Source organism: Rhizobium sp. Leaf306 (assembly GCF_001423425.1).
Taxonomy (GTDB): Bacteria; Pseudomonadota; Alphaproteobacteria; order Rhizobiales; family Rhizobiaceae; genus Neorhizobium; species Neorhizobium soli.
The window spans coordinates 1410613-1467989 of the sequence record NZ_LMNX01000001.1; the positions used below are offsets into that span (position 1 = coordinate 1410613).

53 protein-coding genes (2 of these 53 only partly in view) are annotated in these 57377 nt (G+C 59.5%); 19 read left to right on the plus strand and 34 right to left on the minus strand.

Annotated elements, in window-relative coordinates; translation table 11 throughout:
- From ASG19_RS06720 to ASG19_RS06750, 7 genes are all read left to right on the plus strand, one after another.
- A protein-coding gene (locus ASG19_RS06720) for a hypothetical protein (protein WP_062454346.1) crosses the window boundary here: on the plus strand, positions 1–72 show its 3' portion. Its footprint begins 357 nt before the window's first position; the window shows 72 of its 429 coding nt (coding positions 358–429); its start codon lies off the left edge, out of view; its stop codon occupies positions 70–72.
- Between the two features lie 3 nt (positions 73–75).
- Entirely contained in the window at positions 76–5217 is a 5142-nt protein-coding gene (locus ASG19_RS06725) for a phage tail protein (RefSeq protein WP_062454348.1), read from the plus strand.
- A 10-nt stretch (positions 5218–5227) separates the two neighbouring features.
- On the plus strand, positions 5228–5431 hold the full coding sequence (locus ASG19_RS06730) for a hypothetical protein (protein WP_156466413.1): 204 nt from the start codon (positions 5228–5230) through the stop codon (positions 5429–5431).
- The gene (locus ASG19_RS06735; protein WP_062454352.1) at positions 5431–6705 is read left to right on the plus strand and encodes a pyocin knob domain-containing protein; all 1275 of its coding nucleotides are present in this window, start codon (positions 5431–5433) and stop codon (positions 6703–6705) included. The genes ASG19_RS06730 and ASG19_RS06735 overlap by 1 nt, the downstream gene beginning before the upstream one ends.
- 24 nt (positions 6706–6729) lie before the next feature.
- The gene (locus ASG19_RS06740; RefSeq protein ID WP_062454355.1) at positions 6730–7215 is read left to right on the plus strand and encodes a hypothetical protein; all 486 of its coding nucleotides are present in this window, start codon (positions 6730–6732) and stop codon (positions 7213–7215) included.
- 87 nt (positions 7216–7302) lie between these two features.
- Positions 7303–8034 (plus strand): peptidoglycan recognition family protein, encoded by a 732-nt coding sequence (locus ASG19_RS06745; protein WP_062454357.1) that lies wholly within the window; start codon positions 7303–7305, stop codon positions 8032–8034.
- A gap of 30 nt (positions 8035–8064) precedes the next feature.
- A complete protein-coding gene (locus ASG19_RS06750; protein WP_082476204.1) occupies positions 8065–8589 on the plus strand; it encodes a hypothetical protein in 525 nt (174 codons plus the stop codon).
- Positions 8590–8599: 10 nt separating this feature from the next.
- Here ASG19_RS06750 and ASG19_RS06755 read toward each other — a convergent pair whose 3' ends face one another.
- Positions 8600–8905, minus strand: coding sequence for a hypothetical protein (locus ASG19_RS06755; protein ID WP_062454359.1), 306 nt, complete (start codon positions 8903–8905; stop codon positions 8600–8602).
- 678 nt (positions 8906–9583) lie between these two features.
- Between ASG19_RS06755 and ASG19_RS06765 the strand changes: the two genes are divergently transcribed.
- Together ASG19_RS06765 and ASG19_RS23415 are read left to right on the plus strand one after the other, a co-directional pair.
- Complete coding sequence (locus tag ASG19_RS06765; RefSeq protein WP_062454361.1) at positions 9584–10195, plus strand: hypothetical protein; 612 nt, start codon at positions 9584–9586, stop codon at positions 10193–10195.
- 163 nt (positions 10196–10358) lie between these two features.
- Entirely contained in the window at positions 10359–11342 is a 984-nt protein-coding gene (locus ASG19_RS23415; protein ID WP_082476206.1) for a DNA cytosine methyltransferase, read from the plus strand.
- Here ASG19_RS23415 and ASG19_RS06770 read toward each other — a convergent pair.
- The 3 genes from ASG19_RS06770 to ASG19_RS06780 all read right to left on the minus strand — a co-directional run bounded on the left by ASG19_RS06770 (position 11339) and on the right by ASG19_RS06780 (position 15847).
- On the minus strand, positions 11339–13558 hold the full coding sequence (locus ASG19_RS06770; protein ID WP_062454363.1) for an ATP-binding protein: 2220 nt from the start codon (positions 13556–13558) through the stop codon (positions 11339–11341). The genes ASG19_RS23415 and ASG19_RS06770 overlap by 4 nt on opposite strands.
- Before the next feature lie 369 nt (positions 13559–13927).
- On the minus strand, positions 13928–14620 hold the full coding sequence (locus ASG19_RS06775; RefSeq protein WP_062454365.1) for a hypothetical protein: 693 nt from the start codon (positions 14618–14620) through the stop codon (positions 13928–13930).
- A gap of 459 nt (positions 14621–15079) precedes the next feature.
- Complete coding sequence (locus tag ASG19_RS06780) at positions 15080–15847, minus strand: EAL domain-containing protein (protein ID WP_062454367.1); 768 nt, start codon at positions 15845–15847, stop codon at positions 15080–15082.
- A gap of 483 nt (positions 15848–16330) precedes the next feature.
- Here ASG19_RS06780 and ASG19_RS24395 point away from each other — a divergent pair, with 483 nt between their 5' ends.
- The gene (locus tag ASG19_RS24395; RefSeq protein ID WP_244473943.1) at positions 16331–16498 is read left to right on the plus strand and encodes a hypothetical protein; all 168 of its coding nucleotides are present in this window, start codon (positions 16331–16333) and stop codon (positions 16496–16498) included.
- A gap of 56 nt (positions 16499–16554) precedes the next feature.
- On the opposite strand, the gene paoC is transcribed toward ASG19_RS24395, so the two are convergent.
- Genes paoC through paoA form a run of 3 tightly spaced genes read right to left on the minus strand, consistent with a single transcriptional unit; the run spans position 16555 to position 20360 of the window.
- Positions 16555–18762 (minus strand): aldehyde oxidoreductase molybdenum-binding subunit PaoC, encoded by a 2208-nt coding sequence (gene paoC / locus ASG19_RS06790; protein ID WP_062454371.1) that lies wholly within the window; start codon positions 18760–18762, stop codon positions 16555–16557.
- A 3-nt stretch (positions 18763–18765) separates the two neighbouring features.
- On the minus strand, positions 18766–19716 hold the full coding sequence (locus tag ASG19_RS06795) for a xanthine dehydrogenase family protein subunit M (RefSeq protein ID WP_062454373.1): 951 nt from the start codon (positions 19714–19716) through the stop codon (positions 18766–18768).
- Positions 19713–20360 carry an aldehyde dehydrogenase iron-sulfur subunit PaoA gene (gene paoA / locus ASG19_RS06800; protein ID WP_062454375.1) on the minus strand — a complete coding sequence of 216 codons (648 nt, stop codon included), beginning with the start codon at positions 20358–20360 and terminating at the stop codon, positions 19713–19715. Before paoA ends, ASG19_RS06795 begins: the two co-directional genes overlap by 4 nt.
- A gap of 362 nt (positions 20361–20722) precedes the next feature.
- Here paoA and ASG19_RS06805 point away from each other — a divergent pair, with 362 nt between their 5' ends.
- Complete coding sequence (locus ASG19_RS06805; protein WP_062454377.1) at positions 20723–23272, plus strand: DNA translocase FtsK; 2550 nt, start codon at positions 20723–20725, stop codon at positions 23270–23272.
- A gap of 48 nt (positions 23273–23320) precedes the next feature.
- Here the strand turns inward: ASG19_RS06805 and ASG19_RS06810 are convergent, their stop codons facing one another.
- Genes ASG19_RS06810 through ASG19_RS06830 form a run of 5 tightly spaced genes read right to left on the minus strand, consistent with a single transcriptional unit; the run spans position 23321 to position 27540 of the window.
- Entirely contained in the window at positions 23321–23752 is a 432-nt protein-coding gene (locus tag ASG19_RS06810) for a DUF2177 family protein (RefSeq protein ID WP_092664551.1), read from the minus strand.
- 22 nt (positions 23753–23774) lie between these two features.
- Positions 23775–24155, minus strand: coding sequence for a DUF2147 domain-containing protein (locus ASG19_RS06815; RefSeq protein ID WP_062454379.1), 381 nt, complete (start codon positions 24153–24155; stop codon positions 23775–23777).
- Entirely contained in the window at positions 24148–25380 is a 1233-nt protein-coding gene (locus tag ASG19_RS06820; protein WP_062454382.1) for a cyclopropane-fatty-acyl-phospholipid synthase family protein, read from the minus strand. Before ASG19_RS06820 ends, ASG19_RS06815 begins: the two co-directional genes overlap by 8 nt.
- Positions 25367–26182, minus strand: a complete 816-nt coding sequence (locus ASG19_RS06825; protein ID WP_062454385.1) for a DUF1365 domain-containing protein — start codon at positions 26180–26182, stop codon at positions 25367–25369. The genes ASG19_RS06820 and ASG19_RS06825 overlap by 14 nt, the downstream gene beginning before the upstream one ends.
- The gene (locus ASG19_RS06830; protein ID WP_062454387.1) at positions 26179–27540 is read right to left on the minus strand and encodes an NAD(P)/FAD-dependent oxidoreductase; all 1362 of its coding nucleotides are present in this window, start codon (positions 27538–27540) and stop codon (positions 26179–26181) included. Before ASG19_RS06830 ends, ASG19_RS06825 begins: the two co-directional genes overlap by 4 nt.
- A gap of 197 nt (positions 27541–27737) precedes the next feature.
- On the opposite strand from ASG19_RS06830, the gene ASG19_RS06835 reads away from it, so the two are divergent.
- From ASG19_RS06835 to ASG19_RS06845, 3 genes are read left to right on the plus strand one after another with little or no spacing between them, the layout of a single operon-like run.
- Positions 27738–28532 (plus strand): DUF1295 domain-containing protein, encoded by a 795-nt coding sequence (locus ASG19_RS06835; protein WP_062454389.1) that lies wholly within the window; start codon positions 27738–27740, stop codon positions 28530–28532.
- 12 nt (positions 28533–28544) lie between these two features.
- The gene (locus ASG19_RS06840) at positions 28545–29573 is read left to right on the plus strand and encodes a cyclopropane-fatty-acyl-phospholipid synthase family protein (protein ID WP_062454391.1); all 1029 of its coding nucleotides are present in this window, start codon (positions 28545–28547) and stop codon (positions 29571–29573) included.
- 19 nt (positions 29574–29592) lie between these two features.
- Positions 29593–30627 carry a proline racemase family protein gene (locus tag ASG19_RS06845; RefSeq protein ID WP_062454394.1) on the plus strand — a complete coding sequence of 345 codons (1035 nt, stop codon included), beginning with the start codon at positions 29593–29595 and terminating at the stop codon, positions 30625–30627.
- Positions 30628–30634: 7 nt separating this feature from the next.
- Here ASG19_RS06845 and ASG19_RS06850 read toward each other — a convergent pair whose 3' ends face one another.
- The 6 genes from ASG19_RS06850 to cyoA all read right to left on the minus strand — a co-directional run bounded on the left by ASG19_RS06850 (position 30635) and on the right by cyoA (position 37460).
- Positions 30635–32503 (minus strand): adenine deaminase C-terminal domain-containing protein, encoded by a 1869-nt coding sequence (locus ASG19_RS06850; protein ID WP_062454396.1) that lies wholly within the window; start codon positions 32501–32503, stop codon positions 30635–30637.
- Between the two features lie 33 nt (positions 32504–32536).
- Complete coding sequence (locus ASG19_RS06855) at positions 32537–33214, minus strand: SURF1 family protein (protein WP_244476117.1); 678 nt, start codon at positions 33212–33214, stop codon at positions 32537–32539.
- Positions 33215–33299: 85 nt separating this feature from the next.
- Positions 33300–33701: a cytochrome o ubiquinol oxidase subunit IV gene (gene cyoD, locus ASG19_RS06860; RefSeq protein ID WP_062454400.1), complete on the minus strand. Its 402-nt coding sequence runs from the start codon at positions 33699–33701 to the stop codon at positions 33300–33302.
- The gene (gene cyoC, locus ASG19_RS06865; protein ID WP_062454402.1) at positions 33698–34318 is read right to left on the minus strand and encodes a cytochrome o ubiquinol oxidase subunit III; all 621 of its coding nucleotides are present in this window, start codon (positions 34316–34318) and stop codon (positions 33698–33700) included. Before cyoC ends, cyoD begins: the two co-directional genes overlap by 4 nt.
- 5 nt (positions 34319–34323) lie before the next feature.
- On the minus strand, positions 34324–36327 hold the full coding sequence (gene cyoB, locus ASG19_RS06870) for a cytochrome o ubiquinol oxidase subunit I (RefSeq protein WP_062454404.1): 2004 nt from the start codon (positions 36325–36327) through the stop codon (positions 34324–34326).
- A gap of 11 nt (positions 36328–36338) precedes the next feature.
- A complete protein-coding gene (gene cyoA, locus ASG19_RS06875; RefSeq protein WP_244473942.1) occupies positions 36339–37460 on the minus strand; it encodes a ubiquinol oxidase subunit II in 1122 nt (373 codons plus the stop codon).
- Between the two features lie 304 nt (positions 37461–37764).
- Between cyoA and ASG19_RS06880 the strand changes: the two genes are divergently transcribed.
- Complete coding sequence (locus ASG19_RS06880) at positions 37765–39114, plus strand: MFS transporter (protein WP_062454408.1); 1350 nt, start codon at positions 37765–37767, stop codon at positions 39112–39114.
- An 84-nt stretch (positions 39115–39198) separates the two neighbouring features.
- On the opposite strand, the gene modC is transcribed toward ASG19_RS06880, so the two are convergent.
- From modC to ASG19_RS06900, 5 genes are all read right to left on the minus strand, one after another.
- On the minus strand, positions 39199–40269 hold the full coding sequence (modC, locus tag ASG19_RS06885; RefSeq protein WP_062454410.1) for a molybdenum ABC transporter ATP-binding protein: 1071 nt from the start codon (positions 40267–40269) through the stop codon (positions 39199–39201).
- Positions 40266–40967 carry a molybdate ABC transporter permease subunit gene (gene modB / locus ASG19_RS06890; RefSeq protein WP_062454412.1) on the minus strand — a complete coding sequence of 234 codons (702 nt, stop codon included), beginning with the start codon at positions 40965–40967 and terminating at the stop codon, positions 40266–40268. Before modB ends, modC begins: the two co-directional genes overlap by 4 nt.
- 48 nt (positions 40968–41015) lie before the next feature.
- Positions 41016–41759 carry a molybdate ABC transporter substrate-binding protein gene (modA, locus tag ASG19_RS06895; RefSeq protein ID WP_062454414.1) on the minus strand — a complete coding sequence of 248 codons (744 nt, stop codon included), beginning with the start codon at positions 41757–41759 and terminating at the stop codon, positions 41016–41018.
- Between the two features lie 232 nt (positions 41760–41991).
- Positions 41992–42168: a hypothetical protein gene (locus tag ASG19_RS24185; protein WP_174197375.1), complete on the minus strand. Its 177-nt coding sequence runs from the start codon at positions 42166–42168 to the stop codon at positions 41992–41994.
- A gap of 67 nt (positions 42169–42235) precedes the next feature.
- Positions 42236–43828, minus strand: coding sequence for an isocitrate lyase (locus tag ASG19_RS06900; RefSeq protein WP_062454416.1), 1593 nt, complete (start codon positions 43826–43828; stop codon positions 42236–42238).
- A 117-nt stretch (positions 43829–43945) separates the two neighbouring features.
- Between ASG19_RS06900 and ASG19_RS06905 the strand changes: the two genes are divergently transcribed.
- Complete coding sequence (locus tag ASG19_RS06905; protein WP_062454418.1) at positions 43946–45346, plus strand: short-chain fatty acyl-CoA regulator family protein; 1401 nt, start codon at positions 43946–43948, stop codon at positions 45344–45346.
- 213 nt (positions 45347–45559) lie between these two features.
- Here ASG19_RS06905 and ASG19_RS06910 read toward each other — a convergent pair whose 3' ends face one another.
- From ASG19_RS06910 to pcaD, 6 genes are all read right to left on the minus strand, one after another.
- On the minus strand, positions 45560–46735 hold the full coding sequence (locus ASG19_RS06910) for an ABC transporter substrate-binding protein (RefSeq protein ID WP_062454420.1): 1176 nt from the start codon (positions 46733–46735) through the stop codon (positions 45560–45562).
- Between the two features lie 112 nt (positions 46736–46847).
- The gene (locus ASG19_RS06915) at positions 46848–47918 is read right to left on the minus strand and encodes a 3-carboxy-cis,cis-muconate cycloisomerase (protein WP_062454422.1); all 1071 of its coding nucleotides are present in this window, start codon (positions 47916–47918) and stop codon (positions 46848–46850) included.
- Positions 47919–47959: 41 nt separating this feature from the next.
- The gene (gene pcaG / locus ASG19_RS06920; RefSeq protein ID WP_062454426.1) at positions 47960–48577 is read right to left on the minus strand and encodes a protocatechuate 3,4-dioxygenase subunit alpha; all 618 of its coding nucleotides are present in this window, start codon (positions 48575–48577) and stop codon (positions 47960–47962) included.
- Positions 48578–48579: 2 nt separating this feature from the next.
- Positions 48580–49320: a protocatechuate 3,4-dioxygenase subunit beta gene (gene pcaH, locus ASG19_RS06925; RefSeq protein ID WP_062454428.1), complete on the minus strand. Its 741-nt coding sequence runs from the start codon at positions 49318–49320 to the stop codon at positions 48580–48582.
- Positions 49317–49736 (minus strand): 4-carboxymuconolactone decarboxylase, encoded by a 420-nt coding sequence (gene pcaC, locus ASG19_RS06930; protein WP_062454431.1) that lies wholly within the window; start codon positions 49734–49736, stop codon positions 49317–49319. The genes pcaH and pcaC overlap by 4 nt, the downstream gene beginning before the upstream one ends.
- A 5-nt stretch (positions 49737–49741) precedes the next feature.
- Positions 49742–50536, minus strand: coding sequence for a 3-oxoadipate enol-lactonase (pcaD, locus tag ASG19_RS06935; RefSeq protein ID WP_062454433.1), 795 nt, complete (start codon positions 50534–50536; stop codon positions 49742–49744).
- Between the two features lie 92 nt (positions 50537–50628).
- Here pcaD and pcaQ point away from each other — a divergent pair, with 92 nt between their 5' ends.
- Both pcaQ and ASG19_RS06945 read left to right on the plus strand, forming a co-directional pair.
- Entirely contained in the window at positions 50629–51567 is a 939-nt protein-coding gene (gene pcaQ / locus ASG19_RS06940) for a pca operon transcription factor PcaQ (RefSeq protein ID WP_062454984.1), read from the plus strand.
- 53 nt (positions 51568–51620) lie between these two features.
- Positions 51621–52877, plus strand: coding sequence for a glycerate kinase (locus ASG19_RS06945; RefSeq protein ID WP_062454435.1), 1257 nt, complete (start codon positions 51621–51623; stop codon positions 52875–52877).
- A gap of 12 nt (positions 52878–52889) precedes the next feature.
- On the opposite strand, the gene ASG19_RS06950 is transcribed toward ASG19_RS06945, so the two are convergent.
- The 4 genes from ASG19_RS06950 to ASG19_RS06965 form a co-directional block, all read right to left on the minus strand.
- Positions 52890–53795 (minus strand): S1C family serine protease, encoded by a 906-nt coding sequence (locus ASG19_RS06950; protein ID WP_062454437.1) that lies wholly within the window; start codon positions 53793–53795, stop codon positions 52890–52892.
- A 198-nt stretch (positions 53796–53993) separates the two neighbouring features.
- Positions 53994–54521 carry a DUF992 domain-containing protein gene (locus ASG19_RS06955; protein ID WP_062454438.1) on the minus strand — a complete coding sequence of 176 codons (528 nt, stop codon included), beginning with the start codon at positions 54519–54521 and terminating at the stop codon, positions 53994–53996.
- Positions 54522–54713: 192 nt separating this feature from the next.
- Complete coding sequence (locus ASG19_RS06960; RefSeq protein ID WP_062454440.1) at positions 54714–55127, minus strand: TIGR02588 family protein; 414 nt, start codon at positions 55125–55127, stop codon at positions 54714–54716.
- A gap of 10 nt (positions 55128–55137) precedes the next feature.
- On the minus strand, positions 55138–56031 hold the full coding sequence (locus tag ASG19_RS06965) for a TIGR02587 family membrane protein (RefSeq protein WP_244476090.1): 894 nt from the start codon (positions 56029–56031) through the stop codon (positions 55138–55140).
- Positions 56032–56149: 118 nt separating this feature from the next.
- On the opposite strand from ASG19_RS06965, the gene ASG19_RS06970 reads away from it, so the two are divergent.
- A complete protein-coding gene (locus tag ASG19_RS06970) occupies positions 56150–56785 on the plus strand; it encodes an alpha/beta family hydrolase (RefSeq protein ID WP_062454442.1) in 636 nt (211 codons plus the stop codon).
- Positions 56786–56813: 28 nt separating this feature from the next.
- On the opposite strand, the gene ASG19_RS06975 is transcribed toward ASG19_RS06970, so the two are convergent.
- Positions 56814–57377, minus strand: the 3' portion of a protein-coding gene (locus tag ASG19_RS06975; protein ID WP_062454443.1) for a DUF1194 domain-containing protein. 231 nt of this gene lie beyond the right edge of the window; 564 of the gene's 795 nt are visible here — the last part of the coding sequence; its start codon lies off the right edge, out of view — the gene reads right to left on this strand; it ends in the stop codon at positions 56814–56816.

Below are 57377 nucleotides of genomic sequence, written 5' to 3' on the forward strand. Positions count from 1 at the left end.
ATCACGATGACAGAGACCGGGATCGGTACCGTCGATCGCCTTTCTGCAGACCGCGCATTCCGGGTCGGGTAATTCATGAAAATTTTCGTTCTTGCTCTCAACGTCATAGGCTTCTGGCTTCTGGCGGACCAGGCGCATGCCGGCCCGGTGTTTGCCGCCATCCCGGCGCTGATCGCCTCGCTGGGTTCGGTTGGATCGCTAATTGCCAAAATTCTTCTGACGGTCGCGCTCAATCTCGCGTCGACGCTGCTTCAGAAGATGACGGCGAAGAAGCAGAAGCAGCAGGCCGTTGGCGTCAAGCTGGAAATCCAGATGGGCGACGACCTGCCTGTCTCGACGACGATCGGTCGATACGCGACGGCCGGCAAGCGCAAGTATGCTGGCACCTATGGCGATATCGGCGGAACACCGAATGCAATGTTCGTCGACGTCATTGAGTTAGGCAACATGCCCGTGTCGGGTCTGCAGGGCCTGTGGATCGACGACGAGAAGTGCACGATCATGTGGGACGAAGAAACGTCTCGCGGCTTTCCGATCTATCAGTTCCAGGGCGCGCTCAGCAAAGATCACCACGCTTGGATCAAGTTCTACGACGGCACTCAGACGCAGCCGAACGCGTATCTGCGCGCGCGTTTTGGCGACCATCCGAACCGGCCGTTCCTTGATACGATGATCGGCCGTGGCTGCCCGTATGCAGTCATGACATTCCGCTTCAACCGCGACATGTTCGGCGGTGCGCCGACCTGCGTGTTCGAGCTGGGTCCGCTCAAGCTCTATGACATCAGGAAGGATTCAAGCGCAGGCGGCAATGGCCCGCACCGGTGGAATGCACCGGCGACCTGGGAGCCGTCCACCAACCTGCCGGTCATGATCTACAACATCATCCGCGGCCTGAAGTACAACGACCAGTGGATGTTCGGCGGTCAGGATCTGGCAGCCTCAAGGCTCCCTGCGTCCAACTGGATCGCAGCGGCGCAAGAGGCGTCGCGCCTCATCCGCATCACGGACCAGCCGAGCGAGCCGCAGTTCCGTGGCGGATACGAGATTACCGGCGATATGGAACCGCTCGATGTGATCGACGACCTGCGCGCGGGCTGCGCTGCCCGCATTGCTGAGAATGGCGGCTCGTTCAAGATTCACGTTGGCGCATTCGCGGCGGCCGTCTTTGCGATTTCCGACGCAGATATCATCGTGACGGAAGATCAGAGCTTCGAGCCGTTCCCCGGTCTCGATGCCACGGTCAATGCGATCAAAGCCAGCTACCCGGAGCCCGACGAAAAGTGGGCATCGAAAGATGCGCCTACGCTCTACCGTCCATCGTTGGAAATCGAAGACGGCAACCGCGTGCTGCCGGCTGACGTCCAGTTCCCGGCCGTGCCATACAAGCGCCAGGTCCAGCGCCTGATGCGCATGATGATCGAGGAAGAGCGCCGCTTCCGGACGCATCAGTTCTATCTGCCCCCGCAGGCATGGGTGCTAGAGCCGAACGACGTCATCTCCTGGACGTCGGAACGCAACGGCTACGAGAACAAGAAATTCATCATCCTCGCAATCGAAGGCGAGATGACGCTCAATCAGCTCGTGACGATCAAGGAAATCGACCCGGCCGATTATGATTGGTCGCCTGAATTCGAGCTGCCGACGTCCGAAGGCTGGATGGGCCGGATCGAGGCGCCCGTACAGGAAATGGACGGTTGGTCTGTCGGGCCCGCATCGATCGCCGACAACGATGGCACCCCACGCCGCGTCGCTATCAAGATCGAATGCGCCAACGGCCTCGACGACGTCATGAAGGTGTGGGTTCAGGTCCGTAACAGCGTGACCGGCGACGTCGTGTTCGACAGCGACCAGACGCCCTACGCGGACCCATATGAATGGTTGCTCTCGGGCGACTGGTGTCTGCCAGCCACCGACTACGAGGTTCGGGGGAAGTACGTTCCGTTCACGGCCCGCAAGACCAACTGGTCGGCCTGGCTCCCGGTCAGCACATTCGACACGCGCCTGACGTTCGAGGATCTTCAAGCAGAGATAGTCGGGAGTCTTGAAACCCTCAAGGCTTGGATCGACGACGATCTTTTTGTGAATGTCGGCGAGCAGGGGCAAGCCCTGCAGCAGGAAATCCAGGACCGTGTTGCAGCCGTGCAGGCGCAGGCGGACGCGCTTGCGGCTGAAGCATCAACACGCGCTGATGCAATTGCTGAACAGGCCGACGCGATCGAGCAGGAGCAGCAGGCGCGGATCTCCGCCATCATCGAGCAGGCATCGCGGTTTCGCGGGGTGAGCGCTGAGATCGAGGCTCTTCGGGATTACATCGCTGAGAACGACTTCGCGCAATTCGACAAGGTCGAAAAGCTGCGGACGCTGCTGACGGCCCGAATTGGTCAGGTGGTTGCGACCTACGATGAGCAGATCACGATCGCTGTTTCGCAGACATCCGCCCTTGCACAGCGCACGACGACTCTCGAAGCGACGTCTTCCGGTTTGTCGGCTCAGGTGCTGTCGGTCGAAAGCGCAAGTGTCGGCCGCGATACAGCTCTTGCCGATCGCATCAATGCGCTGTCTGCCGGCACTGACAATCAGTTCGATCCGCTCCGGATGTGGGCGTTCGAAACCGATGTCATGGGTTGGACCGGCGACGTCGCGCCTGTCGTGTCCAGCGGCTATCTGCGCCCTGGCGATAGCGCTTCCCCTTATTCAGTCTCTCCGATCGCACTTGGTGTTGTTGCCAATACCTACAGGCAGATCCGTGCGCGCATTCGCAAAACCGGCAACCCGGTCTGGGAAGGTCAGGCCTGGTGGAACAGTATTGCTGACTTCGCCTGGAGTGACACCCGGCGCGTCACGATCGCCGCACCTTCCTTCGATGCCAACGGCCTGTCGAATATCACGTTCGATATGCCGTGGACGGGAACAGTCGACCAGATCCGCATCGATCTCTCGGTTGCGCAGTCTGCCACGGACTATTTCGAGTTCGACTGGATCTCGATTGGATCACCGAGCCCCGGTGCGTCCCGAGCAGAGCTGTATGCCGAGCAGTCGGCCCGTGCGTCGGGCGACAGTGCCAACGCAGAGTCGATCACCGCCCTGCAAGCGCTCTTTTTGGACGTCAACGGCGATGTGACAGCGCTTGCCTCCGGCCTCTCGACGATCACCACGACCGTCGAAAATCTGGAAGGCAGCGTTGCCGCTCAGGCGCAGTCGCTGACGACGCTTAATACTCAGCTTGGTCAGAAAGCCAATGCCACGGCGCTGGCGCTGCTGTCTGCCCAGGTCGATGCCATGAACGGTGGCGGCGGCATCGTCATCCAAGGGCAGTCGACGACGGCGCTCCGCAATGAGCTGACGGATCTGCTCGCCGAGACAACGGATGCGGCCTTTGCCGCCTTCCTCGGTCAGCAGAATGTGCGCAACGCTCTGACGACGGCTTCGCAGACACTGACGACCCGCATCGAGGCGACGAACGACAGCGTCGATATCGTTGCAAAGGCCGTCACACTGGTTGAGGCGGCACTGCCGGGTAAAGCTAGCGCCTCGGCATTGCAGTCGCTCGAAGCTCGGGTCACAGCGACCGAAGGTTCGATCACGAGTAGCTCGACTGCGATCACGTCGTTGCAGAACTCGGTCGCCGGGAAGGCGGACGCGAGCGCGCTGCAATCGCTTCAGACCGTTGTCATCGAACAGGGTGACGACCTCGAAGCACAAGCGCAGTCGATCGGTCAGATACAGGTCTCTTTGGACGGAAAGGCGTCCGCGACGGCGCTGTCGAGCCTACAGACGACGGTCAGCCAGCAAGGGACGGCACTCTCGTCTCAGGGTACCGCTATCACGTCGTTGCAGAACGGGCTCGACGGCAAGGCTTCTGCATCTGCCGTCAGCACTCTTCAGCAGACGGTAACGAACCAAGGCAACGCAATATCGTCGCAAGGATCGGCGATCACCAACCTGCAGAACTCAGTCACCGGCAAAGCTGACGCTTCGGCTCTGCAGACCTTGTCCAACACGGTAGGTCAGCTGGGTAACTCGATCAGTTCGCAGAGCTCGGCAATCACGTCGCTGCAGACCTCGCTCAACGGGAAAGCGTCTGCTTCGGCTTTGAGCAGTCTGCAGCAAACGGTCACGAGCCAGGGCGATGCGATCTCATCTCAGGGATCGGCGATCAATGGCTTGCAAAACGCGCTGGACGGTAAGGCATCGGCATCCGCTCTCAGCGGCTTGCAGCAGACTGTGGCGGGTCAGGGCAATACGATCACGTCGCAAGGGTCGGCAATCACGAGCTTGCAGAACTCTTTGAGCGGCAAGGCCGACAGCTCGGCGTTGCAGACGTTGTCGAGCGTTGTCGGTCAGCAGGGCAATGCGATCAGCTCGCAGGGCTCGGCGATCACCTCACTGCAAAATGCTCTCGGTGACAAAGCCAGCGTGTCAGCTCTCAGCAGCCTGTCAACGCTTGTGTCTGAGCAAGGCGGGCAGATCACTGCTCAAGCAACATCGCTCCAAGGGCTAAGTGCTGCGGTCGGTTCGTATTCGGCAGATGCACGCTTCAAGATGGAAGTCCAGGCGGGCCCTGGTGGCTATGTTCGAATTGGTGCGCGGGGGCGTGTTGATGCGAACAGTGACTATCGCGAGGCGTGGTTTTACCTCGATATCTCTTACGACGGAGCCAATCCGACACAGTTCCTGGTCGATGCGCAGCGCTTCGCTCTGATCGCCAACGGCGGCAAAAACGTGCCGTTCGCCGTCGACCAGAATGGTGCCTTTCTGCAATCGGCTTATATCCGCAACATCACGACGGACCAGATCACGTTCAAGGACGGATCTGTCCAAGACACTGCGGTGGCCCAGAACGCGGTTGCTGAGCGGCGCTTCTTCGCATCGGCCTCTACTGAAAACATTCCATCCGTCTACACGAACATCGGATCGGTCTCGATCAACAAGGATGGCGTCGACTACCTCGAAGTTGATGCGGTGATCAGGTGTCAGGGGCAGGCAGGCAGTGTGCTCGACATTCGCCTTCGCGAAGGCACCGACAACAACGGTGTCGACGCCGATAGCTGGACATTCACCACCAACAACGAGTTCAGGGCAATCCGCCTCAAGTACATGGTCGATAGCGGAAGCGGCATCCGAACTTACTCCATCATCGCAAGGGTTCTCAGCGGTTCGGTGATTGCCGGCCGTCGCACCCTTGCCGCCAAACGGGACAAGAAATCCAATGCCTGACGAGGGACCGATGAACACCATCACCATCACGACAGAGGTGCAGCTGCAGGAAGCGAAGGCGATGATCGACCATTTGTCGCAGCGTAATCTGTTTCTCGCGCAATCACTCAAGCAGTCCTTTCAGATCGGCTTCAACTACGAGAAAGAGATTGCCGAACTGAAGGCACGTCTCGAAGCGGCCGACAGACCTGCGACGGTTGGGGAGTCTGAATAATGGCCCTTCAAACCACCTACAGCACCGGGACTGCGACGATTAATGCCGGCGAAATCATCGTGACCGGCGTCGGTACCGGCTGGATGAACTTCGACCTTCGCCCCGGTGACCTGTTCTGGGCGGCCGGCCTATCAGTCCGGATCGCGAGCGTCGACAGCAACACGCAGCTGACGCTTGCTTACCCCTGGCCTGGAACATCGCGTAATGCCCAAAGCTATGAGGCGAGGGTCACGCCTGACGTCACTCGGGTGCTGGCCTCTGCCCGGGCAGTGCTCGATGCGCTGACGAACGGCGTGCTCTATGCCTTCTCCAGCCTCGTCGGAGCGGCTGATCGGCTTCCATACTTCACAGGTGCTGGCACGGCTGCGCTGGCGACATTTACTGCGGTCGGCCGTTCGATCGTCGGTGCGGCAAACCAGGCGGCGGCGAGAACGGCCCTGGGCCTTGCCAATATCGCGTCGTCCGGCTCGGCCGCAGATCTGACGGGCACGGTCCCTGACGGCGTCCTGCCTGCTCGTCTCTCAATGTCCGCCGGCTCGAACTCGATCACCGATGCCAACCTTGCAATGGACAACGGGCTTTATTCACACTCGTCCTCTGCGGCTAACCTGCCTGTAGCTGCAGCTGGCTACATCAACGTTGTCCGTACCTCGTCCAACTACTTTCAGCAGTATTGGTATGAGCGGGACGGCAATCGAACCTACCGACGTCGCGTCACGGCCGGAGCATTCGGTGCATGGGAGCGGTGGTATAGCGCAGAAACTGAGCTAGACGTGCGTTACGCTCAAATTGCGGGTCCGGCGACAGACAAAGGACAGGCCCTAGGATCGGCGCTGCGGCGGTTCGCCAGTGCATACGTCGGCTCAACGCTAAGCCTCGGCGGTGTGGCGGAAACTGTCGGCCCGAACCTGGTGCTCAATACCGTCGCCGGCGTTGCGCGCTGGTGCCGATGGCGCACCGCTGACGTTGAACGCTGGATCGTGGGCGCCGACAACGCGGCAGAGAATGGCTCAAACAGCGGCTCAGACTTTCGCGTGCGGGCTTACACCGACGCAGGCGGCTTCAACGTTGATGCTCTGGTCATCTCGCGCGCGACCGGCGTCGTGACTTTTGGCGCTGCCCCGAAGCTTCCCTCTTACACAGTTGCGACCCTCCCGGCCGCGTCCGCCTACGTCCAAGGCGTGATCTACGTCTCGAATGGGACCGCAAGCAAGCGTCTCGCGATCTCGGATGGCACCAACTGGCGCTTTCCTGACGGCGCAATTGTCTCCTAACAATCAAACGAAGGAATGCCTAAAATGGCTCTTACAGATACCAAAACCCCTTATGAGATTCTGATCCGCTTCGGCCTCGACGGTCTGCCGACCGGCGCGCATTGCCAGTACCTTCGCCGTGTCGTTCTCGATGGCGAAGTGCTGAAGGAAGAGGTCGGTCAGGCCGAGCCCCTCGATATCGCCGGCTTCCCCACCTCGGGCATCATGTCGAACACGGCCCGCGATGCCCTGGCACGCGTGACGGCGTTGGAAAGCGAAAAGTCTGGCCTCATCGAGCAGCTCGAGACAGCCGGCGAACGGGTGGCTGAATTGACTGCCGAGAAGGAGGCGCTTGCCACGCAGGTTCGCGAACTGCAGGCACAGATCGCAGGCCTCAATGATCGAGCGTCGGCCGCGGCGACTGAAAAGCAGATCGTCGATGCGCAGCTGGCTGCAGCCAACCAGGAACGTGACGGCCTCGCGGATCAGGTTCGCGACCTCAGCTCGAAGGCGAGCTTAGAATCCGAGTAACGGCGGCGCATCTGGCGCCGTCACACTTAGACCGCGAAACATCGCCGCCGCTACGTTGAGACGCGGCAACTTCAAGGACAATCCGACATGAATTCGATTCTGCAAAAAACGCAGAAGCGCATGCTGCTGCTTGGCTTCTCGCTACCGAAATACGGCGCCGACGGTGATTACGGCAAAGAGGCTGACGATGCCTTCAATTCGGCGCTCGACGAGCTGGAGAAGCTGCGCGGTCTTATCGCTACGCCTCCAACCTCCCTGCCGCCACCTGTCCCAACAACTTCAGTCGATACAAGGGATAAGGTGATCTCTTCGGCTTGGATGCCGGATGCCAAGATCATCGGCATCGTCTTCCACTGGACGGCCGGACAGAACAAGGCCAGCGATCTCGATCGGTCTCACTACCACGTCCTGATCGAAGGTGACGGCAAGCACGTCCGCGGCGTGCCGTCGATCGACCTCAACAGCCTTCCAAAAGCCAAGTCCGGGTATGCCGCTCACACGCTGAACTGCAACACCGGTTTTATCGGCGTGTCGCTTTGCGGCATGGCCGGCGCCATTGAGATCCCGTTCAGTGCCGGCAAGCAGCCGATTACGCGTGTCCAGTGGGATGAACTGGCAAACGTTCTGGCACAGCTATGCAAGCGCTACGGCATCAAGGTCAGCCGCAAGACAGTTCTCAGCCATGCCGAGGTGCAAACGAACCTCGGCATCAAGCAGAAAGGCAAGTGGGACATCGCCCGCCTGCCGTTTGACACCTCCATCCAAGGCGCAGTCGCAATCGGCGACCAGATGCGCGCCATGGTGCAATCCAAGCTTTAAACCCAACCCCTCGAAACAAGGAACTTTCCTATGATCCGCATCGATATGATCGCGGCGCGTTTCTTTGCGCTGCTCGCTATTTTGTTCGTTCTCGCAAACACGCTGCAGCCGGCGCATGCGCAGGAGGCTGCGCCCGTCGTCGCCACGTCCTCTGTCTGGTTCGACCTTTGGGCGATCGTTCAGCCGCTTGTCGTGCTTCTCGGCTCGATCGTGGGGCCCGTGCTGATCACGTGGATCTCGGCGCGTCTGATCTCGTTACTTAAGGTAGCTGACGAAAAGCAGCAGCTCGACATTCAAGCGAAACTTCGCCAAGGCCTTCACGACTCGGCCGCCAACGCTCTGAAGTTTGCACTTGCTCGATCCGGTATTGCTGGCGGGTCGATTGCCAGCGTTACTGCTTCGGCGATCACCAGCGCGATGCTGCGAGACGCGACAAAGTATGTCGAGGAAAAGAACCCGGAAACGCTGCAGAAGCTCGGCGTCACGCCCAACGCCTTGCAGGACATCATCATGTCGAAGGTTGCGGATCTGCTGCCGAAGCAGCCGTCTCGATAACTTCGGCTGTCTATGCCGAGCCTGCAATTTTCGTTAGGGGCCATCCGCTCGGCGGAGGCGTGGCCCCTAACTTTTCCGCCCGCTGATCTAGCTTCTCAACAGCCTTCACGCGGGCATCTTCGACAGTGTCGGCGGTCACGGTGACGATCCAACGGCCGGCGCGAAAACGATAGGTGTTCTTCGGGGGATACATTCGATGTCTGGAGCCTGCCACGAATGCCATCCACGCCACGCGGCGATCGATCCCCGCCTTTGTTTCGTCTGAGAGCAAGTCCCACCAGGCTCTGAAGCCCGCGCTCGTGTCCGATTTCGTCATGACAATCTCACGCCTGTACGCTGTTAGTTTCTGCCAAGACGCTCACCGTAGCATCTCGGCAATCTCGGCCGCTTCACTGCGCGCCTGGTTCGGTTTGTGCGGGTAATGCTCCCAGCACCACCATTGCGGCTCTCCGCGATTGTTCGAGAAGCCAAAGCCGCCCCACTCCCGGCATGACGGGACGCTGCACCAATGGACATAAAGCTTCGCTGGTCCATTCAAAACGGTCCTAGTCTCGTCGCTCATCCGCGTGGCTCCCAAAGGATCTGTGCTTGCAGGAGGCAGGGAAACCTCGCCCGACATTTCTCGGTCCCGGCATGCTCGCATCCCATAGCCAGCACGCGCCGGATCTGAACGAACTCCGCGTCCGCTCCAAACTTCTTGACCAAACTCTTGTGGCTGAAAACGCCCTGGCGAGCGCAGGGGGTGCAGACCATCTCAATGGTCTCGGCGCGATAGTCTTGGAGCGTTGGAAGCGGCATAGCAGGTTTCGTCTGTCTTTCGGACACGGGTTCTCGCTCGCGCACGGGGCACGTGTTCGCCTTCGAATAGGATGTTGATTGCCGGCCTCACACGGCGGTTTCGTTCTTATTATGTTCTCATCTGTTGGCGTGAGTCAACACCCGCCAGAGTGCGAAATTGCCAAAGGGCTAGAAACGAATGACTGGGAGAAACGACATGCCAAATGGCGCCTTTGATCCTGAAGCAAAATATGCGCAGCTTGGCGAGCGCGTCGAAAACCAATCCCGGCAGATCGGCGACCTCGACAACCGAATGGGCAAGGGCTTTTCGGAGATCGCCTCGCAAATCCGTTCGCTGGTCGATGATATTCGCGGCGGATCGAAAACGCAGTGGCCGATCATCATCGGCTTTTGTTCAGTGACGATCACCGTTCTGGGCGGTCTCGGGTTCATGGCGCTGCAGCCGATCAAAGATAACATCGTCACGATGCGTGAGGACGTGCGCATGCGCGCGATCGAGACAAAGGACAGCCTGTCAACGATCGTTGCTAGCATGGTCACGCAGAAAGAGATGGAATGGCGGACAGCGCGCGGCCAAGAAGACCGTCAGCGAACGGAAGCGGCAATCAAAGAGCTTCGGGAAGGGCTAGTGCCGAGAGACGAACACGCTCGCGTTTGGGCGAACTATGATCAGCGCTTTCAGGATCAGCAGCGGCAAGTAGATGAACTGAAACAGGCCCAGGGCAGCGTCTACGGCGCGCGAGACGTTATCATGGATCTCAGGCAGCGCCTCGATCGGGTGGAGGGCGAGCGGATTGGCCAGCCTTAGTCGTCGTTCGACTTAGTGTCCCTGAGCCACGAGGGAGAACCCTTCAACGCTTTGTTCTCGCTGAGCTGCGTATCATCTGGCATAATTTACGATCTATTAATCTTTCCTTTGCAGGTGATTAACCTAAAGAATTGTAGTATCGATCAGTCACAGGGTGCTGCCGATGCGTCAATTTACCTTCGCCGATCTCTTTTGTGGAGCGGGTCTTTTTTCCGAGGGCTTCAGAAGTTTGGGCTTTCGCCCCTCCTTTGCAGTAGATCTCGATCAGCGAGCGGTTGCTTCGTATAACCGCAACGTCTCTCCTGTTGCGGCCTGCGGATCAGTATCTCTGGAAATAGCTATGCCTTCTGTAGACTGCCTGATCGCGGGCCCACCCTGTCAGGGCTTCAGTACATTAGGCCGCCGGGACGGAGCGGATGAAAGAAACCGTCTATCAGCGTATCTGCCGACGCTCGCAAACGCCTCAGGCGCCCTTATTGTTGTAGTGGAAAATGTGCCGCCTTTTCTAGCGTCCACACATTGGGAAAAGATGGCGGCAGGCTTTGTGCGTTTAGGATATAAAGTGCAGACAATGGTTCTTGACGCGCAGGATTACGGCGCACCACAGCGTCGCGCTAGAGCATTCACCATTGCGTCCAAGCTCGGAGCGATAGAGACTCCTCTCAAGAGCTCGACGAAAACGACGGTTTCCGAAGTATTGAGAGGTATCGCGCCGAGTGATCCGCTCCATGTATGGCCACAACCGACGGCTTTGGCACTGGAACGTATCAAACGGATACCTGCGGGGGGCGATAAGCGTGACCTGATGAAGAGTGCGCCCTATCTATGCCCCGCTTCCTGGCATGCTCTGGGTGCCCAAGCGACTGATGTCTGGGGACGGATGGACGCCAATTCTCCCTCTAATACCTTGCGCTGCCGCTTTCAAAATCCATCGACAGGAAGGTATCTACACCCCACCGAAGACAGAGTGATTTCCTTACGGGAGGGGGCTCGCCTTCAAGGCGTTCCAGATCGCTGGCGATTTGAAGGCGACAGGTCCGCAGTGCAAAGGCAGATTGGCAACGGCGTACCTGTTCCCTTGGCCGCGGCAGTTGCAACCTCCGTCCATGCGGCACTGCGTCTTTCGCAATCGGCTGAGGCAGCTTAGGTAGTCGATGCCTTGATAGGCTCGTCGAAGGTCTCGACGCCCTCCTCATCAAGCTCGCGCTCAAGGACGTCGATGGCGTCGATGTGAGCCGTGCGAGCGTCCTTGATCAACTCACTCATTCCAATAATCCTAATAGGGTCTCGTGGGGTAGATGCGAAATATTTCGCAAGCAGGTGAGCTTCATCTTGGATAGAGGGGTTCGGTTTGGGGAGTTCGCCGATCAAAATACCTTGGACATTGACTTTATGCGATAGATTTGCCTCGCACCAATCGACCGTCTTATAGATATAGTCTTCAAGCTGACGCCAGTGGCTCAACCTTAGTCCGATCGTAGGTGCTTTGAGCTCTACAATTTTTATAATGAATGGGCCGTCAATTGAAGGTTCTGACGCTAGAAATACGAGATCTGGTCGCGTAACATCAACCTTGTTCCCATCGACCACCTTAGCGAATTTATCGACTCTAAGCTCTCGCGCTACTTTAGAGACAACCTTCTCCATTCGCTCGTCACTGGAAATATAATGGCTGAACTCCGGACGTATCAACCAAGGATTTTCCTTAAGAAGTTGATGGAATTCACGCTCGTTCTGCTCTTTTTTCCAGGCAGAGATAGACCGCTCATGCAGTTCCATGAGCTTTAGAATACCGTTCTTTCTGGCCTTGTAGAGTTTTAGTGCGTCCCATCGTTCGATATCGGAGACCTGACGCAACTGAACAGTCAGGTCTTCAATCGTTTTCAGATGAATTCCGGAGGACGAAAGCTGGATCAAGACTTCGCTCGAGTTGATTGACCGGATCAGCGTTGGAGCCAGATCTTGAAACTCCTCGCTCCCAACGTCGTAGTCGCGCGCGAAAATGCGGAGAAGCTTTCTAGATGGCTCTCTAGTTTTAGCAGGCAAAGCCATGATCTGCCTCTCGATCATACTGGCTATCGGATCGGCTTTTATATCGTCTTCGGCCTTTTCCTCGCGCCACTTGCCGTGTGCGCGGACGGCGGCGATCATTAAGCCCCTGACCACCTCCAGGAACGATTCGACGATCTCGTTCCCTTCCTTAAGGTCGCCTCTATCGGTAGCAATTAGGTCTAGTCCACCGCGGTCGAGAACGTCTGCCTCGACCATGCACTCCATGTAGTCGCTACCATAGAAGTTGTGCATTCCTGTTGCCATGCCAAAGAGGCTAGGTCCCGCTGCAGCTCGCTTGTTACAGTAGATGCGGGCACCCCGCTCATTACCCTTCAGCGATTTCGGTCGAAACCCGACGTAGTATTTGAATGGGAACTTCCCGACTTCTGGGACTTCGAAATAAGCGGTGGCCAGCTCATTCTTTTTGATTTTATCAACGGTGATTTCAGGAGGGTAGATGAAGACATAATCCGGGTGATAGGGTGGGATCGGTACGTCGTTGATGCGTATCTCGAAGTCTTCAGGTTTCAGGCCAAAAAATCGTCGTTGAATGGTCCCAATGACTGTTTCTTGCCGTTCTTTCAGGGCCTCTGCACGCAGACGAGAAAGGGTTATCGTTGTTCCCTTCTTCCCTGCGTCAACGTCCTTATATGTTACCGGAAGCTTAAGTTGCTCTATTGGCTTCCCTTCCTGCATGCTTTCAGTGTCGATCGTAACAATCGTGGCGAATGGCTCACCCTCGATTGTAGTCTCTACCTCAGCTCTAAGAGCCGCTCCGAACCCCGCGAGTTTGCCTACCCCTTTACGTCCCATGACCATACGTCCGCCTGGGGTCCGAAGGATGCTCTCCAGTCCACTCGAGTCCTTCCGCCGCTGATGGTTCACCGATAAGAACTTATTTTTCACATCCTGCCATGACATTCCGTGACCGTTGTCTTCGATGACAATTTGGAAATTAGGAGGCAGAATTTGTTGAATAGCGTCGAAGTTCTCAATCAGCGTTGAGGAAACCTCATCAGGCGTTGGCGTGCCTCCGTCAGCCTCACTGAGAAAAGCTTTTCCGGACGCGGCCTGGTGTTGAGTTCTTAACTTGATCCGCTCTGCCGCGATTGCTTCAAAGTCAATTTTTATGTTCACGCGGCTTGCGTCGCTGTCGTGAGCATTGGCGATGAACTCAACCAGCACCTTCCCAAGGTTGCTGTACATATCAGCGCCCAAGGTTCGCACGATCCCGCTCATAAACGTCATTTCCATCTCTGACGGGCGGTTCGTATCGTCTTCCCGGGCATTCTCGATGCTGGTGGTGTCCATGTCGCTGCCAATTATGTTTCCTGATTCGTAGCTTTCCTTGAACGGCGAGCGTTTTGCAACCGGAAGCTATAAATCGCTGTCGCGATAATTGTCCCTTTCGACTCTGTGCATATCCTCCGTCATGCTCGATATAGCTGACCGATGCATGCTGGATCGGCGGTGCGGGAAGCGTCTAAATTTTCGAAGCGATAACAAACCGGCTTTAGAACCCCTCACCTTCGCAGGAGTTCGTTGTTATTGCTTCCGAATTTCAGGCTATTCGTCGTCCAATTGGGACTCGAACAATCGAGAAGAACGAGGAGAGGCGTTGTCACGGGCTGTGAGAGATTGGTTTACGCGATGCCAAACGGATCGGACAAGAAACTTGCCCTAATCGGATGTGTTCGACCAATCGAAGAAGCTTCGCAGCACCCCCATATGCGCCCGCTGGACGATGCGTCCATTATTCAGCATCCCAGGAGGAATGTCGGCCGTTGTTTTTAGAGGAAACCTGCCCTCGGCATCAAGGTTGTCGCCCGCGTACTGAAGTATTCGGGCTAGCGCATAGGTATCCGCAATCAGCCCCAACTCGTCGCCGCCCCTTACAGGATTGAAGCTCTCAATTTCGCGAACCTGTGCGATCGTGATCGTCGCGAGCATGGAGTCTATGTAAGCTAATCTTTTGTATTGAGCCACAATGAACTCTGTGCTCAGGCTGTTCGGCCCTATTATCATAGTCGACAGCGAACTTCCTATGTCGATGAACCTTTGTGAGGCAATCGAGCAAGCAGCCAGGGCGTCGTCGCGGGCATCTGCATCACGATGACGTTTAGCGTCCCTCGCCTGCATCTGGTATGCCATCACGACGCTTGCACCACCAGCCAGAGCAGCTAACCCAGCAAGCAAGTCTTGGTAGGAGGAGATCCATCCGAGAGTGATAAAATCACCGAAGCGTTGCCATGCAAGTCCGGTGCACGCCTCGCTCCATATCCGGCCGCAGCCGGCGCGGCTCCATTTGAAGTAGATCGCGAGTGTCAGCCACAGTGTGACAATCCCTAAAAGGGGCCATTGGAACCGTTTCATATCTAGTCCTGTGAACAGAGATGCAGCGTATGCATATCAGAGTTCGTTTGCTGACCGTTGATAGATTCCCACGTCAGCCCTCCGGAATCTTATCTAGCCCGTCTGGACACTTTTAGAAAAAGCATAACGATTGCGTAGGGTCAAAAACTGTCCAGACGGTCGGTAACCACATTGATTATATTATATTCAGGTGTGCCGGCATGGGGCACCACTCGCTCGTAAGAGCGTTGATTTTGCATCCCTTCTGGAAATATCCCCCACCTGCATTCCGGCGCGAAAAGTACTGTCTCGATTGACGTCAAGCTGTCTCGAACGTGAACGAACGCGCTGTTTCACTTGTCAAATCGAGCTCTGAGCTTGCCCTTGCCAGCGTCCAGTCGGCATCTCTGCCTGTTTCCACTGCGTCGAAACCGATACCGGACCTTTCATTCCGCTTTGGTTCGCCTATCCCACCGTTTCTCAGGCCGCCGCAGCAAGCATCGCCTTCGCGGAAGCCGGGATGGCGAGGTGTTCGAAGCTTGGCTTGGCGAGCAGGTAGCCCTGGATGAGGGACACGCCCAAATCCCGCAGGGCCGACATTTCGCCGACGGTTTCGACGCCTTCGCAGAGCGGCACGATGTTGAGTTCTTCGAGCATCCGCAACGTGTGCTTGACGATGGTGCGCCGGACCGGATCGGTGTCGATCCCTCTGATCATGTCCATATCCAGCTTGACGATATCGGGCTGGAAATGACTGAGGAGGCCAAGACCGGAGTGGCCTGAACCGAAGTCGTCGATCGCAGTTTTAAAGCCCATATCCCGGTATGTCCGCAGGATGTGAAGGATGTGCTTGGTATCCAACTCCTCGTTCTCGGTGAACTCGAAGATGATGCGATCAAGCGGAAAACCCGTCTTCATGGCCGTGGCAAGCGTCAGGCGGATACACGCCCGCGGTTCGTAGACGGCGTTCGGCATGAAGTTGATCGACAGTTTCACGTCGTCAGCGGGGTCGTAGAGCTGCGCGGCAAGTTCGATCGCCTTGACCCGGCACTGCTGATCGAACGCATAGCGGTTGTCGGCCTGCACCTGCGATAGAACTGACCCGGCACCTTCTCCGTTTAGACCGCGAACAAGCGCTTCGTGGGCGAAAATCTTGCCTGTTGCGATGTCGACGATCGGCTGGAATGCCATCGAGAACGGTAGTTCGAATGCTGCGCCGTCGCGGCAGCCTTGGCAACTCGTCGTCATTATGGAAAAATCTCCGTTTGCATCAGACTTAAGGCTCATCGATTAAACTTCCGTTTCCCGCATGCGTCGAAACCAAAGCGCTTTTCTTGCGTCACACACCCCTGCGGTGATATCCGGGCGGTGCCGTTTTGCGGCCTCCCGCACCCAACTCTGGATCCGGCAGCCTCTTCATTCGCGTGCGGCTCTTGAACGAAACTGTTTGAAGGTCGCAGACCGGGGGTATCCCCAAGACGCAGGAAGCGTATCGCAAGAATGACACCAGCCATTGTCGAGGGCCGCGCGTGCGGAACCTGCACTCTTTGCTGCCGGTTGCCGGACATCGAAGATCTCAACAAGCCTGCGGACGAGTGGTGCAGGCACTGCGTTGCCGGACAAGGCTGTTCCATCTACCGGGATCGACCGATGCTTTGCCGCGACTTCGTGTGCCATTGGCTAACGCGCGAAGGACTGGGCGACGAGTGGGCTCCTCAAAGATCCCACCTGATGGTCTATGGGGAAGGACAGCAGATTACGGTCCTTGCCGATCCGGACTATCCCGATCTGTGGCGTCATCCGCCCTATATGCCGCAGTTCAAGGCATGGGCATCCAACGCTGAAGCACGCGGCGGCTATGTTATCGTCTTCTGGCGCGACGAGGTTCTGAAAATATAAGGCCGGAGCATCCGTGAATGCTCCGGCCAGAGGTTTGCGTAATCGTTCCGAGCGGATCAGCCGACCTGCGGCATGTCCCGCAGCAGCTTGTCGAGCGTGACAGGGTAATCCCGGATACGCACGCCGGTTGCGTTGTGCACGGCGTTGGAAAGCGCTGCCGCCACACCGCAAAGGCCGAGTTCGCCAACACCCTTTGCCTTCATCGGCGAAGTGGTCGGATCCGTCTCATCGAGAAAGATGACATCCTGATGCGGAATATCGGCATGGACAGGAACTTCGTAGCCGGCGAGATCATGGTTGACGAAGAAGCCGCGACGCTTGTCGACGGCCAGTTCTTCCATGAAGGCGCCGCCGACGCCCATCGTCATCGCACCGATGACCTGGCTGCGGGCCGTGATCGGGTTGAGAATGCGCCCTGCTGCACAGACGCTCAGCATGCGCCGAACGCGGATTTCAGCCGTGTACATGTCGACGCCGACCTCGACGAAATGGGCACCGAATGTCGACTGCTGCATCTCTTCTGCAAGATCGCCATACTCGATCGTATCTTCCGCAACGACACCGTCCTTGCCAGCTGCCTCTGCGAGAGCAATGCTGCGGTTGCCGGAACGGATCTGGCCGTCCGCAAACGTGACATCTGCGGAGTTGAAGCCGACCTTTTGCGAGATCGCATCCCGCAGCGCCACGCATGCGGCATAGACGCCTGCGGTGGAGCTGTTTCCGCCCCACTGTCCGCCCGATCCCGACGACGCCGGGAAGCGGGAATCGCCGAGCTCTACGGCAACTTTATCGATCGTTACGCCCATCATTTCGGCCGCGGTCTGGGCGATGATCGTGTAGCTGCCCGTACCGATATCCGTCATGTCGGTTTCGACAGTCACGACACCTTCGGAATCGAGCCGCACGCGAGCACCAGACTTCATGTTCATGTTGTTGCGGAACGCTGCCGCAACGCCCATGCCGACCATCCAGCGTCCGTCCTTGACGCGACCCGTCTCGGCGTTGCGCTTGTCCCAGCCGAAGGTTTCAGCACCCCGGCGAAGACATTCGACCAGCTGGCGGTGCGAGAACTTCCGTTCAGGCTTTTCCGGATCAACCTGCGTGTCGTTGATGATCCGCAATTCGACGGGGTCGAGGTTGAGCTGCTCGGCCAGTTCGTCCATGGCGATTTCAAGCGCCATGAGGCCAGGCGCTTCGCCCGGTGCGCGCATTGCATTGCCTTCGGGCAGATCGAGCGCCGCAAGCCGCATGGAGGTCATCCGGTTTTCGCCGGCGTAGAGAAGACGAGTCTGCGCCACGGCTGTCTCCAGGCTGCCGCCCGGCAGATTGCCGTTCCAGCTTTCGTGAGCAATCGCGGTTATCTTGCCTTCCTGCGTGGTGCCGATGCGGATACGCTGGATCGTTGCCGGGCGGTGCGTCGTGTTGTTCATCACGAAGGGACGCGGAAGCGCAAGCTTGACGGGGCGTCCCGCCGCTTTCGCACCAAGCGCTGCAAGCACCGCATCCGACCGGAGGAAAAGCTTTGAGCCGAAACCACCGCCGACAAACGGCGACATGATATGGACTTTCTCCGGATCGATGCCGAGCGTGATCGCCATTTCTGACTTGTTCCAGGCAATCATCTGGTTCGAGGTCCAGACCGTAACTTCGTCGCCGTCCCACATGGCAAGAGACGAATGCGGCTCCATCATCGCATGTGACTGGTCGGGTGTCGTGTAGGTCTGGTCGAACTTGACCGCTGCCTCGGCGAACGCCTTGTCGAAGTTGCCGGCAGAGGTGTCTGCGTCTTCACCTTCGGAGCCCTCCGGCTTCTTGGCCGTGTCCTTCGCTGCTTCCAGATCGTAGGAACCGGGAGCGCGAACGTAATCCACCTTGATGAGGCTCGCTGCGGCGCGAGCCTGCTCAAAGGTTTCAGCGACGACGACGGCGATGGCCTGGTGATAATGCGAGATCTCGGGGCCACCGAGAAGCTTGGCCGCATTCATCTTGCCCTTGGAGAGCTTGCCAGCCGTTTCAGCCGTGACGACAGCCAGAACGCCCGGAGCGTTGCGGGCCGCCTGGATATCCATCGAGCTGATCCGACCCTTTGCGATGCCGGCGCCTACGGGATAGCCGTAGGCAACATTGAGGTTGGCGTGGTTCCATTCATAGGCATAGGTCGCCGTGCCGGTGACCTTCTTAGGGCCGTCGATACGCGTGATGTGCTGGCCGACCACCTTCATCTGGTCGATGGGATTGGTCGTGGCGGGACGATCGAATAGCATGGCTTACCCCTTGGTTTCTTCAAGGATGCCGGCGAGCGTGCGCTCCGCCAGTGTCACCTTGAACGAATTTTCTTCGGTTGGCTTTGCGCCTGCAAAGACCTTGGCCATCACGGCCTTGGACCCCTGCGGCAAGTCGGCTTCCGCCTCTTCGACGCGCCATGGTTTGGGAGCCACACCGCCGACCGCAACGCGACCGGTGCCATCCGGCTGGATGATCGCGGCAACCGACACAAGAGCGAACGCATAGGACGCACGGTCTCTCACCTTGCGATACACGTGCTTGCCACCCACAGGTGCCGGCAGCGTAACGGCCGTGATGACCTCGCCGCGCTCAAGCGTGGTTTCGATCTCGGGCGTATCGCCGGGCAGTTTATGGAAGTCGGCAATCGGGATCGCGCGTGTTGCGCCATCGGGCTTGACCGTCTCAACGGTTGCATCGAGGGCACGCATGGCGATTGCCATGTCGCCGGGGTGGGTGGCGATACAGGCATCGCTGACGCCGATCACGCCCAGCTGGCGGGTCACGCCGCCGATGGCGGAACAACCGCTTCCGGGCTTGCGCTTGTTGCAAGGCTGGGCGGTGTCGTAAAAGTAAGGACAGCGCGTCCGCTGCAACAGGTTGCCGGCCGTCGTTGCCTTGTTGCGGAGCTGACCCGATGCGCCTGCGAGAAGTGCGCGCGAAAGCACGCCGTAGTCGCGGCGGATGCGCTCGTCAGAGGCGAGATCCGTATTGCGCACGAGCGCTCCGATCCGGACGCCGCCGTTTTCACTCTGCTCGATCTTGTCGAGGTCGAGACCGTTGACGTCGATGAGATGGGTCGGTGATTCGATCTCTAGCTTCATCAGGTCGAGGAGGTTGGTGCCTCCCGCGATGAACTTGGCGTTCTGGTTGTTGGCGGCCTTGGACGCAGCTTCAGCCGGTGATGCGGCGCGTTCATAAGTAAACTGTTTCATGCTTGCCTCCCCGAAACTTCCGTGATAGCCGCAACAATGTTCGGGTAGGCCCCGCATCGACAGATATTGCCGCTCATACGTTCGCGGATTTCCATCTCGGAAACCTGCGTGGGGGCGGTCAGGTCTTCCGTTACATGGCTCGGTATGCCGGCCTTGATTTCTTCAAGAACGGCGACGGAGGAACAGATTTGCCCAGGGGTGCAATAGCCGCACTGGAAGCCATCGTGCTTGACGAATGCCGTCTGCATCGGATGCATCTCGTCCGGTGTGCCAAGGCCTTCGATCGTGGTGATCTCGGAGCCCTCGTGCATGATGGCAAGCGACAGGCACGAATTGATGCGGCGACCATCGACCATGACAGTACAGGCGCCGCACTGGCCGTGATCGCAACCCTTCTTGGTGCCGGTCAGGTGCAGGTTCTCACGCAACGCGTCGAGCAGGGTCGTGCGGTTGTCGAGATCGAGATCCTGGCGTGTGCCGTTGACGACAAAACCCACCCGCGACGTCGCCGTCCCCGGCCGAGGAGGCGGTGTTGCCGCCTGCGCATTTGCAGCTCTGTTGCTATTTGCCACGGCCACAGAGCCGGCAGCGGTTGCGACGAGAAGATCCCGTCGTGACATTTCAAACGAATTCGGACTCGACATGGGGGCTCCATCTTGACGACTACAGTTGACCCAATAACCACCAACTGCCCGAGTCTGTTCCGTCCCAAAGACCATTTCACCGGCGCCTTTTGTCACAGGCGATCACCGCACTCGACGATTTATCGGCGCCGGCAACGCATGGTTAATGTTTGTTTTATATCCAAGGACGTTCGTGTCCCAGATTTGTTCATATGGTTTCATTGGTGGCAATGCGTCTCACAGGCCCGCAATTTCGCGAAACTGACAAGCTGGAAGCCCAGGCTTCCGAACTGCCGGATACCGGCCACTCTCACCCCATAAATCCGCCTGAGCCCCCGAATGCGGGGCAACAGGTGGCTTGCGACATCGTGTCGACAGTCCAGATGCAGGCTCACGAGATCGAGGCGCTGCCGGACTGGCAGAAGGCCTTCATGTTGGGCCCGACCGTTCGCTTCACCCGCACGCCGGAGAAGACCATCTCCAGGCGTGGGGCACCCTCCGGCCCGGAAGCGGAGGGCGAAGCCGTCGCTTCCCACGCCGTCCCCGAGGCTGTCATTCCCCCTATGGCGGCGCGAGCCGTTCAGGAGATTTCCGAGATTACTTTCACCCAAAGACATGACGGCGACGCGCTGTCGACCTCTATCGCTAGCTTCCTGTCGCCTGAACCCGGCGCCCGCAATCTCGTCGGCACTCTCGATCAGGCGCTGAGGGAACGCCGGGCCACGTTTGCCAGGGAAACCGTTGAACCGGTGCTGGTCGCAGTTGCGCCGCCGCAGCCTGAAGCAGTGATTGATGCTCCCGTGATTAGCACTGAAAGACAGTCTCCGATCGCCAACCTGCCGGATCATCTGTTCTTCGAGGTGATGAGCCTTGGAGAGGCCACCGGCGAAGAGTTCGCGCTGACCCCGCCTCCCCCGCCAAAGGTCGAGCAGAGACCTGTGTTCGTTGCTCAGCGTCCGCTCCCGACCTATCCGAAACAGCCGGTCCGGCCCGAACCTGTGCGGGTTGCCCTGAGGGCGCCGGTCATTCGCCAGCCGATCGAGACCCTGACCAAACGTCTGGTTGAAGAAATTCCGGTGGGGCCGTCGCCGCTTGATCTCTATCGTTCGATCACGTTGCGCCAGGCCGGCCACGATGCTGCGCCAAATCCGGTGGTGCCTCCAGTGGAGGATGCGCCCGTCATCGCTGCTGCTGCTCCGGTCGTTCCTGAGCCTGTCATTCCTGAGCCTGTTCTCGTTGCGCCCGTCATCGCTGAGACCGTCATCGAGGCCCCGGCGCCTGCGGTCGCCCCCGTCGTGCCAGTAAAGTCGACGCGGCAGGTTGTCATGGCCACCCGCGCGATCTCTCCGATCCGGCCGTTCAACACCGAACCGCTGCATGCGTCCGACGACTACGAGTTCCCGTCGATCGAATTGCTGCAGGCACCGGTGGACGACCAGATCAGCCCCGTCAGCCAGGAAAGCTTGGAACAGAGCGCGGGGCTTCTGGAAAGCGTGCTGGAGGATTTCGGCATCCGCGGCGAGATCATCGACGTTCGTCCCGGCCCTGTCGTGACGCTCTACGAATTCGCCCCGGCACCCGGCGTCAAATCCTCGCGCGTCATCGGTCTTTCGGACGATATCGCCCGCTCGATGTCAGCGCTTTCGGCCCGCGTGGCTGTCGTTCCCGGTCGCAACGTGATCGGTATCGAACTGCCAAACCCCGTGCGCGAAACCGTCTATCTGCGTGAGCTGATCGAAAGCGGCACCTATGCGGGTACCGGCTTCAGGCTTCCGCTTTGCCTTGGCAAGACGATCGGCGGAGAACCCGTCGTCGCCGAGCTTGCAAAGATGCCGCATCTGCTCGTCGCCGGCACAACCGGTTCGGGCAAGTCGGTCGCGGTCAACACGATGATCCTCTCGCTGATCTACCGTCTGCGGCCGGACCAGTGCAGGCTGATCATGGTCGATCCGAAGATGCTCGAATTGTCGGCCTATGACGGTATCCCGCATCTGCTCACCCCTGTCGTGACCGACCCCAAGAAAGCGGTTCTGGCGCTGAAATGGGCGGTGCGCGAAATGGAGGACCGCTACCGCAAGATGTCGCGTCTTGGCGTTCGCAATATCGACGGCTTCAACGCCCGTGTGGCGGCCGCGTCCGCATCCGGCGAGGTCATCTCGATCAGCGTCCAGGTCGGTTTCGACCGTCAGACCGGCGAGCCGATCAACGAGCAGCAGGACATGGACCTGACGCCGTTGCCCTATATCGTCGTCATCGTCGACGAGATGGCCGACCTGATGATGGTGGCCGGCAAGGAGATCGAAGGTGCGATCCAGCGGCTTGCGCAGATGGCGCGTGCTGCCGGTATCCACCTGATCATGGCGACGCAGCGGCCTTCGGTCGACGTCATCACCGGTACGATCAAGGCGAACTTCCCGACCCGTATCTCTTTCCAGGTGACGTCCAAGATCGACAGCCGCACCATCCTTGGCGAACAGGGCGCGGAAAACCTGCTCGGTCAGGGCGACATGCTGCATATGGTGGGCGGCGGACGCATTGCCCGCGTTCACGGTCCCTTCGTGTCGGACCAGGAAGTCGAGCGCATCGTTGCGCATCTGAAGACGCAAGGTCAGCCGCTCTATCTCGGCAGCGTCACGGAAGACGAAGAGGGTGAAGAGGTCGAGGAGGAAGACCAGGCGGTCTTCGACAGGTCCGCGATCAGCGAGGAAGACCGGGACGAGATGTACGAGCAGGCGATCAAGGTCGTCATGCGCGACAAGAAGTGCTCGACCTCCTACATCCAGCGCCGCCTGTCGATCGGCTACAACAGGGCCGCATCGCTTGTCGAACGCATGGAGAAGGATGGGCTGGTCGGCCCGGCCAACCATGTGGGCAAACGAGAGATACTCGACCAGCGCGGTCAGCCGACCGCGGTCGAAGAGCCTGAACAGTAATAGCTCAAAGATATGGCCGGGATTTCCCGGCCATATTGTTTTCGAACGCTAGTGGTGTTTTGTTCTGAAGAACCGCAGAACGATCCAGGTGGCAAGACCGCTGGCGAGACCCGAAAGCAAGGTTCCCCAAATGATGTCGGCCACGGAAAGCAGCGTCGACCAGTTCTTCATGACCGCATGGTTGGTGAGATCGTAGGTCATGTACGACATAAACCCGATCGCTGCTCCCTGCCGCACCGCTGCTCCGACACCGCCTGCAATCAGGGCCGGACGCACTGCCATCAGCGTCAGTCCGCCGATGTAGAGAAGGTAGAAGATCACGGCAGGCGCGAGACGGAAACTCGGCAGAAGCATGTCGCCCATGACCGGCCGGTAAAGCAGGCTTGTCATCGTGCTGAGCCAGACGGAGTCTATCGCGCCGAACACGATGAACGTGGTGATGTAGGCAAGAGCCAGCGTCTTCAGCGAGATCTTCGCCATGGGTTCGTTCCCTCTTTCTGTGTCAGTCGATGCGGGACCAGTTGACGGCACGGCAAAGAATACCGCCAGCAACGCAGCCTTTTGTCGTCATCTTCTTTTCCGCGACAACGACCGTGATCTTGAACGTCATGTTGCGTTGTGGATCAAAGGCGGTACCGGAATAGGATCCGTCAGCTGTTCGGTCGATCCTCATGACCAGCTTGTCGCCGGCCTTCTCGCTTCCCGATCCGGGCTTGATCCATGTGTTGGTGGCGCAGATCTGGGCGCCGCAAGGCGCGATCTCGACCTTGGCATTGCCGTCGCCACGAGCCCAGTTGCCGTCCAGATCGGCGGCAAGAAGCGGCCCTGCCGACAGTGACAAGAGTGCTGCGACAGCACCGCCTCGCAAACCCAGATTACGCATGTTCAATCGTATAGAAGCCAACATTGATCGCTTCCTCCTCGAAGCCAGCCTCGCAATAGCAAAGGTAGTAGTCCCACAACCTACGGAAACGGCTGTCGAAACCGAGTTCCGCAATCTTCGGCCAGGCGGCGTGAAACCGCGTCCGCCACTCGGCCAGCGTCCGCGCATAGGACGCGCCAAAATGTTCGATGTCGCTGACGACAAGCCCGGATTTCTCAACGGCTGCCGTGAACGCGCTGTCCGAGGGAAGAAACCCTCCCGGAAACACGTATTTCTGGATGAAATCCGGATTGCGCCGATAGGAATCGAAGCGGTCCTCGTTGATCGAGATCACCTGCAAAACCGCACGGCCACCGGGCTTCAAACAGCGACGGATGGTGTCGAAATAAGCTGGCCAATAGGCCTCTCCGACCGCTTCGAACATCTCGATCGAGACGATCCGGTCGAATTGCCCTGATGTATCGCGGTAGTCCTGCAGTCGTAGATCGATCTGCCCCTCCACGCCGGCCTGCCGGATGCGCTCGTTTGCAAAGGCCAGCTGCGAAGGAGAAAGAGTAAGGCCGGTGACCCGGGCATTGACGTTCTGTGCGAGGTCCAAGGCAAGAGCGCCCCAGCCGCAGCCGATCTCGAGCACGCTGTCGCCTTGGCTCATGGCGAGCTTTTCGCGGATACGCTCGAGTTTCTGACGCTGGGCATCTTCGAGAGACTGTCCCTGATGCTCGTAGAGCGCCGAGGAATAGAACATCGAAGGGTCTAGCCACTCAGCGTAGAACTCGTTGCCGAGATCGTAATGGGCCTCGATATTGCGTTTGCTGCCGCGCTTGGTATTGGCGTTGAGAAGATGCGACAGGCGAACCGCGATCCGGCCGAGATAGCCCCCATGGGTCGCAAGCGTCAGCCCATGCCGATTGCGTGCCGCAAACCGGATCACATTGGTAAGATCAGGTGTCGTCCATTCCTGCTTGAGATATCCTTCTGCAAAGCCGATGTCGCCCGCATGCAGAACGCGGCTCAGCATCCGCCAGCGCTTGATGACGATAACGGCGTCCGGCCCTTTTTCCGGCCCGGCCATCTCTATGGTGCGACCGGAAGGCAGCACAACGCGAATAGAACCGTAGCGGATACCGCTCAGCAGCCGGTTCACGACGCGCGCGCCGAAGCCGGCAACGCCAGCTCCGGGTGTGCGATCGGTCGTTACGGAGGTGAATTCGTCAGATTGGCTCATGGATTTCCACTTTGCGTAGGGGAACAGCAGGAGTGACGGAGACGGGGTTTTCCGGTGGCTTTGGACGCTTGCGCAAACGCACGCCCTTGAGCCAGATTTTCAGTGCCTCCCAATGGATGCCGCCGACGACCCGGAGCGTCAGGAAGGGAATGGCGAAGAAGGCCTTCAGAAGCGCCCGGTCTGTCAGATCACGGCGGTGCGCGAGATGACGGGCAGTCAGCATCGGCCCCTCGGCATCGAATGTATCGATCTTGATCGACAGCCGTTCGGACGGCGGCGTCACGCGAAAGGTATAGCGCTGGTCCATGTCCATGAACGGCGAGACATAAAATGCCTTGTCGCAGTGCTGGACGATCTCGCCGCCGACACGATTATCGGCCGGGATGAGGTAGCCATGGCGTTCGCCGAACGTGTTGTCCACTTCCCACAGGATCGCCTTCACCTCGCCGTCGCGCCCGTAGCAGAAGAAGATGCTGAGCGGATTGAAGGCCCAGCCGAGTATTCTCGGCATGGTGAGAAGCTTGATCGACCCGCCATCAGGCTCGAGCCCTGCGGCGCGCATCCATTGCTCTATCTGGCCCCGAAGATCGGATCCCGAGCGGTCGCCGCGATCTCTTTGCCGAAACGAGAATAGATTGAACCGGTCGACGGAAAACAGTTTCAGGCCGCGATCAAGCGCGTCGAGCTCATCGAGATCGATCAGCAGCGAATAGATCCTGTAGGCCAGCCGATGCTCTTTCGGCCGCATGCGTGCATGCGTGACATGACCGGGATAAAGCGCCGACCGAAACGAAGCCGTCATGCCGTGACCTCGATCGGAACGGTAGCGCCGAGCGGCCGGCGCACGATCCGGGCGCTTTCCTCGGCGACCTTCCAGGGACGCCGAACGCCGCCAAGATCTTCCGCGACCGCCAGGCCTGCCTGGAGGCCGTCTTCATGGAAGCCCGAGCCGAAGTGGGCGCCGCAGAACCATGTGTTGCGCACACCCTGAAGCGACCAGATTTCCCGTTGTGCCCGCTCCGTTGCCATGTCGAAGATCGGATGCTCGTAGATCTCGCGTCGGATGACTGCGTCCTCGCGGGGCTGACGTGGGGGATTGAGTGTCACGAAGGTCGGCGGCGCATCGCCAAGCGGCTGCAGCTTGTTCATCCAGTAGGTGATGGCAGGCTGGACCTGCGCCTCGCCGGTCTTTGCCGAATAATTCCAGCTGGACCATGCGCCCTTGCGCTTCGGCATGAAGCTCTGGTCGCTGTGCAGAATCGCCTCGTTGCGGGAATAGCGGAAGGCACCCAGAATGCGTGTCTCGTGGTCATCAGCGTCCGACAGAAGACGACGTGCCTGATCTGCGTGGGTGGCGATCACCACCTCGTCGAATGCCTGCCATCCGTCCGGTCCGGTGGAAATTTCAACACCGCCACCGGTTCGCCTGATCGCCTGGACGGGTGTCGACAGGCGAATGCGATCGCGAAAGTCAGCTGTCAGGCGATCCACATATTCCCGGCTTCCGCCCGTCACCGTGCGCCAGATTGGACGGTTCCAGAGTTCGAGCAGCCCGTGATTGCCACAGAAACGGACGAAGTTGACCGCGGGATACTCACCCACCTTACCCGCGGGCATCGACCATATCGCAGCCGCCATCGGGTAGAGATGGTCGTCGCGGAACGCCCGTCCGTAGTGATGTCGGTCGAGGTAGTCATCGAGTGACGAACCGCCCATCGTCGACAGATCACGGGGAGCATTGCGGTAGAAGCGGACGAGATCGCGCATCATCGACCAGAAGCGTGGGCTGACGATGTTGGACTTCTGGGCGAACAGTCCGAACCCTGTGCCACCAGAATATTCGAAACCGCCATCGTCGAGCGAGACGGCGAAGGACATGCTGGAGGCCGTGGTTGGAACATCCAGATGACGGAACAACGCCGTCAGATTAGGATAGGTCACCTCGTTATAAACGATGAAGCCGGTGTCGACGGAAACGGTTCTTCCCGATGCGTCGAAATCCACGGTATGGCTGTGGCCGCCGATACGGTCGGCTGCCTCGAACATGGTAACATCGTGGGCCTTGGCCAGAAGCCATGCAGCGGACATGCCGGATATTCCACTGCCGACAACTGCGATGCGTCGACGTCCCGAGGTCCTATGCGTCTCACGAATTGCCATACAATTCCCCCAGCTCCCAAAGCAATCGATCACCTGCCCTGTGGGCTCTGTAATCATTACGAGAGATTGAGATAGAGAGTTTCACGCAATATCACTTCTTTTTGCGACATTTTTTCCAAGCCCATGAAACTGATTGGCTATGTCAGCCGTAGAGGGACACAAAGAACGTGTCGGGCTTTCTACGTTCGAGGAGACCAATGGATTACATTCACCTAATTTTTCTGGCGATAGGCCTGTCGCTGGCCATGGCGATCTCCTGGGCCGTACAGCGCGCGACAGGTGCGAGCGGCTGGATAGACACGATCTGGTCGCTGGCCGTCGGCGTCGGCGGCGTGACTGCGGCCTATCTGGCGGCCGGTCCCGTCGAGCGCCGCGTGACGGCAATCGTCATCGTCGCGGCCTGGTCGCTGAGGCTTGCCTTCCATATTGGCGCCCGCACGCGGCTCGGTGGCGAGGATCCCCGCTACGAAAAGCTTATCAAGGAATGGGGCGATCGCGCTTCCTTCCGCCTGTTCTATTTTCTCCAGATCCAGGCGGTCGCTGCCTTCATTCTTGTGCTTGCAGTCTACTGCGCCGCTTCGAACCCGGCAGAATACCCGCAGGTGGGCGATCTTCTCGCGCTTGCCGTGGCAGCGATTGCCGTTATCGGCGAGATGGTAGCCGACGTTCAGCTCTCGAGATTCCGCAAGACGCCGGAAGCCAAGCGGGAAATCTGCCAGAGGGGGCTGTGGGCCTATTCCCGCCACCCTAACTATTTCTTCGAGTGGCTGTTCTGGTGCAGCTGGCCGCTGATGGCGCTTCCGGCGCTGGGCTTTGCCGCGATCGCGCTTCTCGCACCTGTGATGATGTACTGGCTGCTGGTGCACGTCTCCGGCATTCCGCCGCTTGAGGAACACATGCTGAAATCCCGGGGTGACCAGTTCCGTGCTGTCCAGGCACGCGTCAACGCATTTTTCCCCGGTCCGCGTCGATCCAAACTCTCAACACAATAAGGGAACGCCACGATGAACATGCTGGCCTTTGCCATCAATACGGCTGAACGAGCACCCTTAAGCGATGGCGTGACGCTTGCCGGGATCGACTTTCTATGCGGTCGCACCAAGCGGAAGCTGGCCTCCACGCCGGCAACCGCCGAGGACGCGTTCGCAAGGTCGATGGCCGACTTTCCGATCGCCACCCATACGGATGATGCCAACCGCCAGCATTACGAACTGCCGCCAGAGTTCTTCAGCCTCGCTCTCGGTCCACAGCGAAAATACTCCTGCGCATTGTATCTGGCTGACGATACAACGCTTGCGGAAGCGGAATCCTACGCGCTGGCCGAGACCGTGCGTCACGCGGAACTGAGTGATGGAATGGACATTCTCGAGCTCGGCTGCGGCTGGGGTTCGCTGTCGCTCTACATGGCCCAGCATTTTCCCAATGCCCGGATCACCTCCGTCTCCAACTCGGCCCCGCAGCGTGAGCACATCCTCAGCGAAATCGAGCGGCTGAAGCTCGACAACCTCACCGTCATCACCGCCGACATGAACGACTTTTCGACGGATGAGACCTACGACCGGGTCGTTTCGGTGGAAATGTTCGAACACATGTCGAACTGGCGAGGCCTTATGGAGCGCACAAGAGGCTGGCTGAAGCCCGACGGAAAGCTGTTCCTGCACGTGTTCACCCACAAGGATCGGTCCTACCGGTTCGAGCACGACAACCCAGCTGACTGGATTGCCCACCATTTCTTCACCGGCGGCATCATGCCCGCGCACGACCTGCCGCGGCGTTTCGATGATATTTTCACCGTCGAACAAGACTGGCGCTGGTCGGGTCTCAACTATCGCCGCACCGCGATGCATTGGCTTGAAAATTTCGATCGCGAGATCGGGCAAATCCAGCCGATCCTGAAGGATGTCTACGGCAAGGATGCCTGCCTCTGGCAGCGCCGCTGGCGTCTCTTCTTCCTTGCCACTGCCGGATTGTTCGGCCATGACAAGGGAGAGGTCTGGGGCGTTGGGCATTACCTGATGACACCCAAGCGGTAACATCTGCCGGGGGGTCGCGTTGCGCACATCAAAAGTCATCCACATCGTCAGCTGCCATGCGGAGGGCGAAGTCGGGGATGTCATCGTCGGCGGTGTACTGCCGCCGCCGGGCGATACACTCTGGGACCAGTCCCGCTTCATCGCCCGTGACGAAACGCTGCGCAACTTCGTGCTGAACGAGCCCCGTGGCGGTGTCTTCCGGCACGTGAACCTGCTGGTGCCGCCGAAGGATCCGCGCGCCCAGATGGGCTGGATCATCATGGAGCCCGCCGACACGCCACCGATGTCCGGCTCCAACTCCATCTGTGTTGCGACCGTACTGCTCGACACCGGCATCATTCCCATGACCGAGCCGGTGACACGCATGACGCTCGAAGCGCCAGGCGGCCTGGTCGAGGTCACAGCGGAATGCCGCGACGGCAAGGCCGATCGGATCACGGTGCGCAACGTGCCATCCTTTACAGACAAGCTCGCAGTGTCGCTGGAAGTGGCCGGCTTCGGAACACTCACGGTCGACACAGCCTATGGCGGCGACAGTTTCGTCATCGTCGATGCGGCTTCACTGGGGTTCGAGGTGAAACCCGACGAGGCACGCGAGATTGCAGAAGCGGGCGTGAAGATTACCGCGGCCGCCAATGAGCAGATCGGCTTTACCCATCCGGACAATGCCGGCTGGGACCACATTTCCTTCTGCCAGATTGTAACTCCCCTCACCCGGGAAAACGGCGTGCTGAGCGGTGCAAACGCCGTCGTCATCCAGCCGGGCAAGATCGACAGGTCTCCCACCGGTACGGGCTGCTCGGCGCGCATGGCGGTTCTCCATGCGCGTGGCGAGATGGCAATCGGCGAGACCTATATCGGCCGCTCGATCATCGGTTCGGAATTCCACTGCCGTATCGAGTCGACGACGCGTGTCGGTGATCGCGAGGCAATCTATCCGCTGATCTCCGGCCGCGCCTGGATTACCGGAACGCATCAATTGATGCTGGATCCGTCGGACCCTTGGCCGGGCGGTTACCGTCTTTCGGATACCTGGCCGAAGCTCGGAAGGTGAAGCGGCGTCAAAAAACGACCGGATGGGTTTTGCCGGTCTGGACGTTGACGAGCCCCTCCGGCGCGTAATCGCTCGGGGCGACCAGCACCCAGCGCCAGGGTGCACAGGTGAGCGTCGCAAAGGCGAGACGCTCCGGGAAGCCTGCAGACCAGCGCGGATGGAAGCTCGGCTCGAACATCCACTCGACCTTTTCGCCCTCTGCATAGAGCACCTGCATCTCCTCATGCAGAGCGTCCGCCGACCGGCAGCTCATCAGCCCCGCCACCTCGTAGCGAACCCGCGCGACGACCTTTCCATCGCGAACCAATGCCCAGCCACCATCATTGGCAGCGACGGCGTTGACAGCTGCGGCCATCGCTTCGTCCGATGAGCCGACGCACCAGATATTGTGCTTGTCATGTGCCATGGAGCAGGCAAGCGCCGTATCCGGCGTCCGCGGCCCGCAGCCAAGCCAGAACATTTTCGACACCGCTCCCTTGCCCGAGAACCGGTCGATGATCGAGAACTTGGTGATGTTGCGATCGGCATCGCGCTGGACGAGCCCGTCTTCGACAGGAAGTTCGAAGGTCAGGAAATCATCCGTCCAGTGAAACGGTCGCAGCACCGCAGCCGTCATTGTCTGGCGGCCGGGGTGAGCGGCAATCGCGAAATCTGCGGCCGTCAGCTCACGGCCGATATTGATTGTCTTCGTTGCCCAGTCCGGCCAGTCGATTTTGGGCACCTCGGGCAGATAGCGCTTGCCATCAGAAACCTGGATGCCATCGGCCCAGACCTTGGCGATCTCGAATTTCTCAACGTCGGACAGAAGCACGATATCGGCATAACGTCCCGGCGCGATCGTGCCCACCCAGGGCGTCAGGCGCATGTGACGGGCCGGATTGATGGTCACACACTGGATGGCGATCTCGGGCGCAAGGCCTGCCTCGATGGCGAGGCGAACATTGTAATCGGTGGCGCCGAGTTTCAGAGTATCGGAGGCGCTGCGATCGTCGGTCGTCAGCGCGATCTGCGACCAGTCGGCGAGGCCCTTCTCGAGGAGACCGGCGATAACCTCCGGCAAACTGTGCGGGCGCAGTTCCATGAACAGGCCGCGGGTCAGCTTGTCCCAGAACTCCTCGACCGTCCAGGCTTCGTGATCCGATGCCAGACCGGCCGCGGCGAAAGCGTTGATCGTTGGGATGTCGCGAATGCCCGCCGCGTGACCTTCAACGACTCCGCGCTTCTCGAACGTTGCTCGGATCATGCCCCAGAGGCGGTCGTAGGAAGGGCTGGTTCTGTCCCACACGCCCGGCCAGTCCATCACCTCGTCGAGGCCCGCAACCATCAGGCTTTCGGACATGAACTGCTTTTGCTCGTCATAACCGAGATACCCGCCGCCATGCTCGTAACCGGTGGGCGGCACGGCCGATCCGGGCAGCGGGAAGATCTTGAGCGGCGAGCCGGCGGTGCGGGCCTTCAGCCAGAATTCAAGCGTCTTTGCGCCGTTGACGTTCGAAAACTCATGGCTTGCCTCACAGGTCCAGGTATTGCCGCGGGGAAGAACGAGTGCTGCTTCCCATTCCGGTGTCAAATGCGAGCTTTCGATATGCTTGTGCACCTCTCCAAGCCCTGGAATGGCAGCCAGATCGGGTTCATGCACCCGGTGAGCGACGGTGCCCGGATAGGATCCCGCATCGCCGACATAGGCAATGCGGCGGCCCTTGATGATGATTTCCTGATTCGTGCGCCATGTCCGCGTGCTGACATCGAGCAGCCGGCCTACCCGGAGCGCCGTATCGGCTGGCAACTTGCCAAGTGCGACGAGCGTCAATTCCTGGCGAACCGCGATCTCGACATCAGAATCGAGGCCAATATCGTTGATGGCGGGAGTATCCAAGGCGCGTTCTCCTCAAGATGAAATCGTTGCGGATCAACCGGCCGCGCGCTGCAAGCGTCCGAAGAAGATCGCAGCACCGAGAGACATGATTGCGAGCGCAAACCAGGTCAGTGCGTAACTCAGATGACTGTTGGGAAATTGGATGACGGTCAGGCCGCCAACCGGATAGCCACCCGGGTTCGACGTTGCGTCCGCATCGATGAAATAGGGCATGACGCCCTGAAGACCGCGCGACGCGCTGATCGCTGCGACATCGCGCGAATACCAACGCTCGTTGCCCGGATCGTTCTCCCGCAGGAAGCCGCCGCCGGGTTCGGAGAGGCGGACAAGACCTGTGACGGCGGCTTCGCCGACGGTCTGGCTTTCAACCCGGGTTGAGGGATCCCTGCGGTCAGGGGGCACGAAGCCGCGATTGATCAGGATCGTCCTGCCGTCTTCAAGCTTCAGCGGCGTCACGACCCAGTATCCGGGCCCGAGCTTCGTCACGGCCTGAACCAGCGCTTCCTTCGTGTGATCGAAGGACCCGGAGATGGCGACGTGGAGATATTCGATATCGTCAGGTGACTGGCCGGCTGCCGGAGGTGCCACCGGCGTTGCATGCACACGGGCGTCGACCCTTGCGATAAGATCGAGCTTCCATATCAGGCGTTGCACCTGCCAGGATCCGAGCGCCACGAAAATCAGCGTCGCGAAGACCAGAAACGCCCGCATGATATGGGAGCGAGAACGGGAAAGTGGCGCGGAATGACCCGCGCCACTTTGATTGGTGTCTGTCTCAACCGGTCTCATGACCGCCTCAAGGCATGTTCTTCATCATCTCCGGCGACATGACCATCATGTTTGCATTGAGATGGTGCATGACCCAGAGCGAGCCGGAGAGAGCGATGACCACGATGACGATCGTGAAGATCAGTGCCATCGCCGTCCAGCCGCCTTCGGACTTGGTGTTCATGTGCAGGAAGTAGATCATGTGCACAACGATCTGGATGACGCCGAAGATCATAACCAGAGCGCCGGTGACAGCCTTGTTGTCGAAGACGTCGCCCATCACAAGCCAGAACGGTATCGCCGTCAGGATCACCGACAGGATGAAGCCGGTCGTATAGCTTTTCAGCGAACCGTGGCTCGCCTCGTGCCCGTGGCTATGGGCGTGATGCGCGGCGTGCGCATCTTCGTGCGCGGGTGCTTTGTCGGTCATCCGAGGACTCCCATGAGGTAAACGACGGAGAAGACGCCGATCCAGATGACGTCGAGGAAGTGCCAGAACATCGACAGGCACATCAGGCGACGGCGGTTTTCCGGGATCAGGCCATGCTTGGAAACCTGCACCATCAGCGTGACCAACCAGATGATACCGAAGGTAACGTGCAGACCGTGGGTTCCGACCAGCGTGAAGAACGCCGACAGGAACGCAGAGCGCTGCGGACCGGCACCTTCGTGCAGGAGATGGCTGAATTCGTAGAGCTCGATGCCCAGGAAGGCGAGACCGAACACGCCGGTCACGCCCAGCCAGAACAGCGTCTCCGCCTTGGCGCCACGCTCCATCTGAAGCATCGCGAACCCGTAGGTGATCGACGAGAACAGCAGCATCGCGGTGTTGAGCGCGACGAGCGGCAGGTCGAACAGATCCGCCGGTGATGGTCCGGCCGCATAATTGCGGCCGACGACAGCGTAGGTGGCGAACAGGATCGCGAAGATCAGGCAGTCGCTCATCAGGTAGAGCCAGAACCCAAGATTGGTGCTGTTCTCCGGATGATGATCTTCTTCCAGGTAGAATTGCGGGTTTTCCGCCGTCTCTGTTTTAGAAGCACTCATGGTTATCACACCTGCCTAGCGAGCAGTTCGGTCCGCTTGTTCTCTTCCGCGACAACGTCGTCCGCCGGAATGTAGTAGTCGCGGTTGTAGTTGAACGTATGGACGATCGACACAACGATGATGGCGATGAAGGACAGGGCAGCAAGCCACCACATGTACCAGATCAGGCCGAAGGCGAGTGCCACGCTGATGCCGGAGAGGATCGCGCCGGTGCCGGTGTTCTTCGGCATGTGGATCGGCTTGAAACCCTGAAGAGGACGCGCATAACCGCGGTTCTTCATGTCGTACCAGCTGTCGTGATCGTGGACCACCGGAGTGAAGGCGAAGTTGTAGTCCGGTGGCGGCGACGATGTCGACCATTCCAGAGTACGGCCGTGCCATGGGTCGCCCGTTTCGTCCCTCAGTTCATCACGCTTCCAGACGCTGACGCCGATCTGGATGATGAATGAGGCGATACCGATGGCAATCATACCTGCACCGCAGGCTGCGATGATGAACCAGATCTGCAGCGACGGATCTTCGAACTGCGATACGCGGCGGGTGACGCCCATCAGGCCAAGAACGTAGAGCGGCATGAAGGCGAAGTAGAAGCCGACGAACCAGAACCAGAACGATACCTTGCCCCAGAATTGGTTCAGCTTGAAGCCGAACGCCTTCGGGAACCAGTAGTTCACGCCTGCGAGAAGGCCGAACAGCACGCCGCCGATGATGACGTTGTGGAAGTGGGCGATCAGGAACAGGGAGTTGTGGAGCACGAAGTCGGCAGGCGGAACAGCCAGCATGACGCCGGTCATACCACCGATGGCAAACGTCACCATGAAGCCGACCGTCCAGAGCATCGGGACGTCGTAGCGAATACGACCGCGATACATCGTGAACAGCCAGTTGAACATCTTCGCGCCCGTCGGGATCGAGATGATCATCGTGGTGATGCCGAAGAAGGCGTTGACCGAAGCACCCGAACCCATCGTGAAGAAGTGGTGCAGCCACACGAGGTAGGACAGGATCATGATCACGCAGGTCGCGTAGACCATCGAGGCATAGCCGAACAGGCGCTTGCCGGAGAAGGTCGCAACGATTTCCGAGAAGATCCCGAAGACCGGAAGGATCAGGATGTAGACTTCCGGGTGACCCCAGATCCAGATCAGGTTCACGTACATCATCGGGTTACCGCCGAGGTCGTTCGTGAAGAAGTTGGTGCCGACGTAACGGTCAAGCGACAGCAGCACGAGGGTTGCGGTCAGGATCGGGAACGAGGCAACGATCAGGATGTTGGTGCAGAGTGCCGTCCAGGTGAAGATCGGCATCTTCATGAAGGACATGCCGGGAGCACGCATCTTCACGATTGTCGCGATCAGGTTGATACCCGACAACGTCGTGCCGACGCCCGCCACCTGCAGACCCCAGATGTAATAATCCACCCCGACGCCCGGGCTGTAATCGGCGCCCGACAGTGGCGGATAGGCCAGCCAGCCGGTACGTGCGAACTCGCCGATGAACAGCGAGATCATGATGATGATCGCACCGGCCGTCGTCATCCAGAACGAGAAGTTGTTCAGGAACGGGAACGAGACGTCACGCGCGCCGATCTGCAGCGGCACGATATAGTTCATGAAACCGGTAACGAAGGGCATCGCCACGAAGAAGATCATGATCACGCCATGGGCGGTGAAGATCTGGTCGTAGTGGTGAGAGTTGAGGTAGCCCTCGTTGCCGTTGAAGGCGATGGCCTGCTGTACACGCATCATGATGGCGTCGGCAAAGCCGCGGAACAGCATGATGATGGCCAGCACGATGTACATGATGCCGATTTTCTTGTGATCGACACTGCAAACCCAGTCGCGCCAGAATGGCCCCCAGAGCTTGAAGTAGGTCATGAGACCCACCACGCCGATGCCGCCCAGACACACGGCCGCAAACGTCACGATCAGGATCGGTTCGTGAAACGGCAGTGATTCGAAGGACAACCTTCCGAAGATAAACTTCAGGATGTCAGGATTGGAAAACATGGGACAACCCGTTAATTGTTGATCTGCGCAGGCGCCGGATCGGCGTCGCCATTGTTCGTGTCCGGCATCGAGTGGTTGCCGTGACCTTGCTCATTGTGCGGCTGTTCATCGCTCTTGGCAGGTGTGCCAGTCGCGGGGAAAGTCGCGGCGTTTGTACCTTCCGCATCTCCGATACGACGATTGTCATACTGAAGTTTCGCGCGGTTCTCGTGGCTCTCGGTGCCGGCACCACCCATCATGTCGATATGCATCATTTCGTTCATGCACATCTTGCCCGGTTCGGCACACATGTTGAGGATCGCGCTGTAGAGATCCTTGTCGGCCGCCGCAAAGTAGCGGATCGGCTCACGCTCGGACGGCTTCTCAAGCTTCAGATAGGCATCGCGGTTGAGTGCGGTACCCTGCTGCTTGACCTTTGCGATCCAGCCGTCGAAGCCTTCGGCCGTGTAGCCGTGGAACTTGAAGCGCATGTGCGAGAACCCGGCACCGCTGTAGTTTGCCGAAAGTCCCTCGAACTCGCCTTCCTTGTTGATGACGGCGTGCAGCTTGGTCTGCATCCCCGGCATCGCGTAGATCTGGCCGGCGAGCGCCGGAATGTAGAACGAGTTCATCACCGAGCTCGATGTGATCTCGAACGTGATCGGGCGATCGACCGGTGCGGCCATCTCGTTGACCGTGGCGATGCCGTATTCCGGATAGAAGAACAGCCACTTCCAGTCGAGCGCCACGACTTGAACCGTCAGAGGCCGCGTTTCGGCGGGAACCGGACGTTCCGCATCGAGGCGGTCGAGAGGACGATACGGGTCGAGACGGTGGGTGCTGATCCAGGTGATCGCACCGAGCGCCACAATGATCGCCAGCGGCGCGGCCCAGATAACCACTTCGAGCCGTGTCGAGTGATGCCATTCCGGATCGTATTTTGCTGTGGTGTTCGCATGACGATAGTGCCAGGCGAAGTAGAGCGTGAGAAACACGACCGGCACGATGATCAGCAGCATCAGAACGGTCGAGACGATAATCAGATCTGCCTGCTGCCTGGCGATATCGCCTGATGGCGACATCACGACGAGATTGCAGCCCGAAAGGGTGGCCAAAAGCGGCAGCAAAGCGATTTGGATGAGACGTTTCAACATTGGGAACATTGGTCTGCTCGAAACTTTCGATGTGTCCAGTCGGCCTAACGGAGCAAGCAACTGATCTCCATGAGGTGTTTCGTCGCAGTGCAATAACTTTTTCGCGCTGCAATGCAAGCGGGGTGTGTGGATTGATGATGGTCGTTGCAAAAACATCAACTCCGCCTCAATGTCCATCTGTTGCCATGGGTGCCTCAGAAAACACCAAAATCCGCCCAAAATATGCTTTTTGCGCGACGTCTTGATTGACAGCTGGTACGCCCGACATTCTCATGTGGAAACAGACGTGCAGGAGAACACATTCATGAGCCAACTTGCCAATCCTACATCCACAGAGATGGAACGGGATGCCCGGCAGATCCACGACGACAAGCCGGTCGAACCGAGCAATATTGCTATCGGGGTCGTCATCGGCAGAATGTCGGAATTTTTCGACTTCTTCGTGTACGGCCTTGCCTCGGTCCTGGTTTTTCCTCGGGTGGTCTTTCCGTTTGCCGGAGACCCGGTCACCGCCACGCTTTACTCGTTTGCGATCTTCTCGCTCGCGTTCATCGCGCGTCCTGTTGGCTCGGTGGTCTTCATGTGGGTCGACCGTACCTATGGACGCGGCACGAAGCTGACGATTGCCCTTCTCGTGCTCGGTGGCTCGACGGCCTCGATCGCCTTCCTGCCCGGCTATGAGACGATCGGATACTGGTCGCCGGCTCTGCTGGCGCTGTTCCGTCTGGGCCAGGGTTTTGCGCTGGGTGGAGCCTGGGACGGTCTTGCATCGCTGCTGGCACTGAATGCACCCCCGAACCGCCGCGGCCTTTACGCGATGATCCCGCAGCTCGGCGCGCCATTCGGGTTTGCGCTCGCGAGCGTCCTGTTCGGCTATTTCGTCTTCAATCTCTCCGACGCCGACTTCCTGAGCTGGGGCTGGCGCTATCCGTTCTTCGTCGCGTTTGCCATCAACGTTGTGGCCCTGTTTGCTCGTCTGCGCATTGTTGCATCGAAAGAGTTCGGCGATGCGCTCGAAGCCCACGAATTGCAGGCAAAGCCGGTTCTGGAAGTGCTGCGCGTTCACGGGGGCGACGTCGTTCTCGGCGCCTTTGCCCCGCTTGCAAGCTTCGCGATGTTCCACCTTGTAACGATCTTCCCGCTGAGCTGGGTGACACTTTTCGGTGGCCAGAGCGCCGGGAAATTCCTGTTCGTCCAGGTCATCGGTGCTTTGCTCGGACTCGTGACGGTCGTGATCTCCGGTCTTCTTGCAGACAGGATCGGTCGTCGCCGCCAGTTGATCATTGGTGCGGTGATCATCGCCATCTTCAGCTTTACGGCGCCGTTCCTGCTGAATGCGGGCGGTACCGGCCAGGATGCATTCATCATCATCGGCTTTGCCATCCTCGGCCTTTCCTTTGGTCAGGCCTCCGGTTCGGTTTCGTCGCGCTTCAGCCAGCCTTACCGTTACACCGGTTCGGCCCTGACCTCCGACCTCGCATGGTTGGTCGGCGCAGGTTTTGCGCCACTGACCGCGCTCGGTCTCGCGAGCCAGTTCGGCATCATCTTCATCGGCGGATACCTGATTTCGGGTGCCATCTGCACGATCGTCGCCCTGATGCTCAGCCGTGCACCTGACAGGTCCGCCGACAGCCCGCAGGGTGTCGCGACCTGATCGAAGGGGTTAAAGCCGATAGACAGACTAAAAGGGTCAGCCAGCGCTGGCCCTTTTTATTTCGGGCACGGCGTACACGGCTAATTACCGTGCCAGGGTGACGGTCTTGATCACCGCATAGACGGGAAGTCCGGCTTGAAGTGCAAGACGCTCAACCGACAGGCCGGTGATCCGGGCAAGCACCACGTCTTCGCCACACCGGATCTTGACGCGCACCATGCCCTCCCCTTCGGCATCCATCTGGGCGATCTGCCCTTCCAGAATGTTGAGGGCGCTCAGCCCTTCGGGCTTCCTGGTGGCGAGCATCACATCTCGCCCCGGCACATGGAGCCTGACGCTCTGTCCAACCTGCGCCCGCGCGTTCGAAACGACGAGAACTTCGGACGAAAGCCGCACAGTCGCCAAGCCATGCGCCGAATCGATCGCTTCGACGGTTCCGGAAAGCACCACGCCGGCTTCGCGGCGCTCTGTGGCCAGTACTTGGCTGCCGGACAGCACGTCCGACGGTGTGCCTGATATCTCCACCCGACCGTCGCTCATCATCACGACGCGGTCCGAGAGCCTCGCCACTTCCGCGACCGAATGGCTGACATAGACGATGGGCATCGCGGTCTCATCGCGCATCCGCTCCAGATAGGGCAGGATTTCGGCCTTTCGCTCGTCGTCGAGCGCTGCGAGTGGTTCGTCCATCAGGAGCAGTCTTGGTGACGACAAAAGCGCTCGGCCGATCGCCACGCGCTGCTTTTCGCCACCGGAAAGGTTGCCCGGCCGGCGGTCGAGGAGCGGACCGATGCCGAGCAGTTCGACAACATGCGAGATATTCTCGACCTGCGCTGACTTGGGCGCGAACCATTTTCCGTAAAGAAGGTTCTGACGGACGCTTAGATGCGGGAAGAGCCGTGCTTCCTGGAAGACATATCCGAAGCGACGCCTGTGCATTGGCACGAAGATGCCACGTTCGGTATCCAGCAAGACATCGCCGTCAATCTCGATCCGTCCGCGCTGCGGTTTGGAGAGGCCGGCAATGGCGCGCACCAGCGATGTCTTTCCGGATCCCGAGCGGCCGAACAGCGCCGTCACGCCGCCTGTCGAGGTGAAGGATGCGTCGAGCACGAAGCTCTTGAACGACTGCCGCACGTCCACGATCATCGTCATTCGACCGCCACCTTGCGTCCGACCAGATAGGCCATGAATTCGGACGCGAGCAGCGCCGCAAACGAGATCGCGATCGCCACGATGGTAAGACGCATGGCGCCGACATCACCGCCGGGAACCTGCGTGAACGTGTAGATCGCTGCCGACAGCGTCTGCGTTTCGCTGGGGATATTGGATACGAATGTGATCGTCGCACCGAATTCACCCATGGCCTTTGCGAAGGCGAGAATCATGCCGGCGATAATGCCGGGAAGAATGAGCGGCAGGGTAATGGTGAGGAAGACCCAGAGGGGACTGGCGCCAAGCGTGCCGGCCGCCTCCTCCAGCTTCCGATCCACAGTTTCGATCGACAATCGGATCGAGCGGACCATCAGGGGAAATCCCATCACCCCGCAGGCAAGGGCGGCACCCGTCCAGCGAAAGGAGAGGACGATGCCGAGATAATCCGCGAGGAACGAGCCCACCACGCCACGTCTGCCGAAGACGATGAGCAACAGGAATCCGGTCACAACAGGCGGCAGGATCAGCGGCAAAAGCACGATGCCGTTGAGGATCGATTTGCCCCAGAATTTTCCGCGCGCCAAGACATAGGCGACGAGAATGCCGAGCGGAAGGCTGACAAGGACGGCCACGCTCGAGACCCGAAGGCTCAGGCGCACCGCCGTCCATTCCTCCTCGCTGAGTACCAACCAGTCCAACGCTGCTTCCCTTCAGACATCAGCCCAAGGGGCCCAAGTCAAACTGGCTTACTTCAGAACCGTAAAGCCTTCCTTTTCGAAGAAAGGCGCGGCTTTGGCGGACTTCAGGTAATCGAGATAACCCGCGGCATCCGGCGATTTTGAATCCGAGAGAATCGCAATCGGGTAGATAATCGGCGCGTGGCTGTCCGCAGGGAAGGTTCCAACCACCGCGACACCCGGATCGGCAGCGGCATCGGTTGCATAGACGATGCCGTAAGGCGCTTCGCCGCGCGACACCAGCGCGAGCGCTGCCCTCACACTTTCGGCACCGGCGACGCTTTTTTCGACCGACGACCAGATGCCGAGCTTTTCCAGCGCCGACTTTGCGTATTTGCCCGCAGGAACCGAATTCGGCTCACCCATGGCAAGCTTGCCGCCGTTCAGAAGCCGGGCAAGGTCGAGACCCCTGATGATATCGACCGGTGCGGCATTCTCTTTGGGCGCGACCAGCACGATTTGATTTCCGAGCCAGTTGGACTTTGTGTCTTCCTTCACCAGAGCCTTGTCGGACAGATAGTTCATCCAGTCGAGATCCGCGGAGATGAACACGTCTGCCGGCGCACCGCTTTCGATCTGCTTGGCGAGCGCCGAGCTTGCCGCATAGGAGGCTGTCACCGGCTTGCCATAGGCCTTGTTGGCAGCGTCGAGCGCATTCTTCATGCTGGCTGCAGCAAACACCGTCACCTTCTCATCCGCCGCGGCCGGAGCAGCCAGCAAGGCGAGAGACAAGGAGGCTGCGAGGACGGTCATCAACCCTTGAAAAACATAGGAACGTCGAGTCTTACCATTCATCCAATCGCGCTCCCAGGCATAAGCAAGATATCCATCTCGATATATCGCACGCGGAATTTTTGCCAAGGGATATATTCCGCGAAATATCTCGCTGGGTAAGCCAATCCAGAACGCTCCACAGCAATCGGCCCCAAGCACCAGCATCGAGTGCCGCACCGATGGTCTTAATCACCGGTGCTGCTTTGCGGGTTCAAACAACGCGACCGAGCCGGTGGTACAGGTTCGAGTATTTTACCGCCTCCGGCTGCTCCTTGATTTCCTGCAAATAGTGACTGATCGCGACCCGGATGAGTTCGAAGTCCTGGTTTGAGAAGACGGCTCTCGATCGTTCGGGTTGTGACGTCTTGGTCTCAGTATTTGTCGACATTTCAGCTCCTCCGTTGAAAGTGTACCTCGAAGGAGCATCGCTCCTTCGAGGCGTATGATCCTGCAGCTCAAGCTGCAAACTGGTTCATCGTATTGTGCTCTCCAGCCGCCTTCAGCGCCGCATCGCCACCAAAATATTCCTTGTGATCGTCGCCCAGATCCGAACCGGCCATATTCTGGTGCTTCACCGCTGCGATCCCCTGGCGAATTTCCTGCCGCTGAACGCCGGCGACGTAGCCAAGCATTCCCTGATCGCCGAAGTACTCCTTCGCAAGATTGTCGGTCGAAAGAGCGGCCGTGTGGTAGGTCGGCAGGGTGATCAGATGATGGAAGATGCCTGCTCGCTTTGCTGCGTCACGCTGAAATGTCCGGATGCGCTCATCAGCTTCTTTGCCGAGTTCCGTACCGTCGTAGTCGACGCTCATGAGCTTCGCACGGTCATACTCCGAAACGTCCCTACCCTGCTCGACCCACGCGTCAAAGACCTGTTGCCGAAAGTTCAGCGTCCAGTTGAAGGAAGGCGAGTTGTTATAGACGAGCTTCGCGTTCGGAACGACATCGCGGATGCGGTCGACCATCCCGGCGATCTGCTCGATGTGCGGTTTCTCGGTCTCGATCCAGAGAAGGTCCGCGCCGTTCTGAAGCGCATTGATGCAATCGAGCACGCAACGATCGGCACCCGTGCCGGGTCGGAACTGGTAGAGGTTCGAGCGGAGGCGCTTGGGACGAAGAACCTTGTCGCCACGGGTCAGCAGGACGTCACCGTTCGATCGCTGGCCCGCGCCGACCTCTTCGCAATCCAGAAACGAATTGTACTGGTCGCCGATATCGCCTTCGGAGACCGAAAAGGCGATCTGTTTGGTCAACCCCGCACCCAGTGAATCCGTGCGAGCCACGATGACGCCGTCGTCCACTCCCATCTCGAGAAAGGCGTAGCGCAACGCACGGATCTTCGCGACAAAGTCTTCATGAGGGACGGTAACTTTACCATCCTGATGGCCACACTGCTTCTCGTCGGAGACCTGGTTTTCGATCTGAAGAGCGCAGGCCCCTGCCTCGATCATTTTCTTGGCGAGCAGGTAGGTCGCTTCGGCATTGCCGAACCCGGCATCAATATCGGCTATGACCGGGACGACGTGCGTTTGGAAATCATCGATCGCGGAGGTAAGCTGCCGTTCCTTGACAGCATCGCCTGCCTCCCGGGCTTTGTCGATTTGCCGGAATAGGTCACCAAGTTCACGAGCATCGGCTTGCCGCAGGAACGTGTAAAGCTCGTTGATCAATGCCGGTACAGTCGTCTTCTCGTGCATCGACTGGTCTGGCAGAGGCCCGAATTCCGAGCGCAATGCGGCGACCATCCAGCCGGAGAGGTAAAGGTATCGCCGCTCCGTGCTTTTAAAATGCTTTTTGATCGATATGATCTTCTGCTGACCGATGAACCCATGCCAGCACCCGAGCGACTGCGTGTACTTGGACGGGTCGTTATCATACGCGTCCATGTCTCGCCGCATGACCTTGGCGGTGTATTTGGCGATGTCGAGGCCGGTCTTGAACCGGTTCTGAAGCCTCATCCTCGCAACGGCCTCGGGTGTCATTCCAGTCCAGCATTCATTCCCACCTATCAGGTGCTCGGCTTCTTCGAGTAGTTTTTGATACGACATGAGACCCTCCAATGTTTCTGTCCATGGGACGATAACAGCCGGTAAGGCCATGGCGAGCCACACTGAAGTCAAGCTGTCAAACTTTACAGAAGTTCTTCGAAATGCTGTAATGCTTGTATGGATAATCGTGTTTACCTTGGGCCGCGCTTGCGAAGACTTCGCCGGGACTTGGGCCTGAAGCAGGTAGAGATGGCGAGCGACCTCGACATCTCGCCATCCTATGTCGCGCTGATGGAACGCAATCAGCGCCCGGTGACAGCTGAAATACTGCTGCGCCTCGCCAAGGCGTATAAGATCGATTTTAGCGAATTTACCGCTGACTCAGGCCAGGATCTTGTCGCGCAGTTACGGCTTGCAGCACGAGACGCGATCTTCACTGACATCGATTTGAATGCGGTCGATATCGCGGATATCGCACACAGCTTTCCCGGGTTTGCTGAAGCGCTGCTGCGACTTTACACGGCATACAAAGAGGAGCAGTTCGCTTTAGCCGACCGGCGCCAACACACGACAAACGACGGACGCCCGTTTGAAGGGGATTCCATCGCCGCCGTCAGAAGCTTTCTAGCCGCCCGAAAGAACTTCTTCCCGATTTTGGACACGCTGTCGGAAAAGCTGGCGGGCCGGGTAAGCCAAGGCGGCGGTTTGCCAGCCTTCCTCCAGAACGAGCACGGGTTTAAAGTCCGAAGGCTTCCCACAGAGGTGATGTCAGGATCCCTCCGGCGACTTGACTGGCATCGCAAGGAACTGCTGCTCAACGAAGCTCTGGATCATTCAAGCCAGAATTTCCAGATGGCGCAGCAGCTCGCCTACCTCGAGTTTGAGAACGAGATTGCAAGCACCGTTGCCGAAGGGAATTTCGAATCGCAGAATTCGGAGCGGCTTGCTCATCGAGCTATCGCTGCCTATTGCGCGGGGGCAATCCTGATGCCGTATGCTGCCTTTGCCAAAGCTGTGGAGGCTCGCCGATACGATCTAGACTCATTAGCTCGTTTCTTCGGGACGAGCTTCGAGCAGACTGCGCACCGGCTCACGACGCTCCAGAAGCCCGGACACGAGAGAGTTCCCTTCTTCTTCATAAAGGTCGACGTTGCCGGAAACGTCTCCAAGAGACTGAACAGCGGCGCCTTTCCCTTTGCACGACACGGCGGCGGCTGTCCGTTGTGGACGGTCCATCAGGTGTTTACCTCTCCAAGGCGGGTCGTGACACAATGGATGGAGCTGCCTGATGGCCAAAGGTTCTTCTCGATAGCTCGAACCGTGCACTCGGGCGGTGGCAGCCACGGCCTTCCGAGCGTCGACCGCGCGATCGCGATCGTCTGTGAGGCTCGATATGCAGACCGGCTTGTCTACGCCTCAGAGCACCCTCAGACACATAATCCGACGCCTATCGGCATTGCGTGCCAGCTCTGTCAGCGCACAGAATGCACTTCTCGTGCCGAACCGCCGATTGGACGGCAGGTACTTCCGGACAACTATCGGAGGACGGAGGCTCCGTTTGGGTTCTCCGACGCGTAGCCCGACTTAGGACGCGTACGATGCGCTCTACATGAGTAAGAAGGGTAATGGCGCTTTGCAAACTAACGGATGCTGCGAACGTGTCGGCGAGCCGGGCATCCTAACTCGAAGGCTTTCCAACCCTGCTGAACACGGGTTCAGCAGGGCCGTTTTGACAATTGGGTTGGTCTTGCAAACCCATTGACAGGCCGGAGCAGCACTCAGCCGGAACGCCTACTTCTTGGCGAAGGCCAGACCCGGATCGCCCTGTTTCTCGAAGGTCTGGATTTCCTTGTTGAAGTATTTGCCGTCTGCGCCTTTCTCGACGCTGCGCAGATAGATGTTCTGGGTGATGTGCCGGCTGGTAGGATCGATCGTCACGGGTCCACGCGGACTGGTCCATGACAGGCCTTTGACGGCCTCGACGGCCTTGGCCGCATCCTGCTTGCCGCCGGTTGCCTCGATCATTTTTGCGATGACATGCATGCCATCGAATGCGCCGACGGCCGGGAAGGAAAGTTCGGCAGGGTTGCCGATCGCCTTTTGCGCTGCTTCGACGAAAGCCTTGTTTTCGGCCGAGTCATGCGAGACCGCGTAGTGGAAACTGGTGGTGAGGCCAAGGCCGGCTTCGCCCAGAGCCGGCAGATCGGATTCCTGCGTCAGATCGCCCGTTGCGAAGAACTTGATGCCTGCTGCCTTGAGACCGGTGTCGTTATAGGCCTTCACGAAGGCAAGCGTCGGCGGGCCGGATGGCAGGAAGGTGAACAGCGCCTGCGCGCCGGAATCCTTGATCCGCTGCATCAACGGTGCGAAATCCGTTGTCGAAAGCGGCATCCGGATGGATTCGACAACCTGCCCGCCCTCTTTCTCGAACGCTGTTTTGAAAGCCGTCTCGGCATCGGCGCCTGGGCCGTAATCGCTGACCAGCGTGATCGTCTTGGTAACGCCGCCGTCCTTGGCGACCTTGGCGAGCGGCGTGGCCGTCTGCCAGGTGGTAAACGAGGTGCGCACCACATAAGGGCTCGCGTTCACGATTGCGGACGTGGCGGCGTTCATGACAACCATCGGCACATTGCCCTGCTGCAGCATGGGGGCCGCCGCCATCGCGTCTGGCGTGAAATAATATCCGGCGAGATACTGGACCTTCTCGCGAACGATCAGCTCCTGCGACATCGCTTTGGACTTGGCGGGATCGGCGGTCGGCACGTCGCGATAGACCACCTCGATCTCGTTATCGCCAACCTTCTTGCCGTTCAGGGCAAAGAAGGCATCGATACCGGCTTTGAAGTTTTTTCCCTGCAGCGCGAATGGGCCCGAGAAGGGACCGACGACGCCGACCTTGATGGTCTCGGCATAGCTGGCTCCCGACATCAAGGTCAGTGCGAAAACAGTTGAAATCAGCGTCTTCATTAGGCTCTCCCGTGCCATGTGTCGCATCGCCTCCCGATGTAACGTTGCGAGAAGATTGCATGCGGTGCTGCAATGTAAAACCGAAATCGGCGTGTCAGCCGATTGCTATCCGTCAAATATCGCGCGGGGCATCGCGGCCGAGCTCGGTGATGTTGAAAGCGAGCTCGCCGGCCAGCCGCAGGCCCGCACCCGCCGCCATCACGATATGCGGCAGGACCAGCCATTCCAGCGTCCAGGCAGCGCCCGAGCGCTCCTGCTCGTGGACCATGGCCAGTTGCATGCCGGAAAGCTGGACCGCAGTGTAGCGCGAAAGAGCGACAAGCGCTTCGGCCGCCACCGGGTTCTGCTTGTGCGCCATGGCCGATGAGGCACCACCGCCAGACAGTGTTATCTCGCCCCCCATTTGCGCGAGAAGAGCGATATCCTGTCCGAATTTGCCGAGGCTTCCAGAAATTGTCGCAAGGATGCCGGCGAACTCGGCAAGCCTTCCTCTCTGGCTCTGCCATTGCGGCGCATCGGCAAGGCCGAGCTCGGCGGCCATCATGGCGCGCACTTGAGCCGCGTGATCACCCAGTTTTTCCAGCGTGCCGACGGCACCGCCAAACTGCAGCGCAAAGCCATCCTCGGCAAAGGCGGCAAGTAGATGTTTCTGGCGGATAAGCGGATGGCGCCAGGCATCCACGCGGTCCGATACCTTGATCGGCAAGGCCGCCTGCATGCGCGTATGCCCCATCATCGCGCGGGAACCGTGCGCCCGGTCAACTTCACCGAACCGCTCGGCCAGATCCTGCAGTCGCCCCGACAGAAGCGCGGCGACCGATTTCAGGCGCAGCATCAGAGCCGTGTCGATAACGTCCTGGCTGGTCGCGCCGAAATGGACATGCGGCGCCGCCTCCCCACCGATCGCACTCCGCAGCTGTCGGACCAACTCCGGAACGACGACACCGTCTCTGGCTGTCGCCTGCTTCAACTTGGCCATATCGGGCGAAAACGACGCGCATGCCGCAGCGATCGCCTGCGCGGATGCATCCGGTATCAGACCACTTTTTGCCTGCGCGGTGGCGAGAGCCGCTTCGAAGGCCAGCATCGCCGTGATCTCGGCCTCTGGAGACAGAAGCCTTGAGACCTCCTCATCGCCGAGCAGACCGGACAGGAAGGGATGTTCGAATGCGGAAACGCTCATGCCGGAATTGTCACCTTGCTGGTCTTTCTCGAAAGTAGCCGTCAGATATCGAAGAATATCGTTTCCTTGTCACCCTGGAGATGGATGTCGAAGCGAACCGTATCACCGTCCCGCTGCCCGATCAGGGTCGGCACCCGCACGCGATGCTCGATGCGGGCAAGGACCGGATCCTCCGCATTGGCGGTTTCCTCGTCGGAGAAATACATTCGCGTCTGCAGGCCAAGATTGATGCCACGCGCCACGATCCAGAACGTGACATGAGGCGCCATCAGCCGGCCGTCCCGGAACGGCACCCGCCCGGGCTTGATCGTTTCGAACGCGAACTCGCCGGTTGCCATATCGCCGGGACAACGGCCCCACCCCAGGAAATTGGGATCGGCTGCACCGCGCGTTTCCGACGGGCTGTTGTAGATCCCGTCCGCGTCGGCCTGCCAGATCTCGATCAGCGCATCCTTCAGCGGTGCGCCGGCACCGTCATAGACAAAACCCCTGATGGTGATCCGTTCGCCCTTGGTCTTGTCGCTGGCCATCGGCCCGGACCCAAGATCTTGGTCGTAGATGCCTTCAAGGCCTGCGAAATTCGGCGTGCAACCGATATGCACGTAAGGCCCGGCGGTCTGGGATGGCGTTTCTTTGAGGTAGTTCAGCGGCTGCGCCATGATCAATTGCCTTCCAGACGATTTTCGAAAAGGGTCGAGCGGCGCCCGCGCAGGATGATATCAAACTTGTAGGCCCGCAGATCGTGCGGGATCGAGGCATTCATGTCGAGCGGTGCGATCAGGCTTTCGATCGCGTGCCGGTCCGGGATCGTCTTGACGATCGGGCAGAGCCAGATCATCGGATCGCCCTCGAAATACATCTGGGTGATCAGGCGCTGGGCAAAACCGTGCCCGAATACCGAGAAATGGATGTGCGCCGGACGCCAGTCGTTGACGCCGTTCGGCCAGGGGTAAGGACCGGGCTTTATCGTCCGGAAACAGTAATAGCCCTCTGCATCCGCGATCGCCCGGCCGAAACCGCCGAAATTGGGATCGAGCGGTGCAAGATAGCTTTCCTTCTTGTGGCGATAGCGTCCGCCGGCATTGGCCTGCCAGAATTCGACGAGAGCCCCCGCAACGCCCCTGCCCCGTTCATCGAGCACACGGCCATAGACCATGATGCGCTCGCCGATCGCGGATTCACCGGGCTTGGCGTAGTTGACGATCAGGTCGTTATCGAATTCGCCGAGAATGTTGTGACCGAACACCGGCCCGGTGATTTCGCTGCGCGTGCCTTCGAGCGAGATCAGCGCCCGCTGCGGCGAGCGCAAGACCGAGGTCTTGTAGCCGGGCGTGTATGCCGGAGGGTGCCTCTCCCGGTCTCGGGCAAAGAAGGGTGTCGTTTCTGGTGGTGCGTTGCTCATTTCTGCTCCTCCGCAGCAGGCTTTGCCGCATCGATTTCGGCATAGGTGGCCTTGGCGATCTTGAAAGCATGGTTGGCGGCGGGCACGCCTGCGTAGATCGCCACATGCATCAGCGCCTCGCAGATATCCTCGCGCGTCGCTCCCGTATTGGCCGTGGCGCGGATATGCATCGCCACCTCTTCATCATGGCCGAGTGCGGCCAGAAGCGCGATCGTCACCATCGACCGTTCGCGCTTCGACCATTGCTCGCGAGACCAGACGGAGCCCCAGGCGCCTTCGGTGATCAACTGCTGGAACGGCTGGTCGAACGGCGTCTCGTTGGCAAGAGCGCGGTCCACATGCGCCTCGCCAAGAACCGAGCGACGCGTCGCCAGTCCCTGATTGTAGCGTTCCGACGGGATGGAAGCTTCTGCCATGTCGTTCAGGACTCCAGTTCTTCGAGAAAGCCGCGGATCAGGGCCGCATAGGCGCCAGGCGCTTCGATACAGGGTATATGCGCCGTGCCTTCGATGATTTCATAGCGTGCATTGGGAATAAGATCCGCCAGGGAGCGCACCAGTTCCGGCGGGGTCGATCCATCCTGATCGCCTGCTATGCAAAGCGTCGGCACCGCGATCCGGGCTGCCTGCTCCGTGTAATCCGCCTTGCTGATCGCAGCACATGTGCCGCTGTAGCCGAGGGCGGGTTGGCGCACCAGCATGTTGCAATAGGCCTTGTAGGCGGCATTTCCGGGCTCGCGGAATGCTGCGGTGAACCATCGCTGCATGACAGGTTCGAGAATGCTGCCGATCCCGTTTTGCTCGACGGCGCCGATACGGTCAGCCCACATCTGCGGTGTCCCGATCTTGTGCGCCGTGTTGGAAAGGATCAGCGCGCGAACGAGATCCGGCCGCGACACGTAGAGGCTCTGGGCAATCAATCCACCCACGGAAAGGCCGCAGACGATGACATCGGACAGGCCGAGATGATCGAGCAGGGCTGCAAGTTCGCCGGAGAGATCCTCTATGGAATAAGGGGGATTTCCGAGATCCGACAATCCGTGACCACGCTTGTCATAGGTGAGAACCGTATAGTCACCCGCCAGCTTAGGGATGACGTGATGCCAGATGCGGCTATCCGTGCCGAGCGAGTTGACGAGCACCACGACCGGCCGGCCATCTCCCGCCCAGTCGATGTCATAGTGAACTGTGACGCCGCCAAGATCGACAAACTGCATGAACCAAATCCTCCCGGGCATAGTGTTCGCACTGGCATGCAGTTAAGTAAAATGATAATTTCTGCCGATTGCTTAACCCATGGGTTATGAATTTGGACAATCTCAAGATCAAGTTCCGCCACCTGCAGACCTTTGTCGAGGTCGCCCGGCAGAAGAGTGTCGTGCAGGCCTCCAAGGTGCTGAATGTCAGCCAGCCGGCGGTGACGAAGACCATTCGCGAGATGGAGGAGGCGCTTGGCGTGACGGTGTTCGAGCGCGAAGGCCGCGGTCTGCGCTTGACGCGATCAGGGGAAGTGTTTCTGCGCCACGCCGGAACCACGCTCGCCTCCTTGAAGAGGGGCATGGATGCCGTCTCCACCACCCGCTTTGGTGACACAATGCCGCTGCGGATCGGCGCGCTCCCGACGGTCGCCAGCAACATCATGCCGCTGGCAATGACGCTTTTCCTTGCCGAGAATGCAGGCGGCCAGGTCAAGATCGTGACGGGCGAGAATGCCGTCCTGATGGAACAGCTACGCCTCGGCGATCTCGATCTGGTGGTGGGACGGCTTGCGGCGCCCGAGAAAATGGCGGGGTTGAGCTTCGAGCATCTCTATTCGGAACAGGTCGTGTTTGCGGTCCGCACCGGGCATCCTCTGCTCGAGGCGAAACAGTCGCTCTTTGAGACGCTGGGGCATTTCCCGATCCTGATGCCGACGCGCGGATCGATCATTCGGCCCGTCGTCGAGCAGTTTCTGATCACCCACGGCATTACCGATCTCCCGGTCCAGATCGAGACGGTTTCCGATACGTTCGGTCGCGCCTTCGTCCAGACCAGCGACGCTATCTGTATCATCTCCCACGGCGTTGTGGCGGCCGATATCGCCCACGGCCTGCTGGCAACGCTGCCCATCGACACGGCGGAGACGAAGGGTCCGGTGGGGCTGACCCTCAAGGCCGAGGCCGGCGTCCCTGCGCCGCTCGATATTCTGATGCAGACGATCCGCCAGGCGGCGCGCGACATTGCAGGGGCGGCGGGCAAACGCGATTGACGACCGCAGGTCACCGTGATCGAACGGGCTAAAGAGGCATGAGGGAGCGGAGAATGCAGGATCGGACGTTGTTGGAGGCGATGTTTCGTGCGGCGGTAAAGGCCGCCGATCCTCTGACCGGCATCAGCCGGCACCTGCCAGCGAAGCCGCAAGACGGCCGTACCGTCGTTGTCGGTGCCGGCAAGGGCGCGGCCCAGATGGCCGCTGCGCTCGAAACGATATGGCCCGGCGAACTCTCGGGCGTCGTCGTCACCCGTTACGGCTACGGTTGCGAAACACGGTTTATCGAGGTTCTGGAAGCGTCTCACCCGGTGCCCGATGCGGCCGGTCTCGCCGCTGCCGTCAGGATCATGGAGGCGGTCTCCAGCCTGACGGAACGGGATCTGGTGATTGCACTGGTCTGCGGCGGCGGCTCTGCCCTTCTGCCGGCGCCACCGGAGGGACTGACGCTCGATGACGAGATCGCGCTCAACGAGATCCTGCTGGCATCGGGCGCGCCGATTTCAGCGATGAACGTTGTCCGCAAGCATCTTTCGACCATCAAAGGTGGCCGGCTTGCAGCAGCAACCCGGGCCAGGGTCGTCAGCCTGATCGTCTCCGACATTCCCGGCGACAATCCGGCCTTTGTCGCGTCCGGCCCGACAATCCCCGACGAAAGCACGCGGCACGATGCGCTGGCCATCGTCGAAAACTACGGACTCAATCTCACGCGGGACATGATGGCGCATCTGACGTCGCCCGCAGCAGATGCTCCCGATCCTTCAGACCCGGTTTTCGCCCGGAACGAGCACCACGTCATCGCCTCGGCCGGCGTTTCGCTGCAGGCCGCCGCCGAGATAGCGCTGGCACATGGCCTGACGCCGCATATCCTGTCGGATTCCATCGAAGGTGAAGCGCGCGATGTGGCGCTCGTTCATGCAGCGATTGCGCGGGAAATTGCAAAGCACGACCGGCCGTTCGCCAAGCCTGCCGTGCTTCTCTCAGGTGGCGAAACGACTGTGACGCTGCGCTCCGACGGCGGACGTGGCGGACGCAACGGCGAATTCGCACTGGCCCTTGCGCTCGCGATCGACGGCCTTGAGATCACTGCGCTCGCAGCCGATACGGATGGGATCGACGGCTCCGAAAACAACGCCGGCGCCTTTTGTGACGGCTGCACGACAAGGCGACTGATCGCGGCCGGACAGGATGGACGCGCGCTTCTGTCACGCAACGACAGCTATACCGGCTTCGAAGCGACCGGTGACCTGTTCGTCACCGGCCCGACGGGCACGAATGTCAACGATTTCAGGGCGATCCTGATCCGGTAATCCGGCTGTCGTTCACTGCAGTTGCGGTTTCAGAAGGAAGTCGTTGCGGTCCGCCGATTTCACGCGAAGCCAGGCTTCGCGGCCGTCACGGAGAACACGCATGGGAATTTCGGCACCGGGCGGTCCGCTTTCCCAAACCTTGCGGTAGAAGTCAGCCAACCCGTCGACCTCACCGTCGCGGATTTCCGAGATGACGTCGCCACGCTTGAGCCCTGCCTTTGCGGCCGGGCCATTTTCGGTGACGCTCATGACAACGACGTCGCCATTCGTTTCTGCCGAGAACGCGCCGAGCCAAGGGCGCGGCTGGCGCTTGAATTCGCCGCTGTTGAGCAGGTCATCCAAGATTGGAGCCAGTAGGTTGATCGGGACCACCATATTGATATCGGCGATCTCTCCGCCCTTGCTCATCTGCAGCCGTAGCGAGCCGACGCCGATCAACCGGCCTTCGGCATCGACCATCGCGGCGCCTCCCCAGGAGGGATGCGCCGGCGTGATAAAGATCGCCTCGTCGAGCAGGTACTCCCAGTATCCTGCGAACTCCTGCTTGGCGACGATATTGCCGCGCACATACTGGCCCTCCCCGTCCGCAAAAACGATCGGATCTCCGACAGCAGCATTGTCGGAATCCCCGATCTCGAGCGCAGGCAGTTCCAAGGGCGCCAAGGCCTGCACGAGACCGAAGCCGCTTTCCTGATCGTAGGCGAGTGCATGGCCCGGGACCTTGCGGCCATCACGGCTCGTGATCCACACGTCATCGGCCTCGGTAATCAGATAGCCGATCGTCAGGATAAGACCGTTTTCCCGGATGACCACACCGCTGCCTTCGCGCCGGACGCCGAGAGCATCGGCCGTGAACGCGTTATCGGGAATGGAGGCGCGTACCGCGACGACGGACGCCAAGATTTTCTCTATATCCATGATGCCGATCCTTATCTTGTCGCGGTAGGGGCGCGGCCGCCTAGCCGAATTGATTGATCGCAAACTGCACGCTGTTTCCAAGCGACAGGGTCAAAATATGATTTTGCGCGGACCGGTTCAAGAGGTTGCTACCAGACATGGAAAGGCCGCCGGAGTTACCCGGCGGCCTTCCAAATGACTTGACGTCTGGCCGATAGATCAGTTGGCTGGGGTCAGCGTAACCGAAGTACCTGTCGCAGCAACGTTCAGGCCGAGCTGACCGGTGATGCTGACGGTCTGGAGATGGATCGAACCGGATGTGCCGCCGACGAGAATGTTGGCGCCGATGCCGGCACCGACAGTCGCTTCAGCCGTTGCGCCCTGGTAGAGGCCGCCGAGCGAACCGTGGTGATAGCCAGCGGTCGGTGCGAAGACTGCCCAGATCAAGCGGCTGCGCGTGGTGAAGCCGAGATCGACACCCATCTTGCGAATGACGCCGGTGTACTGATCGATCGGCTCGCTGCCCATCGTGGACGAGAAGGTGCATTCGGCTTCCTTGGCGGAACCGATGACGTAACCGACGCCACCGCCGACCTGGCAATCGAGATAGCCGATACGGACGCCGCCGCGCTGGTCAGCTTCCTGGTATGGTGCATCCCTGCGCGAAATCACGTCAGCAGAAAAGGCGGTCGTTGCGGTGAGAACGATCGGCAGGGCGGCAACAGCCGCGGCGAAAGTCTTATTCATCCCTGTACTCCATTTAATTCTTCTTTTACCGCGACCTCACCTCTTGGTCGGTCGCAGGCAGCGAACATAAACGCACATGACTCCGAATCGATCCCGTCATCGCTACACGAAATGTCACGCCGGATTCCAGAACGTGAGTGGATTGCATTGGCGGCGCCCGTCGAAAAGCCATGATCGGCTGGCGGCGCCCGTTCAGGGATCGGTGAAGCTGATCGTCCGCAACCGGATCTGGTCCTGACGCGGCTCACGGGCGAAAAGGATGGCTCCCGAGGCTTTCGATTGCGCGGGAACGTAATCGAAGGTGACATCCGCCTGTTCGACGGCCGCATCACCATCCATGACCTCGCCGCGCACGACGACCGCTGCCGCCGTTCGGTTAGCGCTGTTGGAAACATCGAACCGGATGCGGTAGCCGCCCTCGACGGGCATGCGTTCGGTGATCTCGATACGGAACGCGGGCGGGACTTTCTCCTCACTTACGGCGCGCCAGCCAACCCAGCCAAGGACGCCCGCAACAATCAGCGTCGAAACGATCGCAGTGACCCATTCGATCCAGTGTGCCTCACCCTTTTCTGTGACCTTGCCGATATCGCTCGTGTCTTTCATCAGGGCCTCGCTAAAGGATCAGTCGGGCCGCGGCAGCGCCGATCGCCCCCGGGAATGAGAGGACGATGACCGAGATCAGCACCGGCGTTGCCGCCATGCCGTCCAGCCGGCCGAAGATCCACAGCACATAGAGGCTGACCAGCATCGCGACCATATAACCGGGAAGCGTGTAGCGGAAGAAGATAGGCCAGCGTGAGCTGTCTTCCGGCATTCTGTGCCCGCCGCGAAAAGACACCGCGTAGACGAAACAGTGCATGATGGCGATCGACACCAGGATTGTTACCACCCCGTGCCAGTTCATCATCTTGTAGGAAATCAGGACGACTTCTTCCGTCGGCGCGACATTGAGGTTGAGAAACAGTGCACCGATCGCCATCAGAAACAGCTCGCGCACGTAGTTCGTCGAAAGACTGTCGGGAACGGCATCTGATGACTGGGACGTCTCGTCGTCCTCGTCGTCAGCGTTATCCTCTCCACCCAGCTGGGAGCGCCCGAGCATGGCGCCGATGCTTGCCGGAACCGCCTGGATGGCGATCTTGCCGATGATCGTTGCCATGGGCATATCGGCCTTCAGCACGCCGAGCATCACAAGTGCCGCACCACTTATGACGATCCCGAGCGCGAAGGCCGTCAACGCGTCGCGCACGGCCTGCCAGAAGGTAGAGGTCCGCTCAAACCCGATGAGATGCGCAAGCACGATCAGGAGCGGGATGTTGACGAGGAGCAGGATCAGGAGCCGGGATTGCTCGATATAGAAACCCAGTTCCCACAGCTCCATCGTCATCAGCATGGGGATGCCGAACAGCATCGCGCCCGCGGCACCCCGGCCAAGGCCCACGAGAAAGCGCCGCAATTCGCCGTCGGCTTGCGTCTTGCTGTTTTCGATACTGGCAGTTCCGCCCAAACCGGTCGCTTTCGCTTACACGCCTGAATGGCATAGATAGGAACATGGCCCCGATTGGCTAGCTATCCCTCTGCCGATAAAAGGACTTATCCTCAGTTTGCGGAAGGGCTTCTTAACGATGGCGACACAATTTCTGATCGATGGACGACAAGACGCGCCGGTGACCATCCTTCTTGCGCATGGCGCAGGCGCCCCGATGGACTCAAGCGCGATGAAAGCGGTCACTGAGGCTCTCGCTGACGAAGGGTTTCGCGTGGCGCGGTTCGAGTTCGCATACATGGCGGCGCGGCGTGAAAGCGGCAGCAACCGGCCGCCACCGAAAGCCGAACGATTGCAGGAGGAATACCTAAAGGCAATCACCGACCTTGATGTGAAATCCCTTTTGGTGATCGGCGGAAAATCCATGGGCGGACGCGTCGCCAGCATGGTTGCTGACCAGGAGTTTGCCGATGGCAGGATTGCCGGTCTCCTCTGCCTGGGTTATCCGTTCCACCCGCCGGCCAAACCGGACAAGCTCCGCACTGCACATCTGAGCGACCTTAAGACGCCGACGCTGATCTGCCAGGGAACCCGCGACCCGCTCGGCAGCGAAGAGGAGGTCAAAGGCTACGATCTTTCGGACGCGATCGAACTCCTGTGGCTTCCCGATGGCGATCACGATCTGAAGCCGCGAAAAACCGTTTCAGGCTATTCCGCCGACGATCACCTGAAGACGGTTGCGGCCCACGTCAAAAGCTGGTCCGCGCGGCTTTGATGCTTACTGCCCCGTCTTGAGTCCCGGTCTAACGGTCGAAAATGTCCTGCCACTGTTTCTCGCCCATCATGCAATCGCTTTTCGGCCCGGACGCAATCTTCATGACTTTCTCCGGAGGCGTGATGCCGCTCACCTCCATCACCAGCTTGCGGCGCACCGCGACTGCGAAATCCTCGATGCGGTGAACCGGGAGAACGAAGGAGCCCGGACCACCCGTCACGCAATCCGCGTAATACTTGTCCAGGCCGCCCGGTGCACCTGACGGTCGCAGCATCAGAGCCAGACCGTTGATGACGATTCCGGCCTCGACCGCCTTGTTCCTTGCAGGCTCAACCGGGTTGCCGGAATTGTTGGGCCCATCGCCCGAGATATCGATGACCTGCCGCATGCCCCTCAGCGGGTTGGAGACGATCATCGTCGCCCCTTGCGTGATCGCCGCGGAAATCGACGTCCGCCTCTGTGTCTCGATCGGACGCGCTGCCAGTTTTTGCGTAAAGACGAGCGCATCCTGCGCATTTTCGATCACGTGCCAGTCGATGACCGACCCCGGCACGACCCCGCCAGCCCATTCGAAATAGCTGATCGCAATGCG

Excerpts from the sequence above, each read along its gene's own strand:
- ASG19_RS06725 (WP_062454348.1), top strand. The coding sequence starts at position 76 with ATGAAAATTTTCGTTCTTGCTCTCAACGTCATAGGCTTCTGGCTTCTG.
- ASG19_RS06730 (WP_156466413.1), top strand. The coding sequence starts at position 5,228 with ATGAACACCATCACCATCACGACAGAGGTGCAGCTGCAGGAAGCGAAG.
- ASG19_RS06735 (WP_062454352.1), top strand. The coding sequence starts at position 5,431 with ATGGCCCTTCAAACCACCTACAGCACCGGGACTGCGACGATTAATGCC.
- ASG19_RS06740 (WP_062454355.1), top strand. The coding sequence starts at position 6,730 with ATGGCTCTTACAGATACCAAAACCCCTTATGAGATTCTGATCCGCTTC.
- ASG19_RS06745 (WP_062454357.1), top strand. The coding sequence starts at position 7,303 with ATGAATTCGATTCTGCAAAAAACGCAGAAGCGCATGCTGCTGCTTGGC.
- ASG19_RS06750 (WP_082476204.1), top strand. The coding sequence starts at position 8,065 with ATGATCCGCATCGATATGATCGCGGCGCGTTTCTTTGCGCTGCTCGCT.
- ASG19_RS06755 (WP_062454359.1), bottom strand. The coding sequence starts at position 8,905 with ATGACGAAATCGGACACGAGCGCGGGCTTCAGAGCCTGGTGGGACTTG.
- ASG19_RS06765 (WP_062454361.1), top strand. The coding sequence starts at position 9,584 with ATGCCAAATGGCGCCTTTGATCCTGAAGCAAAATATGCGCAGCTTGGC.
- ASG19_RS23415 (WP_082476206.1), top strand. The coding sequence starts at position 10,359 with ATGCGTCAATTTACCTTCGCCGATCTCTTTTGTGGAGCGGGTCTTTTT.
- ASG19_RS06770 (WP_062454363.1), bottom strand. The coding sequence starts at position 13,558 with ATGGACACCACCAGCATCGAGAATGCCCGGGAAGACGATACGAACCGC.
- ASG19_RS06775 (WP_062454365.1), bottom strand. The coding sequence starts at position 14,620 with ATGAAACGGTTCCAATGGCCCCTTTTAGGGATTGTCACACTGTGGCTG.
- ASG19_RS06780 (WP_062454367.1), bottom strand. The coding sequence starts at position 15,847 with ATGACGACGAGTTGCCAAGGCTGCCGCGACGGCGCAGCATTCGAACTA.
- ASG19_RS24395 (WP_244473943.1), top strand. The coding sequence starts at position 16,331 with ATGGTCTATGGGGAAGGACAGCAGATTACGGTCCTTGCCGATCCGGAC.
- paoC (WP_062454371.1), bottom strand. The coding sequence starts at position 18,762 with ATGCTATTCGATCGTCCCGCCACGACCAATCCCATCGACCAGATGAAG.
- ASG19_RS06795 (WP_062454373.1), bottom strand. The coding sequence starts at position 19,716 with ATGAAACAGTTTACTTATGAACGCGCCGCATCACCGGCTGAAGCTGCG.
- paoA (WP_062454375.1), bottom strand. The coding sequence starts at position 20,360 with ATGTCGAGTCCGAATTCGTTTGAAATGTCACGACGGGATCTTCTCGTC.
- ASG19_RS06805 (WP_062454377.1), top strand. The coding sequence starts at position 20,723 with ATGCAGGCTCACGAGATCGAGGCGCTGCCGGACTGGCAGAAGGCCTTC.
- ASG19_RS06810 (WP_092664551.1), bottom strand. The coding sequence starts at position 23,752 with ATGGCGAAGATCTCGCTGAAGACGCTGGCTCTTGCCTACATCACCACG.
- ASG19_RS06815 (WP_062454379.1), bottom strand. The coding sequence starts at position 24,155 with ATGCGTAATCTGGGTTTGCGAGGCGGTGCTGTCGCAGCACTCTTGTCA.
- ASG19_RS06820 (WP_062454382.1), bottom strand. The coding sequence starts at position 25,380 with ATGAGCCAATCTGACGAATTCACCTCCGTAACGACCGATCGCACACCC.
- ASG19_RS06825 (WP_062454385.1), bottom strand. The coding sequence starts at position 26,182 with ATGACGGCTTCGTTTCGGTCGGCGCTTTATCCCGGTCATGTCACGCAT.
- ASG19_RS06830 (WP_062454387.1), bottom strand. The coding sequence starts at position 27,540 with ATGGCAATTCGTGAGACGCATAGGACCTCGGGACGTCGACGCATCGCA.
- ASG19_RS06835 (WP_062454389.1), top strand. The coding sequence starts at position 27,738 with ATGGATTACATTCACCTAATTTTTCTGGCGATAGGCCTGTCGCTGGCC.
- ASG19_RS06840 (WP_062454391.1), top strand. The coding sequence starts at position 28,545 with ATGAACATGCTGGCCTTTGCCATCAATACGGCTGAACGAGCACCCTTA.
- ASG19_RS06855 (WP_244476117.1), bottom strand. The coding sequence starts at position 33,214 with ATGCGGGCGTTTCTGGTCTTCGCGACGCTGATTTTCGTGGCGCTCGGA.
- cyoD (WP_062454400.1), bottom strand. The coding sequence starts at position 33,701 with ATGACCGACAAAGCACCCGCGCACGAAGATGCGCACGCCGCGCATCAC.
- cyoC (WP_062454402.1), bottom strand. The coding sequence starts at position 34,318 with ATGAGTGCTTCTAAAACAGAGACGGCGGAAAACCCGCAATTCTACCTG.
- cyoB (WP_062454404.1), bottom strand. The coding sequence starts at position 36,327 with ATGTTTTCCAATCCTGACATCCTGAAGTTTATCTTCGGAAGGTTGTCC.
- cyoA (WP_244473942.1), bottom strand. The coding sequence starts at position 37,460 with ATGTTGAAACGTCTCATCCAAATCGCTTTGCTGCCGCTTTTGGCCACC.
- ASG19_RS06880 (WP_062454408.1), top strand. The coding sequence starts at position 37,765 with ATGAGCCAACTTGCCAATCCTACATCCACAGAGATGGAACGGGATGCC.
- modC (WP_062454410.1), bottom strand. The coding sequence starts at position 40,269 with ATGACGATGATCGTGGACGTGCGGCAGTCGTTCAAGAGCTTCGTGCTC.
- modA (WP_062454414.1), bottom strand. The coding sequence starts at position 41,759 with ATGACCGTCCTCGCAGCCTCCTTGTCTCTCGCCTTGCTGGCTGCTCCG.
- ASG19_RS24185 (WP_174197375.1), bottom strand. The coding sequence starts at position 42,168 with ATGTCGACAAATACTGAGACCAAGACGTCACAACCCGAACGATCGAGA.
- ASG19_RS06900 (WP_062454416.1), bottom strand. The coding sequence starts at position 43,828 with ATGTCGTATCAAAAACTACTCGAAGAAGCCGAGCACCTGATAGGTGGG.
- ASG19_RS06905 (WP_062454418.1), top strand. The coding sequence starts at position 43,946 with ATGGATAATCGTGTTTACCTTGGGCCGCGCTTGCGAAGACTTCGCCGG.
- ASG19_RS06910 (WP_062454420.1), bottom strand. The coding sequence starts at position 46,735 with ATGAAGACGCTGATTTCAACTGTTTTCGCACTGACCTTGATGTCGGGA.
- ASG19_RS06915 (WP_062454422.1), bottom strand. The coding sequence starts at position 47,918 with ATGAGCGTTTCCGCATTCGAACATCCCTTCCTGTCCGGTCTGCTCGGC.
- pcaG (WP_062454426.1), bottom strand. The coding sequence starts at position 48,577 with ATGGCGCAGCCGCTGAACTACCTCAAAGAAACGCCATCCCAGACCGCC.
- pcaH (WP_062454428.1), bottom strand. The coding sequence starts at position 49,320 with ATGAGCAACGCACCACCAGAAACGACACCCTTCTTTGCCCGAGACCGG.
- pcaC (WP_062454431.1), bottom strand. The coding sequence starts at position 49,736 with ATGGCAGAAGCTTCCATCCCGTCGGAACGCTACAATCAGGGACTGGCG.
- pcaD (WP_062454433.1), bottom strand. The coding sequence starts at position 50,536 with ATGCAGTTTGTCGATCTTGGCGGCGTCACAGTTCACTATGACATCGAC.
- ASG19_RS06945 (WP_062454435.1), top strand. The coding sequence starts at position 51,621 with ATGCAGGATCGGACGTTGTTGGAGGCGATGTTTCGTGCGGCGGTAAAG.
- ASG19_RS06950 (WP_062454437.1), bottom strand. The coding sequence starts at position 53,795 with ATGGATATAGAGAAAATCTTGGCGTCCGTCGTCGCGGTACGCGCCTCC.
- ASG19_RS06955 (WP_062454438.1), bottom strand. The coding sequence starts at position 54,521 with ATGAATAAGACTTTCGCCGCGGCTGTTGCCGCCCTGCCGATCGTTCTC.
- ASG19_RS06960 (WP_062454440.1), bottom strand. The coding sequence starts at position 55,127 with ATGAAAGACACGAGCGATATCGGCAAGGTCACAGAAAAGGGTGAGGCA.
- ASG19_RS06970 (WP_062454442.1), top strand. The coding sequence starts at position 56,150 with ATGGCGACACAATTTCTGATCGATGGACGACAAGACGCGCCGGTGACC.